General features: G+C 60.9%; 44 protein-coding genes and 1 tRNA gene (2 of these 45 running past the window's edge). 26 read left to right on the plus strand and 19 right to left on the minus strand.

Features of this window, described 5'->3' with window-relative positions; all coding sequences use genetic code 11:
* A protein-coding gene (locus R3F07_15705) for a sulfatase-like hydrolase/transferase (GenBank protein ID MEZ5277826.1) crosses the window boundary here: on the plus strand, nucleotides 1-1,480 show its 3' portion. Its footprint begins 20 nt before the window's first position; the window shows 1,480 of its 1,500 coding nt (coding positions 21-1,500); its start codon lies off the left edge, out of view; its stop codon occupies nucleotides 1,478-1,480.
* Between the two features lie 8 nt (nucleotides 1,481-1,488).
* Here R3F07_15705 and R3F07_15710 read toward each other — a convergent pair whose 3' ends face one another.
* The 3 genes from R3F07_15710 to R3F07_15720 all read right to left on the minus strand — a co-directional run bounded on the left by R3F07_15710 (nucleotide 1,489) and on the right by R3F07_15720 (nucleotide 6,429).
* Entirely contained in the window at nucleotides 1,489-3,627 is a 2,139-nt protein-coding gene (locus R3F07_15710; GenBank protein MEZ5277827.1) for a DUF5060 domain-containing protein, read from the minus strand.
* A 61-nt stretch (nucleotides 3,628-3,688) separates the two neighbouring features.
* Nucleotides 3,689-3,991: a hypothetical protein gene (locus R3F07_15715; protein ID MEZ5277828.1), complete on the minus strand. Its 303-nt coding sequence runs from the start codon at nucleotides 3,989-3,991 to the stop codon at nucleotides 3,689-3,691.
* Between the two features lie 128 nt (nucleotides 3,992-4,119).
* Nucleotides 4,120-6,429: a hypothetical protein gene (locus R3F07_15720; protein ID MEZ5277829.1), complete on the minus strand. Its 2,310-nt coding sequence runs from the start codon at nucleotides 6,427-6,429 to the stop codon at nucleotides 4,120-4,122.
* Between the two features lie 484 nt (nucleotides 6,430-6,913).
* Here R3F07_15720 and R3F07_15725 point away from each other — a divergent pair, with 484 nt between their 5' ends.
* The 6 genes from R3F07_15725 to R3F07_15750 all read left to right on the plus strand — a co-directional run bounded on the left by R3F07_15725 (nucleotide 6,914) and on the right by R3F07_15750 (nucleotide 14,700).
* Nucleotides 6,914-7,888, plus strand: coding sequence for a DUF4097 family beta strand repeat-containing protein (locus R3F07_15725; protein ID MEZ5277830.1), 975 nt, complete (start codon nucleotides 6,914-6,916; stop codon nucleotides 7,886-7,888).
* Nucleotides 7,889-7,892: 4 nt separating this feature from the next.
* Nucleotides 7,893-8,102 (plus strand): hypothetical protein, encoded by a 210-nt coding sequence (locus R3F07_15730; protein ID MEZ5277831.1) that lies wholly within the window; start codon nucleotides 7,893-7,895, stop codon nucleotides 8,100-8,102.
* Nucleotides 8,103-8,354: 252 nt separating this feature from the next.
* On the plus strand, nucleotides 8,355-9,980 hold the full coding sequence (locus R3F07_15735; GenBank protein MEZ5277832.1) for a peptide ABC transporter substrate-binding protein: 1,626 nt from the start codon (nucleotides 8,355-8,357) through the stop codon (nucleotides 9,978-9,980).
* A complete protein-coding gene (locus R3F07_15740) occupies nucleotides 9,977-11,536 on the plus strand; it encodes a glycosyltransferase family 39 protein (GenBank protein MEZ5277833.1) in 1,560 nt (519 codons plus the stop codon). Before R3F07_15735 ends, R3F07_15740 begins: the two co-directional genes overlap by 4 nt.
* Before the next feature lie 164 nt (nucleotides 11,537-11,700).
* Nucleotides 11,701-13,269 carry a sulfatase-like hydrolase/transferase gene (locus R3F07_15745; protein MEZ5277834.1) on the plus strand — a complete coding sequence of 523 codons (1,569 nt, stop codon included), beginning with the start codon at nucleotides 11,701-11,703 and terminating at the stop codon, nucleotides 13,267-13,269.
* A 15-nt stretch (nucleotides 13,270-13,284) separates the two neighbouring features.
* On the plus strand, nucleotides 13,285-14,700 hold the full coding sequence (locus tag R3F07_15750) for a sulfatase (protein MEZ5277835.1): 1,416 nt from the start codon (nucleotides 13,285-13,287) through the stop codon (nucleotides 14,698-14,700).
* A gap of 171 nt (nucleotides 14,701-14,871) precedes the next feature.
* Here the strand turns inward: R3F07_15750 and R3F07_15755 are convergent, their stop codons facing one another.
* The 3 genes from R3F07_15755 to R3F07_15765 all read right to left on the minus strand — a co-directional run bounded on the left by R3F07_15755 (nucleotide 14,872) and on the right by R3F07_15765 (nucleotide 17,066).
* Nucleotides 14,872-15,252 (minus strand): type II toxin-antitoxin system VapC family toxin, encoded by a 381-nt coding sequence (locus R3F07_15755; protein ID MEZ5277836.1) that lies wholly within the window; start codon nucleotides 15,250-15,252, stop codon nucleotides 14,872-14,874.
* Nucleotides 15,249-15,506 (minus strand): Arc family DNA-binding protein, encoded by a 258-nt coding sequence (locus R3F07_15760; protein ID MEZ5277837.1) that lies wholly within the window; start codon nucleotides 15,504-15,506, stop codon nucleotides 15,249-15,251. Before R3F07_15760 ends, R3F07_15755 begins: the two co-directional genes overlap by 4 nt.
* A gap of 177 nt (nucleotides 15,507-15,683) precedes the next feature.
* Nucleotides 15,684-17,066, minus strand: coding sequence for a glycoside hydrolase family 27 protein (locus tag R3F07_15765; GenBank protein MEZ5277838.1), 1,383 nt, complete (start codon nucleotides 17,064-17,066; stop codon nucleotides 15,684-15,686).
* Nucleotides 17,067-17,422: 356 nt separating this feature from the next.
* Here R3F07_15765 and R3F07_15770 point away from each other — a divergent pair, with 356 nt between their 5' ends.
* The 3 genes from R3F07_15770 (at nucleotide 17,423) to R3F07_15780 (ending at nucleotide 21,450) form a co-directional block, all read left to right on the plus strand.
* The gene (locus tag R3F07_15770) at nucleotides 17,423-18,199 is read left to right on the plus strand and encodes a phosphosulfolactate synthase (protein ID MEZ5277839.1); all 777 of its coding nucleotides are present in this window, start codon (nucleotides 17,423-17,425) and stop codon (nucleotides 18,197-18,199) included.
* Nucleotides 18,200-18,341: 142 nt separating this feature from the next.
* The gene (locus tag R3F07_15775; GenBank protein ID MEZ5277840.1) at nucleotides 18,342-20,030 is read left to right on the plus strand and encodes a CocE/NonD family hydrolase; all 1,689 of its coding nucleotides are present in this window, start codon (nucleotides 18,342-18,344) and stop codon (nucleotides 20,028-20,030) included.
* Between the two features lie 220 nt (nucleotides 20,031-20,250).
* Nucleotides 20,251-21,450 (plus strand): mandelate racemase/muconate lactonizing enzyme family protein, encoded by a 1,200-nt coding sequence (locus R3F07_15780; protein MEZ5277841.1) that lies wholly within the window; start codon nucleotides 20,251-20,253, stop codon nucleotides 21,448-21,450.
* Nucleotides 21,451-21,463: 13 nt separating this feature from the next.
* On the opposite strand, the gene R3F07_15785 is transcribed toward R3F07_15780, so the two are convergent.
* Together R3F07_15785 and R3F07_15790 are read right to left on the minus strand one after the other, a co-directional pair.
* Nucleotides 21,464-22,210, minus strand: coding sequence for a phytanoyl-CoA dioxygenase family protein (locus R3F07_15785; GenBank protein ID MEZ5277842.1), 747 nt, complete (start codon nucleotides 22,208-22,210; stop codon nucleotides 21,464-21,466).
* 61 nt (nucleotides 22,211-22,271) lie between these two features.
* Nucleotides 22,272-22,727 carry a hypothetical protein gene (locus R3F07_15790; protein ID MEZ5277843.1) on the minus strand — a complete coding sequence of 152 codons (456 nt, stop codon included), beginning with the start codon at nucleotides 22,725-22,727 and terminating at the stop codon, nucleotides 22,272-22,274.
* 209 nt (nucleotides 22,728-22,936) lie between these two features.
* Here R3F07_15790 and R3F07_15795 point away from each other — a divergent pair, with 209 nt between their 5' ends.
* On the plus strand, nucleotides 22,937-23,488 hold the full coding sequence (locus R3F07_15795) for a transposase (protein MEZ5277844.1): 552 nt from the start codon (nucleotides 22,937-22,939) through the stop codon (nucleotides 23,486-23,488).
* 149 nt (nucleotides 23,489-23,637) lie between these two features.
* On the opposite strand, the gene R3F07_15800 is transcribed toward R3F07_15795, so the two are convergent.
* Together R3F07_15800 and R3F07_15805 are read right to left on the minus strand one after the other, a co-directional pair.
* Complete coding sequence (locus R3F07_15800) at nucleotides 23,638-25,770, minus strand: right-handed parallel beta-helix repeat-containing protein (protein ID MEZ5277845.1); 2,133 nt, start codon at nucleotides 25,768-25,770, stop codon at nucleotides 23,638-23,640.
* A gap of 30 nt (nucleotides 25,771-25,800) precedes the next feature.
* Nucleotides 25,801-26,922 carry a Gfo/Idh/MocA family oxidoreductase gene (locus tag R3F07_15805; GenBank protein ID MEZ5277846.1) on the minus strand — a complete coding sequence of 374 codons (1,122 nt, stop codon included), beginning with the start codon at nucleotides 26,920-26,922 and terminating at the stop codon, nucleotides 25,801-25,803.
* Nucleotides 26,923-27,047: 125 nt separating this feature from the next.
* Here R3F07_15805 and R3F07_15810 point away from each other — a divergent pair, with 125 nt between their 5' ends.
* From R3F07_15810 to R3F07_15820, 3 genes are all read left to right on the plus strand, one after another.
* Nucleotides 27,048-27,860, plus strand: a complete 813-nt coding sequence (locus tag R3F07_15810) for a hypothetical protein (protein MEZ5277847.1) — start codon at nucleotides 27,048-27,050, stop codon at nucleotides 27,858-27,860.
* A gap of 525 nt (nucleotides 27,861-28,385) precedes the next feature.
* Nucleotides 28,386-31,397, plus strand: coding sequence for a M14 family metallopeptidase (locus R3F07_15815; GenBank protein MEZ5277848.1), 3,012 nt, complete (start codon nucleotides 28,386-28,388; stop codon nucleotides 31,395-31,397).
* 107 nt (nucleotides 31,398-31,504) lie between these two features.
* On the plus strand, nucleotides 31,505-32,965 hold the full coding sequence (locus R3F07_15820; GenBank protein ID MEZ5277849.1) for an NAD(P)H-binding protein: 1,461 nt from the start codon (nucleotides 31,505-31,507) through the stop codon (nucleotides 32,963-32,965).
* Between the two features lie 8 nt (nucleotides 32,966-32,973).
* On the opposite strand, the gene R3F07_15825 is transcribed toward R3F07_15820, so the two are convergent.
* The 3 genes from R3F07_15825 to R3F07_15835 all read right to left on the minus strand — a co-directional run bounded on the left by R3F07_15825 (nucleotide 32,974) and on the right by R3F07_15835 (nucleotide 36,657).
* A complete protein-coding gene (locus R3F07_15825) occupies nucleotides 32,974-34,035 on the minus strand; it encodes an SMP-30/gluconolactonase/LRE family protein (protein MEZ5277850.1) in 1,062 nt (353 codons plus the stop codon).
* Nucleotides 34,036-34,138: 103 nt separating this feature from the next.
* On the minus strand, nucleotides 34,139-34,993 hold the full coding sequence (locus R3F07_15830) for a hypothetical protein (GenBank protein ID MEZ5277851.1): 855 nt from the start codon (nucleotides 34,991-34,993) through the stop codon (nucleotides 34,139-34,141).
* 92 nt (nucleotides 34,994-35,085) lie between these two features.
* The gene (locus R3F07_15835; protein MEZ5277852.1) at nucleotides 35,086-36,657 is read right to left on the minus strand and encodes a hypothetical protein; all 1,572 of its coding nucleotides are present in this window, start codon (nucleotides 36,655-36,657) and stop codon (nucleotides 35,086-35,088) included.
* Between the two features lie 80 nt (nucleotides 36,658-36,737).
* Here R3F07_15835 and R3F07_15840 point away from each other — a divergent pair, with 80 nt between their 5' ends.
* Nucleotides 36,738-36,953 (plus strand): EamA family transporter, encoded by a 216-nt coding sequence (locus tag R3F07_15840; protein MEZ5277853.1) that lies wholly within the window; start codon nucleotides 36,738-36,740, stop codon nucleotides 36,951-36,953.
* Nucleotides 36,954-37,130: 177 nt separating this feature from the next.
* Nucleotides 37,131-39,590 carry an alpha-galactosidase gene (locus tag R3F07_15845; GenBank protein MEZ5277854.1) on the plus strand — a complete coding sequence of 820 codons (2,460 nt, stop codon included), beginning with the start codon at nucleotides 37,131-37,133 and terminating at the stop codon, nucleotides 39,588-39,590.
* 5 nt (nucleotides 39,591-39,595) lie between these two features.
* On the opposite strand, the gene R3F07_15850 is transcribed toward R3F07_15845, so the two are convergent.
* A complete protein-coding gene (locus R3F07_15850) occupies nucleotides 39,596-40,399 on the minus strand; it encodes a phytanoyl-CoA dioxygenase family protein (GenBank protein MEZ5277855.1) in 804 nt (267 codons plus the stop codon).
* Nucleotides 40,400-40,509: 110 nt separating this feature from the next.
* On the opposite strand from R3F07_15850, the gene R3F07_15855 reads away from it, so the two are divergent.
* Nucleotides 40,510-43,515: a prolyl oligopeptidase family serine peptidase gene (locus R3F07_15855; GenBank protein ID MEZ5277856.1), complete on the plus strand. Its 3,006-nt coding sequence runs from the start codon at nucleotides 40,510-40,512 to the stop codon at nucleotides 43,513-43,515.
* Nucleotides 43,516-43,814: 299 nt separating this feature from the next.
* On the opposite strand, the gene R3F07_15860 is transcribed toward R3F07_15855, so the two are convergent.
* Nucleotides 43,815-45,164, minus strand: a complete 1,350-nt coding sequence (locus tag R3F07_15860) for an MATE family efflux transporter (GenBank protein MEZ5277857.1) — start codon at nucleotides 45,162-45,164, stop codon at nucleotides 43,815-43,817.
* A 254-nt stretch (nucleotides 45,165-45,418) separates the two neighbouring features.
* Between R3F07_15860 and R3F07_15865 the strand changes: the two genes are divergently transcribed.
* From R3F07_15865 to R3F07_15875, 3 genes are all read left to right on the plus strand, one after another.
* Nucleotides 45,419-45,595 carry a hypothetical protein gene (locus tag R3F07_15865; GenBank protein ID MEZ5277858.1) on the plus strand — a complete coding sequence of 59 codons (177 nt, stop codon included), beginning with the start codon at nucleotides 45,419-45,421 and terminating at the stop codon, nucleotides 45,593-45,595.
* A gap of 112 nt (nucleotides 45,596-45,707) precedes the next feature.
* Nucleotides 45,708-46,850, plus strand: a complete 1,143-nt coding sequence (locus R3F07_15870) for a uroporphyrinogen decarboxylase family protein (protein ID MEZ5277859.1) — start codon at nucleotides 45,708-45,710, stop codon at nucleotides 46,848-46,850.
* 214 nt (nucleotides 46,851-47,064) lie between these two features.
* On the plus strand, nucleotides 47,065-49,248 hold the full coding sequence (locus tag R3F07_15875) for a cytochrome c3 family protein (protein ID MEZ5277860.1): 2,184 nt from the start codon (nucleotides 47,065-47,067) through the stop codon (nucleotides 49,246-49,248).
* A gap of 190 nt (nucleotides 49,249-49,438) precedes the next feature.
* Here R3F07_15875 and R3F07_15880 read toward each other — a convergent pair whose 3' ends face one another.
* Nucleotides 49,439-50,674, minus strand: a complete 1,236-nt coding sequence (locus R3F07_15880; protein ID MEZ5277861.1) for an MFS transporter — start codon at nucleotides 50,672-50,674, stop codon at nucleotides 49,439-49,441.
* Between the two features lie 119 nt (nucleotides 50,675-50,793).
* On the opposite strand from R3F07_15880, the gene R3F07_15885 reads away from it, so the two are divergent.
* On the plus strand, nucleotides 50,794-51,729 hold the full coding sequence (locus tag R3F07_15885; GenBank protein MEZ5277862.1) for a transposase: 936 nt from the start codon (nucleotides 50,794-50,796) through the stop codon (nucleotides 51,727-51,729).
* A 346-nt stretch (nucleotides 51,730-52,075) separates the two neighbouring features.
* Here the strand turns inward: R3F07_15885 and R3F07_15890 are convergent, their stop codons facing one another.
* The gene (locus tag R3F07_15890; protein MEZ5277863.1) at nucleotides 52,076-52,780 is read right to left on the minus strand and encodes an SGNH/GDSL hydrolase family protein; all 705 of its coding nucleotides are present in this window, start codon (nucleotides 52,778-52,780) and stop codon (nucleotides 52,076-52,078) included.
* A gap of 239 nt (nucleotides 52,781-53,019) precedes the next feature.
* On the opposite strand from R3F07_15890, the gene R3F07_15895 reads away from it, so the two are divergent.
* Both R3F07_15895 and R3F07_15900 read left to right on the plus strand, forming a co-directional pair.
* Entirely contained in the window at nucleotides 53,020-53,391 is a 372-nt protein-coding gene (locus tag R3F07_15895; GenBank protein ID MEZ5277864.1) for a DUF2089 domain-containing protein, read from the plus strand.
* A 2-nt stretch (nucleotides 53,392-53,393) separates the two neighbouring features.
* Nucleotides 53,394-53,840: a hypothetical protein gene (locus R3F07_15900; GenBank protein ID MEZ5277865.1), complete on the plus strand. Its 447-nt coding sequence runs from the start codon at nucleotides 53,394-53,396 to the stop codon at nucleotides 53,838-53,840.
* A gap of 308 nt (nucleotides 53,841-54,148) precedes the next feature.
* Here the strand turns inward: R3F07_15900 and R3F07_15905 are convergent.
* Nucleotides 54,149-54,223, minus strand: a tRNA-Arg gene (locus tag R3F07_15905).
* Between the two features lie 89 nt (nucleotides 54,224-54,312).
* On the opposite strand from R3F07_15905, the gene R3F07_15910 reads away from it, so the two are divergent.
* Nucleotides 54,313-55,395 (plus strand): tyrosine-type recombinase/integrase, encoded by a 1,083-nt coding sequence (locus R3F07_15910; GenBank protein ID MEZ5277866.1) that lies wholly within the window; start codon nucleotides 54,313-54,315, stop codon nucleotides 55,393-55,395.
* 233 nt (nucleotides 55,396-55,628) lie between these two features.
* Here R3F07_15910 and R3F07_15915 read toward each other — a convergent pair whose 3' ends face one another.
* Nucleotides 55,629-56,060, minus strand: coding sequence for a hypothetical protein (locus R3F07_15915; GenBank protein ID MEZ5277867.1), 432 nt, complete (start codon nucleotides 56,058-56,060; stop codon nucleotides 55,629-55,631).
* A 350-nt stretch (nucleotides 56,061-56,410) separates the two neighbouring features.
* Here R3F07_15915 and R3F07_15920 point away from each other — a divergent pair, with 350 nt between their 5' ends.
* Both R3F07_15920 and R3F07_15925 read left to right on the plus strand, forming a co-directional pair.
* The gene (locus R3F07_15920; protein ID MEZ5277868.1) at nucleotides 56,411-57,406 is read left to right on the plus strand and encodes a hypothetical protein; all 996 of its coding nucleotides are present in this window, start codon (nucleotides 56,411-56,413) and stop codon (nucleotides 57,404-57,406) included.
* On the plus strand, nucleotides 57,403-57,671 hold the 5' portion of the coding sequence (locus R3F07_15925; GenBank protein MEZ5277869.1) for an AAA family ATPase. It continues 811 nt past the right edge of the window; 269 of the gene's 1,080 nt are visible here — the first part of the coding sequence; the start codon lies at nucleotides 57,403-57,405; the stop codon falls past the right edge of the window. Before R3F07_15920 ends, R3F07_15925 begins: the two co-directional genes overlap by 4 nt.

The following is a 57,671-nucleotide window of genomic DNA, read 5'->3' on the forward strand; positions in this document are numbered from 1 at the left end:
CCTTCTCATCTTCACCGACCAGCAGCGCTTCGACACGATCGGAGCACTCGGCAACCCCTTTATCCGGACACCCAACCTGGACCGGCTTGTTCATGAAGGCACCGCATTTACTTCCGCCTACACCCCGTCCCCGGAATGCGTTCCCGCGCGGTGTTGCCTGACCTTCGGTCAATACCCTTCGAGCACCGGTTGCTTCTCCAACCGTGACCCATTCCCGTTCGCCGAGAAGCAGACCCTCTTCGATGCACTGACCGAGTCCGGCTACCGGACCCACGGCATCGGCAAGTGCCACTTCAGTCCCGGTGAAGTGACCTACGAGCCCCACGGGTTTCAGTCGCGGGAAACCCAGGAGGAACTGTCCGGTATGACGGAAAAGGACGATTACCTGCAGTACCTCTGGGCAAACGGATTCAGGCACGTGACCGATCCCAACGGCATCCGGGGTGACATGTATTACATGCCCCAGCCGGCCCAGATGCCGGCCATCCACCACCCCACCCAATGGGTGGGCGACCGGGCGGTGTCCTTCATTCAGGACCGGCGGGGCGATGACCAGCCCTGGTTCCTCTATTCCGGCATCATCCACCCGCACCCGCCCTTCTGCCCGCCGAATCCCTGGCACAAACTCTACCGGGACCTTGATGTTCCGCCACCTCACCTGCCCCCCGGCTACGAGTCCCTGCAGATCCACATCAACCGGATCCAGAACCGCTACAAGCGCTTCGACCGCGGCAGCGATCTCTGGCGCATCCGGATGATGCGCGCCTATTACTTCGCCTGTATCAGCTTCATCGATTATCAGGTTGGCCGGATGCTGGAGGCCCTCGAAACCACCGGCCAGCTGGAGAATACCCTCATCGCCTTCTCCTCCGATCACGGCGAGCTTCTCGGCGACTTCGGTTCCGTGGGCAAACGCAGCTACCACGACGCCGCCTCCCGGGTGCCGATGATCCTCCGCCATCCCGGCTGCCTCCCGGCCGGGGCAACCTGCGACACTCCCGTCAGTCTGATCGACCTGACCCGCACTTTCAGCGATCTTGCCCAAGCCCCGCTCAAGACCCATCAGCTTGAAGGCGAAAACCTGGTGGATCTGGCGGCCGCTCCCCCAGCCGACCGGACAATCTTCACCCACCTGAACAACAGGAATGACGGCATCTACGCCGCAATCAACCGGCGGTGGAAATTCGCCTACAGCGCCCCCGATCAGGCCGAGTTCCTGCTCGACCGCCGGCGGGATCCGTTGGAAACAAAGAACCTCACCGGCATCTCTCTTCCACCGGACTGGCCGTCCACCCGCGTCGCCGACTCCCTGCGCGACACCTTGCAGACGCACCTGCGCCAGGGGGGGCAATCCGATGCCGTCGATGCGAGAGGTTGGGTTCCCTATCCCCGGAAATCCCTTCCCGCAAATCCCGACAGCGGTCTCATCTACCAGGACCATCCCTGGGCCGATCAGAGCATACCGGGATACACCGACTAAGGCGGAGCCTACCGCGTCAGAACGACCGCGGCATGCCTCATGACGGGAGGCGTGGGCAGGCGTAGCGTCCCGCCGCCATGCTCAAGCTGGTCTGTCGTGACCGGGGTTCCCTGCTCGGTATCCCACCACTGCACCGTCCACAATCCTTCCGGGACGTCCTCCAGCAGGAGTGTGCCCACCGCGGTATCACCTGCTTCCAGGGCGAAAACCCGCTCCCGATGCCAGACCCACAGCGCGATGAAATCATCGCCTCGCTTTCCGACCGCCGCGATCCTCGCGACTTCAAGCCCGGTATCCATGCCGTTGAACGCAAACCAGTCCCGACCTGCCGCGTTGCGTATCCGGATCGTCTGAGGTCCGGCGGCCACCTCGAAGCGGAGATCGACCGATTGCGCCGCTTCGCTTCCGCTGCCCTTCGCAAACCAGGTGTGCCCGGCCACCACCCGATCGTTGAGCAAGACCTCGGCGGTCGTACCTTCCGGTCGATAATGGTGAAGCCGCTCGTCCAAATGCAGGTGAACCGCCACCGTAACGGCCTGCGGAAAATCAATCTGATAAGTCGCCTCGCCGGGAAAACCTATTCCGAGCGGCCGGGGCACACCCACCAGGATACCCGGGACCAGCGCCATTTCGACCGGCACGCTTCCGTCGATCGGGATCTCAATGGTCGGAGCGGGCCGATGCATCCAGACAAACCCGGGGGCGATGACGAAGGGCATGCGGTCCGGACTCTCCACGGAGGGTGAAAACGGCTCGAGCCCTTCACGTTCCGCAATCCGGGTCTCATCCAGAAACCGGGCCACCGATGCCAATTGCCCGAAATTCCCGGTTTCGATCAGCAACTCGACAAACCAGGGCTGAGGGGGCAGGTGAAGCCGTCCCATGATCCCCGCCCAGATCGGGGGAACCACGGTCAGCCCGGCGCGCTTCTGTTCATCCGACACCCGCATATGGTCATCGCCGAACTCGCCGTAGAAGACCGGCTTCGACAGATCCTGATAGACCGGATCCACGTAACGCATATTCTCGAGCATGTTCACCGCATAAATATGCGGCTGAAGGAAATCCATCCGGGCAAAAACCGGGCTCCAGAGGTCCTCCATGCTCGTCGTCACGAGATGACGGTAGACATCGACCGATCGAATAAAGTCCGCCATTTCGGCATGCCAGGCCGCCACGGCAACTTCATCGCTCTCGAAACGGAGCGCATCAACCCAATGAACTTCGTTGAAGAGTTCCCATGCCATCACCGCCGGTGAATAGCCCCAACGCGCCACGATGTAGCGGTACTTCTGCCGCGTCAGCCGACGGGCGTCCTCCGACCTGAAGAAGTCGGCCGGTTTTTCCAGAAAGCCTCCCGGCAGGCCGGCATTCCAGGGATTCTCCTCCCAGTTGGGATTGGTTTCCGTGCTGTACTGGCCGTGATGCTGCAAGACAATCTGAACGTAGACATGGGACGCTTCCGCCGACGCGATGATGGCGTCCCAACGTTTCGCCACATCGACGTCCAGTTGCCCCGGCGCCGGCTGCGACCCGTTGGGATCACGCAGCCAGTCCAGATTCGTGCCGCCAAAATGGACCATCCAGATCCGCGCCCAGTTCAGTCCCGAAACCCCGAACTGCTTCAGGCGCTCGTTATAATACTCCGTGACTTCACGACCGCCCGGAGCCCACGGGATATTGCCTCCAAGTGGAACATAAGCGCTGCCGTCCCCACGGGAAAAGGACCGGGGATCCCAAGGGGCGATCCGCACCTGTGAAAGCACCTCGGGCGACACCACTTCGATGACCCCGCCGGTCGGCTCAATCCCGGCCAGCGGATGGACAACAACGGAACCATCCGTGAGGTCTTCTTCGATGGAACAAAGACGATAGGATCCCGCTTCGTCGCCGCGAATACGCACACTGAAGCGATCGTCCTCCCGAAAGAAGGCGGGGGCCCGCATGTCCCGCCCCGATGGATGGCGCACTGTCGCCCAAACCTCGCGGGCGAAGGGATTACCGTCCGTCGAGGGAACGGAGAATGAAAACTCAACCGGAGCGGCCATGACAGATAGGTGCACGGACAGGCCAAGACAGGCAACCCGCCAACCCCATCCGGAACGGATTCCGCCCGACAGCCAGTCAAAGAAGTATCGAGAGTGCATGAGAGAGAAGGAAGACTCTACGCCGAACCGCCGATCCTTGGAATGAGATTCCGCCCACCTCTCATGAGAATCGTTGCCCCGAACGACCGACCGGCACACCCGGGAATTTGGGCACATCGTTGACATCAACCAGCGGGATCCCGAGTTTCCGGCAGTTTTCGACCAATGCCGGCGTCGTGTGCCGGCTGATGACCCCGCGCCACTGCTTGCTGAGCAACCAGTAGGGATCACGTTCCGCCCGACCCTCGTCGTCGAGAAAGGCTGCCCATTGCTGGTGGGTCCGCGTGTACTGAGCGATGCCGCGCAGCATGGGCGCGCACTCATCATGAAATGTCATGAAGATCAACAGGACCGGCGGGCGCATGGATGGGGGAGCAACGCCGCTGTGTCGGCGTTCTCGAGGCAAGGGAACACTTCGACACAGCGAAGTGGCTACACCAGACCAGCAATGACTTGCGAATGTGACCATGAATCCAAAGTGCATAACAGCCTCTAGTCCAGGCCCGCCCGCGCATACCAGGCGCGAAGGGTCTTCACCTCGAACGGTCTGGGGCCCGCCAGATAGTGATTGCGAAAAACCCGTCCGCCCGTCCGGTATTCGATTTCAATCCACTGCCGGTGGGCGCAGGCGGGGACCCTTCCCAGGACCTTGCGGCCATTGGACTCGATCGAGGCCGAACCGGAGAGCACAACGGCATCGCCGTCCCGGATCGTGAACTCCAGGGGCGCGGGTCGCAGCGTGTCGTTCACCGCCACCACCGCCTGGGCCCCCGCCGCCGGTTCATCGAACATCACGCAGATATCCGCCTGCACCCGCCGGATCACCTCATAAGCCCGTTTTCGTGCGCCGTAATAGTCGACGACCGCATCCGAGATCAGGGGCCAACCATCGCGCAGATTCCACCAGAGGATCCCGGAACGACGCCCCTTGGCGATCCGGAAACGCTCGACGAAGAACTTCAACGCCTCGGCCTGGGAGACCTGGGAGGCGAAGACGAAATCGTCCAGATTCTCCGGCACCTCGCCGAAAAGCACCTTGATCTGATTGGCCATCAGCTCGATGCGGTAGTTGTAGGCCGTTCCGCGGGGCTGGGGACGAGCCGCATGGGTGAGCCATTCCTCATTGCCCTGCCAGGGCCAGAGGTTCCCGGGGGTCATCATCCGCTCCAGCGATGAACGCGACGGACACCCATGGTAGCCGATCTCACTGGCGAAATGCGCATTGGATGACAGATAGTAGTTCCCCTTGAAATCGTCGCGAGGCCCCCAGAGGTGATCCTCCGGACGCCTTTCATGAGGCGTACCCATGCTCCAGAGTTTGGCACTGATATAGGGTGAACTCGGGAGGTAGTCACGACATGGATCCAGTCGGCGGCAGGCCGAGGCGAGGATCTCCCTCGAGATCTGATCATCCACATTCGGATCACAGTGTGGCTTGGCAAAGGTGTAGAAGACGTCGATCTCGTTGTTGCCCGCCCAGAGAACCAGTGAGGGGTGGTTGCGCAGCATCGGGATGATGGCTTCCGCCTCCTTCCGCACCCTCACATGAAACTCCGGCGTCTGGGGATAAAGGGCACAGGCAAACGCGAAATCCTGCCAGACCATGATTCCCGCCTCATCGCATCGCCGGAAGAAGGCCTCCGGTTCGTAGACATTGCCGCCCCAACACCGGATCATATTGCAGTTCAGGTCGACGATCATGTCCATCGTCTCCTCCAGCCGGTTGGCGTCGCGGCTGTGCAACGCATCCAGCGGCACCCAGTTCGTTCCCTTGATGAAGATTTTCTCACCATTGACCTCGAAAGCGAATTCCCCGGATCCAGCGGCGTCCGTCGTCTCCGTCATTTTCAACCTGACCGTCCGAAAACCATGACGGGCCATCCACGCCGTGCGGACATTGTCCTGCCCGTCGAGAAGCTCCAAACGGACGGCGTAGAGATTGGCCTCGCCCGAGCCTCGCGGCCACCATAGGTCGATATCTTCCAGGTCGCAGAGGATCCGGCCGTGCCCGCTCAGGACCGGAAAGCGCCGGTCGCACACGGTTTTCTTTCCGTCCAGAGTCGCGACCGTCAACCGCACCGACCCGTCGTCGCCCGGCCAATCCGCCGCGGCGAGGTCCCACCGGACCAGCAACTGCGCAGCGCGGCGGGACGCATCGACCGAAGTCGTCGCCAGATAGACGCTTCGAAAACGGGTTGCCGGGATCACCTGGATCGACACACCACGCCAGATGCCTGCCGAGACCACCCGCGGCATGATGTCCCATCCAAAGCTGTGGGCGGCTTTGCGAATTCCCAGCGATTCCCAATTGTTCTCCATCGCGAATTCGCCCGGATCAATCGGACGGTCCCGCGCCGCCAGCACGGTCGAATCAATCCCGATCACCAGGGTATTCCCGCCCGGCCGAAGAAGACCGCTCGCTTCGAGCCGGTGCGGGATCAGCATATTCTCAAGGTCGCCGATCTTCACCCCGTTGAGCCAGACGGTGGCGAGGGTGTCCACGCCTTCCAGAACCAGCTCGCTTCGCGCCGCGGCGATCGCTTCCGGCACGTCAAATGTCCGGGAATACCACCACTGATTCGCTTCGAGGTCCCGCAGCCGGTAGATCGTGTGGCCCTTCTCCAGTTCCTCCGGCAGCAAACCCGAACGGATCAGATCGAGTTCCACGTTCCCGGGAACGCAGGCCGGGATCGGCTCCCAGGATTCCGGCACTTCCGGTTCCGCCATCCGGGAAGCCGGCTTCTGCTGTGCGCCAAACCGAAGGGTCCATCCGCCACTCAGGTCAATTGCTTGCATCGTCATCGTCCATATCCGGGTTGTTCAGAGAATGCGGCCATCCTTGGAGACAAAACTCCGCACCAATGTCCATCGTAGCGCAATGAAGGGCAACGGTGGAATGAGATGGGTTCCCACAGAAATGAGAACCGTTCCACGGCAACCGGTGTTCACCATTCATGAGTTGCCCGTCCGAGGAAATCCGACTACTATTCCGAATCTGATTCCGACCATGCCCATGACCCGATCCAAGGGAGTCCGGCCGCTGCCGGCCGTCCCTACCGGTTGCCTCAAGCCAACCGTGCAGCGGCCGTCATCGAGGGGCTGGACGCCGACCTCATCGACCCGGAGGAGATTTCTCCGTGCGTGGCTGACTTGCACGGCCCCGCGGCCCGGAACGGCTTATCGAAAATCCCATTCAACCGTAAAAACCTGCAACTTTCGGGCCGCAGGGCGTGTATTCCAGAAAGAAAGACTCCTACGGAGAATCGCGAACTCAAATCGATCCGCCATGAAACACCAGACCCCCAACGTCCGACCCACCCACTGGCTCGCCGCCACCATTGCTTTCCTCATCTTCACCGTCATGCAAACCCAGGCCGCCACCAACGAATCCATCAACCGGACCTTGGACATCGCCCCCGGAGGCACGCTCGTCGTCAAGGTAGAGAATGGTCGAATCAATGTGACCGGCGAGGCCGGCTCCGGTGTCGTCATCAAGATCGACCGGGTGATCAAGGCATCCTCAAAGGAAAAGGAGGAGGCCTTTCTCGCCGGAAATCCCGTCGAAATCGAGACATCCGGCAATTCCGTGACCATCACCCGAAAAGGAGAAAAGGGAGACAGCTGGGGTTTCAGCTGGTTCCGGAAGAAGCCCCGCGAAGAAGCCACCTACGAAATCGTCGTGCCAGTCGATTTCAATCTCGAGCTCAAGACTTCCGGAGGAGATATCGCCGTGACCAATCTGAAGGGGAAGACCCGCGCCGACACGTCAGGTGGCTCCATCCGGTTGATCAACCTGACCGGAGACACGAATATCCACACCTCGGGCGGGTCCATCCGCATCAACGATTGCCACGGCACGACCGACGCGCACACCAGCGGCGGCTCCATCACCACGGAAAACGGATCGGGTGATCTCATGGTCAAGACCAGCGGAGGTTCCATTACCGTGCGGGACCACAACGGCAATATCAATGGCCATACCAGCGGGGGCTCGGTCAGCGCCACTTTCAAGACCAACCCGACCCAGCCCTGCTCCCTCTCAACCTCAGGCGGCAGCGTCAACGTGACCCTGCCGGCCAATGCCGCCGTCGATCTCGAAGCTTCGACCTCGGGCGGTAGCGTGCATTCCGAATTCCCCGACGCACAACCCGACCCCAAGAAACGGAACAAGCTGTCCGGACCGATCAACGGGGGCGGGCCAGACCTGAAACTCCAGACCAGCGGCGGCAACATCCACATCAAACGCAGCGGCGAGGCCTGAAACAATGAGCACCTTCCTTGCCTTCATCCTCTGGTGCGGCCTGTTCGTCCTCTGCTGGCCGGTCGCCCTCCTCGCCCTGGTCGCTTTGCCCTTCCTCTGGCTCCTTTCACTGCCCTTCCGGCTCGTCGGCATCTGCCTGCACGGACTCTTTGCCACCCTGACTGCGATCGTCACCCTGCCCGCCCGACTCCTCGGCTGGCGCCCCGCAACCTAGAGGGAAGCCCTCCAACGCTAGACCGTTTCGTCGACTCAGAACTGGAATTCCTTGTTCGTGGATTTGTCTGGTGTAGCCGCCCCAGTCTCTTGGGGCGTTTCGACGGGGAAACGCGGCAAGAGACTGCCGCGACTACATCTCGTGATTCCTCCTGAATACCCCCTATCATTGCCATTCCCGCCTGGCTTCTTTCCTCCCGCTTGACCCGTTCCGGTAAACAGACAACAGGTTAACCGACCCGTTCTGTTTTCCATGATCCGATCTTTACTCGTCCTTCTCGCCCTCTCCCTCGCGCTGTTCGTCGCCGGTTGCGCCAGGTCCACTTCGAAAATCGAAAAGGCAAATGCCGCGGGCATCCTCCATTTCGGGAACGGCACCGAAGTGCAGGACATCGACCACCAGGTCATCACCGGAGTGCCCGAGCACAAGGTCGTCATGTCCCTCATTGAGGGCCTGGTCATGGAAAACCCGGTCGACCTCAGCCCCGAGCCCGGCGTGGCCGAGAGTTGGGAGATCTCGGACGACCAGCTGACCTATACCTTCCATCTTCGCGACAACGCCGTCTGGACCAATGGCGACCCGGTCACCGCCGAAGACTTCCTGCTTTCCTACAAGCGGATCCTTACTCCGTCACTGGCCTCCGAATACGCCAACATGATCTACGACTACGTGGAGAATGCCGAGTCCTACTACCACGGCGAGATCACCGACTTTGCGGAAGTCGGGCTCAAGGCGATCGATCCGCATACCTTTCAGGTCCGCCTGCGCAGCCCGACCCCCTATTTCCTGAACATCCTTGCCAGCCACTATTCCTGGTGGCCCGTGCCGATCAAGGTCGTCGAACGCTTCGGCGGACTCGACCGCAAAGGAACCGACTGGACCCGTCCGGAAAACTACGTGGGCAACGGACCGTTCCGACTGAAGTCCTGGAGGCCGAACCAGAAGATCATCGTGGAGAAGAATCCCCTCTACTGGGATCGAGATCGCGTCCGTCTGAATGAAATCCACTTCTACCCGGTCGAAAGCGCCGACACCGAGGAAAGGATGTTCCGGACCGGACAACTGCACCGCACCTCCACCGTCCCACTCTCCAAGCTCGACGTCTACCGGCGGGACAACCCCGGCGTCCTCCACATCGACCCGCTTCTCAGCGTCTATTTCTACCGCTGCAACGTCACCCGCGCCCCCCTTGATGACGTCCGCATCCGCCGCGCTCTCGCCCTGGCCATCGATCGGGAAAGTCTGGTCAGGAACGTCCTTCGGGGTGGTCAGACACCCGCCTATAACTTCACCCCGCCCGGTTTCCCCAATTACCATCCCATGGCCCGCCTCCAGGGCTCCCTCGAGGATGCCCGCCGATTGCTGGCCGAAGCCGGCTATCCCGGCGGAAAAGGCCTCACCCCAATCGAGATCCTCTACAACACCTCCGAGGGGCACCGCACCATCGCCGAGACCCTGCAACAGATGTGGAAGACCAATCTCGGCATCGAGGTCCGCCTCCTCAACCAGGAATGGAAAGTCTATCTCGACTCCCAGGATAATCTTGACTTCAGCCTGAGCCGCAGCGGCTGGCAGGCCGACTATGTCGATCCCAACACCTTCCTGGAGATCTTCGTGACCGGTGGGGGCAACAATGATACCGGCTGGTCCAATCCCGAATACGACCGGCTTCGACGGACCGCTCTCGAGACAGCCGATCCTGAGGCCCGCTTCGCCATCTACGAGCGCATGGAGCAGATCCTGATCGATGAGCTGCCCATCATCCCGATCTACCACTACACCAGCAACTACCTTCTGGATCCAAGCGTCAGGGGTTGGTATCCGACCGTCCTGGACAACCACCCCTTCAAGTACATCCACCTCAAACTCTCCGAGTGAGTCTCAGGACGTTTACCCGATTCCTCCTGGCCCAACACCGCCGGGCAACCTTCGTCCTGTTCGGGCTGACTCTTGCCGCCTGGACCGTGGCGCTTTTTCTCAATGCCTCGCCCGTCGCCGGAGGGGCCGACAGCAGCGGGTATATGAACAATGCGCGGCTGCTGCTCCAAGGTCGCCTTCAGGGCGACCTTCGGCCCATCCCCGAGGTGCCCGAAAATGCCGTCCCCCTCAATGGCTTCGCGCCTCTCGGCTTCCGGGCCGACCCGGACAGCCTGAACCTCGTTCCCACCTACCCCATCGGGTTCCCTCTCCTACTGGCTCCATTCCAGGCTGTCTTCGCCAGCCGCGGTGGAACCCTGGCCGTCCTTGTTCTTCTGGGTCTGGCCGCTCCCCTCCTCACCTGGAAACTGGCGCGCCGGACCGGGTTGCCTGCAGAATGGGCCGCCTTCTGTGCGATCTGCCTGACCACCTCGGCGGTCTTTCAGATGCACGCCTACCTTCCGATGACCGATGTCGAAACCCTCGTTGTCGCCACGTCCGCACTCATCGTTCTTCTGCGATTCGACCGCAGTCCCTGGAACGGTGTTTTTCTCGGAGCCCTCCTCGCGTTCGGTGTCCTCAGCCGACCGGCCAATATCCTGCTCTTCCTCCCGGTCGTGGTCTATCTCCTGCAAAATCCCCGCCGACTGATTCAGAGCTGGACCATCGTCCTTGGGGGACTCCCGGGAGCCGTCTTCCAGATCTGGATCAATCTCAGACTCTACGACCGGGCACTGACCACCGGCTACGGAGATTTCCGTGCCTTCTTTGAACTGGAACGGATCCCGCCCGCACTCGGGTTCTTCTTCCACCAGGGGTTGACCCTGATTACTCCGATGGCGCTGTTCGGATTCCTCGCCTCTCCGTTCGTCATCCGGCGCAACCTCCCGATCCTGCTCGCACCCGCAGTCCTCGTCCTGAGCTACCTCCTCTTCTACTCATCCTACTATTTCGCCAGCGAATACTGGTGGTCTCTGCGCTTCATCCTCCCGGTCTTTCCGGCGGTCATCATTCTGGGTTCCCATGTCTGGTCTCAGCTCCAGGAACAGGGCCAAAGGCTGCTGTCCTCTCCTGCGGCCAAGGGTCCCGACACCTTACACCCGGGACCCTTGGCCCTCAAGTGGGTGCCGTTCGGCTTGAGCATCATCGCGATCCTCATCGGGCACCAGACGAGTCGAAACCTCTTTGTTCACCAGTTCCACCTCGAGGAAGCGCAATACGCCGATTCCGCCGCATGGCTGGCCGAACACACCGATCCCGGCGATGTCATCCTCTGCATGCAAACCAGCGGCAGCGTGTTCAATGAACTGCCCAATCCCATTCTGCGCTGGGACATGATGGATCCGGAGCGATGGCAGGCGGAAATCGCCCCCGCCCTGACCCGGGAACGCCGCGTCTTCGCCACCCTCTTCCCCTTCGAACGTGACGAGAACGCGGTCCTCGTGAAACGGGTTCCCGGAAATTGGATCCACCGCGCCGACTTCGGACGTGTCTCCATCTTCGAGCTCCAGCCGTAAGGGGTCTGGCCGCTTTTTCTATACGATTGGGCCGAATCATACAGGAAAAGCGGCCAGACCCCTTCACGACTCCACTTTACAGTCCAGCAAAGTCCTCATTGGTCATCCTGGATCAGGCCTCCAGGCTGCCCCTGACTACAGTAAAGCTCCTGCGCCTCCCCGCGATGAACCGAATCACCGTTGCCCTCTGTTCCCTCGCCCTGACCAACCTGCTCCCGGCCGCTGATCGAGCCGAGGTTCCCAACGTTCTCTTCATCGCGATCGATGACCTGAAACCGATCGGCTCGCTCTATTCCGAAGAGCCCGGCAATTTTCTCCAGCACGTCTATCCGGATCCGGTTCTCCGCAAGGCGGTCGCCGCCCGAATGACGCCGAATATCCAGCGTCTGGCCAACCGCGGCGTCACCTTCATGAAGGCCTACTGCGCCGCACCGGCCTGTAACCCATCGCGGGCCGCTCTCATGACGGGTGTCCGACCCCATGTCTCCGGTCTCGCCGACAACGCCAACGCCGTCTTCTTCAGGGACTGGGAATTCAATGGCGAGAGGCCACTGGCCGATGCAGTCACTCTGCCCGAGCTGCTCAAAGCCAATGGCTGGTACACCGCTTCAACCGGAAAGATCTACCACTCCGGCCAGGACTTCGAAGACTCCGACGGGCATCGTTCCTGGACCGACTGGACCCTTGTGAAAGGGGACGCCGGCCGCAATCAACGATCACCCTGGAGCCCCAGGAGCCTGGCCTGGGGACAGGAAGGCGATGACGGTGCCTCCCACCGGTCGACCAACGACTTCAGGAAAGCCGATTTCATCGCCCGGGTCCTCGAAGACGGACAGGCCACCAATGAAGGAACCGTTTTTCAACTGCCGGAAGACAGGCCCTTCTTCCTCGCCTGCGGGATCTTCCGCCCGCACCTCCCCTTTTACGCAACCAAAGATCTCCTCGACCTGTTTCCAGCCGAGGAAATGACCATCACCCGTGAACTCCTGACCGAATTCATGCAGGATTGTGACGATCTCCCGCCGACCAGCCTGAAATGGACCGGGGTCAAATTCGAGAACGGCGACCCGGTTCTCGATACCGAGCGCTTCGTCGATATCCTCAATCTGGGCAAAGAGTACGGTGGGCCGGACGGCGACCTGGCCGGATGGAAGGACATGCTGACCCATTATTTCGCGAGCTGCGCAGTGGCGGATCGCGCGGTCGGCCGACTCCTCGACGGCCTTGAGCATGGTCCCTACGGCGAAAACACCGTGGTCATTCTATGGAGTGACCACGGCTACCACCTCGGCGAAAAAGTCCGGGAAACCAAGTTCACCCTCTGGGATGACGGCGCCCTGAGCAACTTCATCATCGCTGATCCCGCAAGACCGGAAACGGCCGGCACCCGCTGCGACCAACCGGTTTCCCTGACGGACATCTACCCGACCGTCGCCGCCCTGGCCGGACTGGAAATCCCCGATCCCCGCAATATCGGCACCGACCTGAACGTGCTCCTCGATCAACCGGGAACAACCTTGGTCCGTCCAGCGCTGACCACTTACCGCGATGTCGATTGCAACATGGTCCGGACCCATCGGTTCAAGCTCATCCGCTACGGAAAAACCGAGCCCGAACTCGAGGTCTACGACATGGACAACGACCCGGAAGAAATCCGCAATCTTGCCGGCAAACCCGAATGGGCCGACGAAGAGGCGGAATTGCTGACCATCCTCGACCTCACCCTCCAGTAGTCCTTTCGCCCGACCATGCATCCAGTCGGCAAAAACCTCCTCATCCTTGTCGCCGGCCTGGCTTCCCTGTCTCACGCCTCCGTCTCCCAGCCGCCCAACGTCGTCCTGATCGTGGCCGACGACCTCAACAGCTACGCCTTCTACGGGACGCACCCGCAGGCGCGGATGCCGCATATGGACGACTTCAGGAATACCGCGGTCACTTTCGATCTCGCCTACTGCGCCGCACCGGCCTGCGCCCCGTCCCGGGCCTCCATGCTGACCGGACGCTACCCGCACTCGACCGGCCAATACTGGAACGGAGCCCAGGGCGATGCGCCGTTCTGGGAAAACCCGATCTTCACCCCACTGGAATCGCTCCCGGAAACGTTTCGAAGAAACGGATACACTACTTGGGGCGCCGGCAAACTCCAGCACGCCAGGTGGCCCGACAACCGGGAACGCGCGGCCTGGGACAACTACCCGCCCCATGGCGGCGGCTTCGGTCCGTTTGTGCCGGAGGAAGCAGCCATCGAAGGAGACAGATTCTGGGGCGCTCATGAGTGGACCGGACCCGACACCGACTTCCCCGATGTGGTCAATACCAACGCCGCCATCGAGTTTCTCGAAAAGGAACACGATAAGCCCTTCTTCATGATGGTCGGTCTCTGGCGGCCCCACACCCCTTTCACCGCTCCAAAACGCTTCTTCGATCTCTTTGACCCCGACGAGATCCAGGTGCCCCCTCCCGCCTACCTCGAGGGCGACTTGGAGGATGTCCCCCAGGAAGGCATGTCGATCTCCGGGATCTGGGGCAAACGCTGGCTGAACAGCGGCAAAGACCATCCGGAACGCTGGCGCCGACTCATGCATGGCTACCTCGCCGCCACCGCCTTCGCCGACTGGTCCGCCGGTCGGGTCATCGAAGCCCTCGACGTCTCGCCCTACGGCAAGAACACGATTGTGATCTTCTGGTCCGACAATGGTTTCCACATGGGCGAGAAGGATCACTTCGAGAAATGCACACTCTGGGAAGCCGCCGCCCAAACCCCTCTGGCCATCCGCATGCCTGGCCGGCGCAATGCCGGCACCACATCCACCCGTCCGGTCAACGCGATCGACTTCTTTCCCACCCTGGTCGATCTCTGCGGGCTCCAGCCGCCCCCTCAGGAACTCGAAGGCCAGAGCCTCCGCCCGCTCCTCGAGAACCCGACTGCGACCTGGGACCACCCCGCCCTCACCACCTACGGCGAAGGCTACTTCTCAGCCCGTGACGAACGCTTCCGCTATATCCGCTACCCGGACCATACGGAGGAACTCTACGACCACCAGGCCGACCCCGACGAATTCCGCAACCTGGCCAACGACCCCGACTACCAGGCGGTCAAGGAACGCCTCCGCCAATACGTCCCGAAAACCTGGGCCCGCAACCTCGGCGGTCGAAGGGGTTAAGGGGTCATTGCTTGACTCTTGACAAATGGGGAGGTCCCTTTGTCAAGAGTCAAGCAATGACCCCTACAGATGGAGCCCTGTATTCGATGAACAAGGTCCGGTAACACCCCTCAACCAGATACCCGCATTCCCGATGCAGACGGTTGAAGCGGATGGCTCGAACCACGTCGATCAGGGAGCGGATACGGCCAGTCCACGGCGTTGACCGCGCTTGATGAACATTCTGTCGAAGGTTTTCATGCCTTCGCCGTCCCCACAAACGAAGTGAAGTGCATCCGCAAAATCCAAGCCGGCAGAAAAATGATCGATGGCCGACACCATCTTCGTCCGGTCGGCAACCCGAACGGTCTCCAGCCGCAACAGGCTTCGGAATGCGTCGGCAATCTCATCCGCCCTACACCCGTAGGCCGCCCGCAGAACCCACTCCGTCTCCATGAACACCGTGTCCGGAATAAAGACCGCCCCCGCCTCGAACAAACGCTTGGCCCGCGCGGATTCATTCGGCGCATCCTCTACCAACAAGCGCACGACGACATTTGTATCCGCAGTCATGATCGCTGCCAGCGGCTCTTGAACTCCTCGTCGACGGCGGCACGCATCGCCTCCACTGAAATCCCTTTCCGCTTCGGATTCAGCATGCCCGCGACCGAGTCGACCGTGAGCGGCTCGCTCACTTTCTGCAGCCCGATGGCCTCTTCCAGAGTACGTATGATCTCGGCCTGCAAGCTACGGTGGTTCGCCCGCGCCCGCCTCTTGTAATCACGGTGCAATTGCTCCGGAAGCTTCTTGATGGTTATCGAAGACACGAACCAACCCTAGCAACCAATTTGGTTGCGTCAAGCGATCAGCGCAGAGGCGGCGAATGGGAGGACGTCTTCGTCCGCCTGACCACCCCATGTAATCTCTGGCGACACCCCGTTACTGGCTCCTCAGAAATCATGGATACCTGGACTGACCATATCGGATCCCCCCGCCGTTCGTTCTCAACCCCGGGTCACCCGCAACAGCAATGAGCCGTGCGGCGGCAGCTTCCGGCTCAGGGTGATCCCGGTCAGCGGCTCCAGATCCTGGCCCGCCCAGAGGTCCCGTGCTCTGGCGCCGGAGCTGATCCCGATCGAGGCCAGGGAGACCGCGTTTTCGGCTTCGACGTCCCGCAGATTGAAGAGAGCGATCACTTTGTCACCACGATTCGGATACTCGGAGACCCAGACCGGCAGGGTCGGATCGGTCCCGGGGAGAGGTTTGCCGCCGACACAGTCCTGGTTGACCTCAAGAACCTCCCGATTGGTGAGGAGGGCCAGGGTGGCCGCATCCGTCTCCGGCAGGTGACCACCCATCATGAGCGGGGAACGGAAGATGGCCCAGAGCGAGAGCATGGTGCGGGCTTCATCCGGGGTGAACCGGGAATCCCGTTCCGGCCGCTTCGGTCCGCGCTTGCAGATCCGCCCGAGCGGCAACATGTCGGCATCGGGCCAGGCGCCGGGTTGACGGTATCGCCACCACCGCGCGCAGAGGGAGAACATCCGCTTGAGCTTCGGCCAATCGTCCCAGAAATCCGCCGACATCCGCCACATGTTTGCGTTGTTGCGCAGGTGCTCGGTCGAGGCGACCGGTGCGTCACCCGGCGAAAGGCTGAGCACGATCGGACGCCCGCAGTTGTCAATGGCCGCGCGGATGGCATCGATTTCGCTCCCGTGGTAGGGACCCATTCCGCGGTCGGTCCCGTCCGCCAGGATATCGTCGACCTTGACGAAATCCACGCCCCATGAGGCATAGAGCCGGAAGCAGGAATCATAGTAGGCCTGTCCGGCGGGATGCCTGGTATTGACCGTCTCCATATGGTCGAGCCACACACATTCCACCAGACCGGTCCCTACGTCATGGGTGGTGTACTCACTGCCCTCGATCTGGAAGTAATCGCCGGTCACCTGCCTGGGTATGCCCCGCATGAGGTGAATGCCGAACTTGAGCCCGAGACCATGCACATGATCCGCCAGCGGCTTGAAGCCGGCTCCACCGACCGAGGATGGAAACCGATTGGGTGCCGGGATCAGGCGCCCGTGGAGATCGACATGCAGCAGCGGCTGCATGCCCTTGCCGATATGCGGGTTGGCACAGGCCCCCGGCGCCGGATGCGACCAGCAGAAATCGACCACCACGTATTCCCAGCCGGCCGGCTTGAGGTGCTCGGCCATGAAGGCGGCATTCTCGCGGATCTCCGCTTCAGTGACATCCGAGCCGAAACAATCGTAGCTGTTCCAGCCGAGGGGTGGTTTGGGGGCGAAATCAGTGTGCATGGTGATCTTGAGATTGATGGCTCTCGCGCAGAGACGCTGACGTGCGGAGTGGCTGGATTTGTGCGGCATGAAGCGTCCGATACTCCATGGATCAAGGGAGTCGGATCATCGCCGGCCCCGCAAGACCGGCGAATAGGACCGTCAAGCAAAGACCAGAGCCATTGGCTCCGGAACCCACTCACCGGATCAGGGATCCGCTTAATGGGCAGATCGAGTCCTCTCCGATCTCCCCTACCGCGATAGTGCCCCATTCGACCATTGTTCCCGGACACCCTGGGGATTTCCGGCCGAATCTCGAAGTGACCGAGATCCTGACCCCGACCGATGAGACCGCAGACCGCTTCGGGCGAGGATGGCGATGGCGTTGTCCGATGGAGACCCCACAGGCTTGATCCTGGCCGGGAGAACGGCTAGGGTCCCCTTCCATGTCGGCCAATCCGTTCGAATCCATCGTTGTTGCCTCCCGTCCGGGCAAACCCCGCACCCGGGGTCTGACCATGATCGCCGACTGGGGCCTGCCCCCGGGCCAACAGGGTGATCTGCTGACGATCAGCGCACCCTTTATCGACCTGGCCAAGGTGGCGGTCGGGATCGCCGCCCTGCTGCCAACCGAGATCCTGCGGGAGAAAATCCACGCCTACACCGGGCATGACATCCTCACTTTTCCCGGCGGCCAATTCCTCGAGTATTCAGTTATTCACGACAAAGCGGAAGCCTATTTCCAAGCCGCTGCCGCCGCCGGCTTCCGCTGTATCGAAGTATCCGACAATCTCCTTGAAATCGAACTTGAGGCGAAGTGCGCCCTGATCAAACGCGCGATCAACGACCATGGCCTGCGGGTGCTGGGCGAGGTGGGCAAGAAGGAAGGACTCGGAGCCACGGGCGACCTGGCCGAGGACGCGGCCCGCTGCCTGGAAGCGGGCGCGGAGCGGGTGTTTCTGGAAGCGGCTGATTTCTTTTCGGGCGAAGTCAAGGAAACCGCCCTCCAGGCAATCGTGGATCGCTGCGGAACCGATCCCCTGATTTTCGAACTCCCGGGGCCCTGGATCGACGGTGTGACTCAGGCCGATGTCCACAGGATCACCCGCTGGCTGATCAACCGTTTCGGCCCCGAGGTCAACATCGCCAACGTTTCTCCCGAAAACGTGCTCAAACTGGAAGCCCTCCGTCTGGGGATCGGGGTTAATGCGGGACGGGTTTGAGCAGAACGACAAAGGTCACTGAGGCGACGAAGGAATATTCCGGTATCTGGTGCTGATAATCCGTTCTTGGACCCTCGTCAAACAGGACGAATCGACATTCCCTCGGTGAGCCACCAAACCCATCTTCCTTGCGTAGCATCCCATGCCCTCCGACGGAGTGATCACTGAAATCGACGTAGCCATGCCGATGAGGGACGGAATGGTCCTGCGGTCTGACCTTATGCGCCCGGATGGTCCGGGGCCGTTCCCTGCGCTCCTCAACCGGACACCCTACAAGAAATCCGTCGATGATCTAGAGGCATTCGCTCGAGCGGGCTACGCGGTCCTCAGCCAGGACCTCCGCGGTCGCTATGCTTCCGACGGGGAATTCGTTGTCTTTTCCGAGGAATGCACCCTGGATGCCGAGGACGGCTACGACTCGGTCGAATGGATCGCCCGACAACCCTGGTGCACCGGACGGGTCGGCACATTCGGAGCCTCCTACAATGCCTGGGCCCAATACCAGCTGGCCAGATTGCAGCCACCCCATCTGGTTGCCATGTCGGCGGCCTCTATTCCCACCGAGCTGACCGATGTGGACTGGCCCGGAGCCTTCAAACCCGCCCGGCGCCTGAAGTGGTGGTTCACCAACATGGCTCCGGATCTCAGGCGGCGCGCCGGTCTGCCACCCCCGCATACCAAGGAGGAAGCCGTGGCGGAGTGGGAGGCGAAGATCGGTGAGGATTTCATCCATCGACTTCCTTACGTTGAGCTTTGTGATCTCCTGCCTCCACCCCTCAGGACTCAGGCGCGAAAATGGATGGAGAACCCGGGCATCCGGCCCTGGAGGCTGGAGGACGCACACCGAAAAATCACCGTCCCCAACCTCGACTTCACCGGCTGGTTTGACCACTGCTGCAGCATCGGAAACTTCCTGGGGTTGCGCGAAAACGCAGCGACGGAGATCGCACGCAACCAGACTCGCATGGTGATCGGTCCATGGAATCACGGCGGATTCGGGCGTCGGGTCCTCGGCGATTTCGATTTCGGATCGGAAGCCGCTGTTGACGTTCAGCAGATCCAGATCCGATGGTTCGACTACTGGCTGAAGAGAGAAGCGAATCGCTTGCAGGAAGAACCAGCGGTTCGCTACTTCGTCATGGGGTCCGGGCGCTGGAGATCAGCAACCACCTGGCCACCGCCCGAATCCCGATTGAGAACCTTGTTCCTCGACAGCCTGGAAATGGCACCGGGTCCCGGCACCAGCGGGAGGTTGTCCGAGGACGGCCCGGATACCGAGTCCTGCGTGACCTTCACGTCCGACCCCAATGCCCCTGTCCCCACCCTTTGGGATTCAAGCTGGTTTTCCCGTGTCGCCGACCGTCGCGAGCTCAATCACCGGACCGACATCCTCCGTTTCCGTTCGGAACCACTGAACTGCGAGCTCGAGATAGCCGGCAATCCAGGCGCAACGATCCTGCTCTCGTCCGATGCGCCCGACACGGATCTCTTCGCCCGCCTGGCGGATGAATATCCGGACGGCACTGCCATGGAAATCTGCTACGGGATGGTTCGGGCCCGTCATCGCGACGGCACGGACAAGGAGGCGCTTCTCAAGACCGGAGAGAGAGTAGGCATCACCATTCCGATGGGCATCACCGCCTGCCGCTTTGCGGTGGGACACAGGATCCGGCTGGAGATCACCTCAAGTGATTTCCCCAACCACGATCGCAATCACCAAACCGGACGCAATGACCTCTTCGACCCGGAGCTGCGGGTGGCCAGGAATACCGTGTGGCAGAGCGTGAACTGCCCTTCCCGTCTGGAGCTTCCCGTGATGACCGGTGATTGACCTTGGCAGAGTGGATCAAGCAGGACTCAGAAATGGGGTTGACCCCTCGGCGGACCAGGGACCGAGTCGGTTGACCGGTAATCCCCGGCAATGCCCTGCAGGCAAACGGATCATGGTCAAACGGGGCCGGATGATGTAGGATGAATCCATGGAAAGGCGTCAATTCATGAAAGGAATGCTCGCTTCAGCAACCCTGGGAGGAATGGCTCTCCCCAGGACCATGTCGGCATCGCCCGCCGAGGATGAACCTCACTACGGCTACCTCGGCCGGGTGAAGGGTTATCGCGAATGGCAGGTCATCGACCCCGGTCTGAAGATCACCAGACTGGAGACTTTCAATCGGGGTCCGCTCGCTCTGGTCCGGGTCACGGCCAGCGACGGCAGCACCGGCTGGGGACAGATCGCCCCCTATGACGCCAATCTGACCGCCCTCGTCCTTCACCAGAAAGTGGCACGGCATGTCCTCGGACGCGACGCCTCGGAAATCGACGCCATCAACGACCGGGTCATCGACGCCAACATGAAGTTCCCCTGGTCCTTTGTCTGCCGGGCCCTTGGAGGCATCGACACGGCCCTCTGGGATCTTTACGGCAAGAAGCACGGCAAACCGGTCTGCGAACTGCTCGGGGGCGACCTGAAACCCATCCCGGCTTACGGTTCCAGCATGAGTCGGAGCCTCAGCCCCGAAGATGAGGCTGAACGCCTCGTCCGCCTGCGGTTCGAAGAAGGTTTCGGGGCTTTCAAAATCCGGGTCGGGCAGAGTACAGGCCACGACCGGGATGCCTCACCGGGGCGGACCGAGGCCATTATTCCAGCGATTCGCAAGGCCCTCGGATCCGAGGTCGATCTCCTGGCCGATGCCAACAGCTGCTACACTCCACCCCGGGCCATCGAAGTCGGGCGAATCCTGGAGGCCCACGGCTACTACCACTTTGAGGAACCCTGCCCCTACTGGGAACTGGAGTGGACGGCCGCGGTGAATGCAGCCCTCAAGATGAAAGTCGCCGGTGGCGAACAGGACAACGACCTCGCCCAGTGGAGGCGGATGATCGCGATGAAGGCGGTCGACATCCTGCAACCCGACATCTGTTATATCGGCGGGATAACCCGGACCCTCCGGGTTGCCCAAATGGCCCGGGGCACCGGGCAACTCGTCGTCCCGCACGCGGCCAACCTCTCCCTCGTCACGGTCTTCACCATGCACGTGATGGCCGCCCTACCCAACGCCGGACCCTACCTCGAGTATTCGATCGAGTATGAGTCCGAACTGACTCGCCAGGTGCGGGAGATGTTCGACCCGGCCCTGCAGGTCCGCGACGGTGTAGCCCGGATCTCACCCGAGCCCGGATGGGGCGTGACCGTCCGGCAAAGCTGGCTGGATCATGCCGAGTACCAGGTTAGTGAATACGAAGGAGGCTGAATGCGCGCAACAGTCAGCGTGGACGTCCCCGGTACCTCGCGTTGGGCGCCTCGAGAAAGTCGCGCTGCCGATCGGTCAGATCGGCATAGCGGGCACCGTCAAAATAGACCGCGGACCAGCTGACCGGGTGCGGGCTGTACTTGTAGAAGAGGGTTCGCCTCTCCGACTTTCCAGTCCAGGGCAACGTGCCATGGGTCAACGCCTCGGTGAAGATGATCGCGGTTCCGGCCGGACCGGTCACCCGCCGGATGGCCGGGTGGATCTTCTCGGACATGTCCTGCCAGTCCTTCGGGAAGGGGTAGTTCGCCTTGTGGGAACCCGGCACACAGGCAAAGCCGCCGTCGTCCGGCCCCACATCGCGCAAATTGTAGGCGATCACAATCAGGCCGTTGTGGATGCGGCCGTCACGAAAATGGTAATACATCGACGGCTCGAAGGGAGCGCCGCCACCGTGGAGGGTCGCCCCGATCGGGCCGAGGCCGGAACGGATAACGTCGAGGTAGATGTGATCCAGCCGCGGCGACCTTCCAAGGAGCGGTTCGAGGTAGGGCAGCACACCGGGGTTGTCGATCATATCCCGGTAGGGCTTGCCCCATTCAAGCAGGTCACCGAAACGGTGGGTGTTGCCGGTGAAGGTTTTCTCGGCCTCGATGCGTCGGTCGAGGACCCCATTGAGCTGCTCAAGCTGGTCGCGGGTGAGCGCGTTCTCCACCACCAGATAACCCTGAAGATCGAAAAGGTAGGCTTCCTGTTCTGTCATGCCACCAGTCTCCATCGTTTGGGTCATTCTGGCGATGACATAAACGATCCGGGTTTCCGGTTTACTTCGGGATCTCCTGCCAGGATCCCTTCTCGGTCAGGATGCCGGTATTGCATTGCGGCAACTCGGTGACCACCGGGCTGCCGCCGCCGACCGGGGTGAAGGTCCGGATCATCCGGATGAACGGGGTGTAAAGGTTGCGGTAGAGCCCGCGCTGCGTGTCGGTCTCGACCTTCTGCAGGTAGCCCGTGACAACATCCCACTTCATCTTCCCGGTCTTGCGGCGTTTCCCGCCCATGATGTGCTCGTAGACATCAACCGGTCCCTTGCCCGCGCCCAGCCAGACCCCGGAGGAGAATTTGACGCCATTGCGACTGATCTTGCGGCGATGGAAATCCCAGTCCAGCGACACCAGCACCTTGTGGGTGGAGGTCTGGGTGCTGCCGGGATCGCCGGGGTTGTTCGTGCGGATGGTGTCACTGGCTTCCTGCCAATGGGTGCTGGGGCCGTTGGGCATTGGTCAAATGAGGTTGAGGGTCAGCGGAAGGCAGGAGGCGTCTCCTTTCCCGTTTTTATCGGGCCCTGAGAGAGGATCTGTAGGGCTGGACCTCGGTCCATTCCGCACTGGTTCCGACGGCACGGCGCGAGCGCCGGCCCTACAACCCATCGTCCATTCCGTAGGGCTGGACCTTGGTCCATGCCGCCGCTAGAAATACGAAACCCACCATGCCCGAATCTGCACGGAAGACCCAGACGCTTCGCGATGGACGTATATCCATACCTGGTGCCTGGTATTTCCTGACGGCATGCACGCATCAGCGTCAACCATTGTTCTCCAATTCGGCCATGCGGATTCTGACCAACCGACATATTCGCGAAGCCCATCTGGCCGGAGACTGCTTTGGCTTTGCCTCATGCATCATGCCGGATCACTGGCACCTTCTGATCCACTTGGGACAACGTTTGTCCCTTTCACGACTGATGGCAAAACTGAAGGCGAACGTGACTCGGAGTATCCGTTCCTCAGGGCCGGTATGGCAGGACAATTTCTTTGAACATCGAATTCGCGAAATCGAATCGCTCGAGGCATTCGCCTTCTACGCCTTCCTTAACCCTTACGTCTCCGAATTGATCTCGGTGCAAGAGCGGTGGGATGGGTGGGACTCAGCAAACCTTCCGCGATTTCGATTTCTTGATGCTATGAAGGCTGATGGCCTCCCCGAACCCGGATGGATCGCCCGAGCGCGGGAAATGACGCCGCCAGGAGAGTGTGATTGATGCTTCGACGGCACGGCGCGAGCGCCGGCCCTACAACCCATCGCCAATCCTGGAAAGCTGGACATTGGTCCATGCCGCCTGGGTTCCGGCGGATCGAGGCGTAAAGTCTCTCCTGCAGCCTCGCTCTCGGGCAGCTACTACTGTCCTGATCAGGAACGTTTCGCTTTGGGGCGCGGGCCGCACTTCGACCAATCCCACCCCTTGAAGCCCAGACTCCAGACCGGCGAGTTCTTCGCAATCTGCCAAGTCTTCCTGCCTTCGGTCATCAGCGGATCCGCCACGATGGACAAGGCATCATGGCCCGCTTTCCGCCAGGCCGCCCAGGAAATCCGCAACCGGGCGCCGGGCGTGCCGGAACGGGGATTCCCACTGATCGGAAGACCCCCCTCGGGATTCCAGAAACAATTGGCATTGGAGACCAGGGCACCGTCGGAAATGTCACCCTTGTAGCCACCGCAGAAGAGCCGGTTGCTCGGTCCCACCACGATATTGCCAAAGTAATTGGCGCTGCAGTGCTCGGGCTCAACCCGGGAAACCGAAGTCAAGGCATTCTTTCCCCGGGCAAAGACATTGTAACGCACCACGTTCTCGCGGCCGAAATGGATATTGAAGGGCGCATCCTTGGTATCGTGAACCAGGTTGTGCTCCACCAGGAGGTGCGAGGTGCCTTCATCCAGGTAGATGCCCCATCCTCCGTAATCCTGAGACCAGATATGATGAAGATGGTTGCCCCGGATCACCGTGCCGGGCTGGACCCCCAGGGTGTAGATCCCGCCCATGTCGCTGAGGATCCCCGCGCCGATGTCATGGATGAGATTGTGCTCGATCCGGTTGTTGCGCGACGGGGTCTCCCGGTAACCCCAGGTCCACCCGATCGAAATGCCGGTATAGCAGGAGTCGTGGATGTGGTTGTGCGCGACCGTGCAGTCGAAGGCATGGCCGAGCAACACCCCCACCCCCTGGTGAAAGATCCGGCCGATATGATGGATCCGGTTGTCCGTGATCGTCAGGTGACCTGTCCGCCCCTCCAACGATCCATCCAGATCCGTCCCACCCCCGCGGATACCGCCGGCGCCGAGATCATGGAGATGGTTGCCGACCGCCGCGCACCCACGACACCCCTCATCGAAGTCGAGTCCGTAGAGCCCGGCCCTTTCGATCGTGCAATCCCGCACCGCACAATCGCGCGCCGCCCGGAAGACCACTGAGCCCCTCACGAAATGAGCCGCCTGCGGACTGCCGCCGATCGGCAATTCCTCACCGTAGGTCCTGGCCTGATGAAATGACGGGAGTTCGGCGAGGGGCGAAAACCAATCCGCGTGCCGGAAGGTCAACCCGGTCAATGTGAAATCCCGGATGTGGGCGGTGGCATGCGCATCCCCGGCATCAACGGTGTCATTGAAGAACTGACCGCTTGCCCGGATGAAGGTATGGATCCTCGGTGCCGCGATCGTCGTATTCGCCGGGGTTTCTCCGGGACGCGGCAGATAGGTGAGCCGGCCCGTTTCGCGATTGAGATACCATTCTCCGGGTTCCGTCAGCGCCTCGTAGAGGTTGTCGACATAGTAGCGGGCCAAGGCCCGGTTGCCGTAGGCGGCGGCGTAGGCCTCGTAGAGATTGAAGGCGGAACGGCGGGCGAAGCGCATCCATCCCGTCCGCGGATTGAATTCCGGTCGCGGCAGACGTTCCTCAATCCAGTAGTGAAGGATCACAAACTCCGCATCGGGCAGGGAATCCCAATGCTCCAGATCCCCCGGTCTCGGCCTGAAGGTGTCGCTCCCGTCAAAGAGATCACCCGTTTCCGGATGTTTGATCTCACCGATCCGAAAAACGTTGGCGGCCGATTTCCGGTCGGGTGAAAACTTCGGCAGGCGGGCCCGGGGCGCCCGACGACCATTGACAAAAAGGGATCGGAAGAACCACTCCTCCGCAGCCACCTCCGGCAGATCCAGAGTCCACTCGACCCGGCCATTTCGCTCCCCGATCCTCCAACCCGTAAGGCTCTCACCTCCGTCAAAAACCGGATGAGCGCCCGGCGCGGCCGCGTAATGCGTGTCGGAGTCCCGCTGATCGAACCCGACCGACTCCGTCAGCGGATAGACCCCATCCTGCACCCGAACAGTGACTGCTCCGGAAACCACCCCCGATGACCGGAGCGCCCGCAGATTGTCACGTGCCCCGGCCAGAGTCGCCCAAGGTCCGTCCTTCCGATTTCGGGCAGGAGTCGCCCGCCGGCCGGACCATTTGTCGTTGCCGCGGGGTGAGAGAAAAAAGAAGGTCATGAAAGCGAGGGCCGTCGGCCAACCCGAATGCTATTTCGTCCTGCTCACCCTGTTCGGAATCCTGACCGGCCGGCCTTTGCGGTCCGACTCGAAGCTGGCATCGAGAAGCTTCTGGATCTCCGCCCCCCGGGCGAAGTCGGGCTGTTCCTGAACACCGGTCTGGATGGCTTTGATGAAGCGCTGATAATTGGAAAGGACCTTGGGCGCCTTGACGTCTTTCCAGACGATCCTGTCCAGATCCCGGCCAGCACAGATCCGGTAGGATTCCGTCGATCGTTCCGAATCAATTTCGACAGTGCCCCTGGTTCCGGAAATCTTCAGATAGAGGCGGTTGGGGTGTCCGCTTGCCCAGCGCGTGGTATGGATCGTGCCCAGTGCGCCATTGGCAAAAGTCACGTTGAGAACGGCCGAATCATTGGCATCGAGACGGAACTTCCCGATCCGGTTGCCGGGTGCCTTCGGGAAAGCCTTCAGGTTGCAGAAGAGCTCGGAAATCCGCCCCGCCGGATAGGTGGCGAAATCCAGGATGTGCACCCCGATGTCGCCAAGAGTGCCCTGGCTCCCGTGACGGGTCGAAAGCCGCCAGAGCCAATTCGGCGACGACGTCCAATCCCCCCAGGCCTTCGAGGTCAGCCAGGTCTGCAGGTAACTCGCCTCAACATGCCGGAGATCCCCCAGTTTTCCATCCCGGACGACCTTGGCGACCGCGTGAATGGCCGGCCAGTTCCGGTAGGAGAAATTGACCATGTTGATCTTCCCGGCCTTCGTGGCCGCCGCCACCATCTTCCTTGCCTCGGCATGATTGAGGGCGAGCGGCTTTTCGCAGAGCACATGCTTGCCCGCTTCAAGGCAACGGATGGAGAGCGGTGCATGGAAGGCGTCGGGCGTCACGATGACGACCGCGTCGAATTCCGCCCCGGCCAGCAATTCGTCGACACTGGAAAATCCCTGCGGAATCCCGTGCTTCTCACAATACGCCGCCACCCGCACCGGGTCGACGTCGGCCGCCGCCACCATTTCGCAGCCCTTGATCTGCTTGTACTGATCGGCATGGTGATTGGCCATGCCTCCCGTCCCGAGAATGGCGAGCCGAACTTTGCCGGACCGTTTGACTGAGGCGGGATACTTCAACATCGCAGCACGTTTCTTCATGGATGGGAGAAAATTCTCCGGGGCGAAGGCCAAAGGTCAAGGATGGCCCGGATCGATTCTCACAAGAGAACGGTAAAGCATCCCACCCATTTGCACCCCGGATCCGGAAAAGCGATCATAGGTGCATGTCCGCGAGTCGCCTTTTGCTTTCGCTGGTCATCGGGTGTTGCTGCAGCCCGCCGCCAGCCCTTCGGTCCCAGACGGAATTCAACGACGCCACCGCCCACCATCCGGCCGAGAGGGTTTTCAACGAGAAGATGAATCAGCCGGCCGAGCCCACCGACTACGAGATTCTGGTTCAGCAGGCCGTCGGGGCGATTCTCGCAAGTCACTGGGCCGAGGCCTTCAAAATGCTCAACCAGGCGATCGTCCTTGATCCCGGTCGACCGGAGGCCTACCTCAACTACGGCCGCGCCCACTTCATCCGCAATGAGTACGCTTACGCGGAAAGAGCCTTTCTCAAGGCCCAGGAGGTGGATCCCGATTTTGCGGCGGCCTGGTTCGAGTACGCGAAACTCATGGCCCTCAAGGGTGAAGCCGTCATCGCGTTTGAGTCCGCCAACAAGGCGGTTGTTCTCAGCGAATACCGGGAATGGAAATACCTCGTACTCCTGGCCGAACTCTCCGCCCGGCGCGGCGACCGGCTCGGGACCGAACTGGCCTTCGATCAGGCCATCGAGATTCTGCAGCAGCGCCACGACCGGATGGACCGGGCCATCACCGACGAAGAGATGAAGACCGACATCCGGGAGATATTCCACGATGTCGAGCTGGTGGGCAACATCGGCGGCGGCATGACCGAGATCCCGGTGACGCGGATCGAAACCGAGGGCCGCATCGCCCCCGATTCCTGGCTGGCCATGCGCAATCGGCTCAAGGACAAGATAGCGGAACTGGAAGCGCGCAAGGCGGATACACTCGCCGCGATCCCGCCCTGAAGGACCCGTCACCGGCGCGCCCAAACAAGACGTAGCAACCTACGGTTGGTTCTGAGGTGAAAAACAAACGGTAGGTTACTAGAATGGCGCTTGGTTGATGGGGTTGATTGTTGAGTCCACCATAGACTGTCGGAACGGCGCGCCCAGCGGTCGCACCCTACCTGATATGACCGATCTGGCGGTAGGGCGTGACCGCCGGGCGCGCCATCGATCCTACGGTTTGTTCTAACGGGAAGAACCCTACGGTGTATGCTACGTTTTGTTTGGCACCGGAATCTGTTTTGAAAGACAGACCGCCGCTCCGCCCGTCGAAGAACCCGCCAGGCTCCTGGCACCGCGAGTGCAATCATCCCGACGCCCGATTTTATCCGGATAAGTCCGCCTTCTACCAAAATCGCTTTCCACTTCTAGTTTCCTTCTTTCCCCGGTGCCACCGACCCGCTCTGGACACGAACATGCCGGTGTCGTAGACCACAATGAATCCGGACAGCCGGAACCCGTAGCGGATCGAACCAGACAATACATATGAGAGAGCCTGCCTTCAAAGTCATCCCGCCTTTTCTCGCGAAATCCGCCGTCTTGGCGCTGGTCCTCTGCAGCCTGACCAACGGCTGCCTCTCCTCACCCTCCCGGCAGGCCCTGCCGCCCTCTCCCCTGCCCGGATACGACTATGACCAGGAGTTCTTTCCGGGAGCCATCTATGATACCGCCGTCCCCACCCCGGATGCGGTTCTCGGCTTCAGGGTCGGCAGCCAGGCAGCCACGCCCGACCAGATCGAGGCTGTCATCACCGCCCTGGCGGCTCACAGCCGGAGAGTGAAGCTTGTCCGTTACGCCACCTCGCACGAGGGTCGGGGCCTCCACTACCTGGTCATCGCTTCCGAGGCCAATCTGGCGAAGCTCGACGATCTCCGGTCCGGCCTCGACCAACTGGCGGATCCCCGAGCCCTGTCCCCCAAAGAAGGTGATCGACTCACCAAATCGTTGCCGGCCGTTGCCTGGCTGGCCTATTCCATTCACGGCGACGAACTCTCCGGGGCGGACGCCGCCCTCGTCCTCGCCCACCATCTGGCCGCCGGGACCGGAGACGACGCCAAGTCCCTCCTCAAGGAACTCATCATCATCATCGATCCGCTGATGAATCCCGACGGACGCGCGCGTTGCCTCGCGGCGGTGGCCCAGAACCGCACCGCGCAACCGTCGATCGACGACCAATCCCTCCTTCACTCAGGTATCTGGCCCGGTGGTCGGACCAATCACTACCTCTTCGACCTGAACCGTGACTGGCTCTGGGCGACCCAACCGGAGACCCGTGGCCGACTGGCGGCGATCGGCGACTGGCATCCCCACTACCTCCTGGAAAGCCATGAAATGTGGTCGCAGGACACCTTTCTCTTTTCACCGAGCCGGCCGCCCAAGAACCCCAACTTCCCTCAGCAGGCCCTCTACTGGAGCGGGCGCTTCGCCGAGGATCATGCGAAAGCCTTCGACGCGCGGGGCTGGCGCTACTACGTCGGTGAATGGAATGAGGAATGGTATCCGGGATATTCGTCGACCTGGGCACCTCTGCGCGGCGCCATCGCCAGCCTCTTCGAGCAGGCCGGCATAGTGACCGACGCTGTCCGCCGCGCCGAGGGCACCCTCGAGACCTACCGGGAGGCGGTTCATAAACAACTGGTCAGTTCGGTCAGCGACCTGAACACTCTGGCCCGAAACCGGGAGGCCATCCTGCGGGATTTCCTGGCCGAAAAGCGCGACTGTGTTGCGGACGGCGGATCCCGGGAGAAGAGGACCTGGGCCATCCTGCCGACAGACAACCGCGCCCGTTGGAATCAGTTTCTCGACCTCCTCCAAATCCAGGGCTTTGAGGTCTACCGGGCCGAAGAAGCCTTCAAGGGTTCCGGAATCGATCGTCTGGGCATCGACGTCGGCGATCAGGAGTTTCCGGCCGGGACGCTGCTCCTTCCCGAGCGCCAGCCGGAAGCACGGCTTCTCGCGACCCTCATGGAGTTTGATCCACGAATGTCGACCGACTTCCTGATCGAAGAGCGACGCGAACTCATTCGGTTCGATCGATCGAAACTCTATGATGTCACCGGTTGGAGCGCGCCCATGCTCTTCGACCTCAACTGCATCACCCTCACCGGCGACATGCCGGCCGCCGCCAAGGCCGTCCGGGTCGACGCCGCCAGCTCAATCGTGGAATCCAGACCCGTGGAAAACGAATCCACCACGGTCGCCTTCATCATTGACGGTGCCGACGACGCCAGCGTGATTGCCGCCGGCCGCCTGATGGAACGCGGCGTCCGGGTGCGGGTTGCGGACAAGGCACTTGCCTTTGACGGTCGGAGCTACGGCCGAGGCTCCGTGCTCATCAGCCGCATCGACAACACCCTCTTCGATGGCGACCTGCCGGCGACCATCGCGGAGGTGGCCGCCATCACCGGGACCGAGATCCGGGGACTCCACACCGGGATGGGTGCCGGCGATCTGCCTGATCTCGGAGGCGAGCATTTCATCCTGTTGCGGACTCCGCGGATCGCGGTCATCGGCAAGGAACCGATCCGTTCCGGGTCCTACGGCGAATGCTGGTACACGATCGACCACGTCCTCGGGTTGCGGGCGTCCTATCTGGACTTTCATGATCTCGAGTATACCGACCTGCGCCGTTACAACGTGATCGTCGTCCCTTCGGCGCCCACCGAGGCACTGGACGGAGTCATGGACGCCCTCAAACCATGGGTCGAGGCGGGCGGAACCCTCATCGGAATCGGTGGATCAACCGGCGCCATCGCCCGGGAGACCGGAGGCATCGGATCGATCCGTCAATTGCCCGACATACTCGCCCAACCCGAACCCTATCTCCAGGCCATCATCCGTGAGTGGGAGGGACGCACCACCACCGTGGATGCGGATGCCGTCTGGTCGCATACCGCACCGACCGGAAAAGACGCTCCCGTCATTCCGTGGCTGGGCACGGGCGTTACGGACGGCGATGACCAGCCCGATAAGGACGAGCTTCTACGCCGGGACGCCTGGCGAGAAATTTTCATGCCGCACGGGGCGATTGTCGCCGGTCGGGTCGACGACCGCTCCTGGCTGACTGCGGGGGCCGCCGACTACCTGCCGATCAACTACCAGGCTGAGCACGTCTTGATGGTCCCACCGGGAGTCGAAGCCCCGGTCCGGATCGGCACCTTCCACCCGGTGCCCGTCCCGACCCAGACATCCGAGCCCCACGAGGATGGATCCGAAGGTGAAGCCGGAGATCAGGACGAACCGGTTTCCCCCGGATGGACGATCGCGCCCCCGGGCTTTGAGCTGCGCGTCCGCATGAGCGGACTGCTCTGGCCGGAGGCGGTCGAACGGATCGCCAATTCGGCGGGTCTGGCCCGCGAAAGCATCGGCGCCGGCCAGATCATCCTCTTCGCCTCGGATCCGCTTTTCCGGGCCTCCGCTCCGGGAACCGCCCGTCTCTTCACCAACGCGGTCGTTTGCGGGCCCGGCATGGGGGCCGACCAGCCGATTGATCTGTAGGGTCGCCGCCGCGATCCTGCAGCTATTCGGGCGCTCCTTCGAAGGACGGCCAACTTTTGCGATCACACCCGTTGCACTCGGCCGACTCCCGCCCATAGTGCTGGACCATGCCCCAGGACGACACGCGACCTCACATCGTGATCGCGGGTGCCACCGGCTTTGTCGGCACGGCCCTGCGCAGGGCCCTCATGTCCGACTTCCGGATCACCGGCCTGACCCGGTCGGCCAGCCGCACGGACGGACTTGATTCGAGGACCGGCACTTATTGGCGCCATTGTGACCTGTTCTCGCTGCTTGAACTGGAACAGGCCCTCCAGGGCGCCGACTACGCCATCTACCTGGTTCACTCGATGATGCCTTCCGCCCGGCTGCGCCAGGGATCCTTTGCCGATCTCGACCTGATCATGGCGGACAACTTCGCGCGGGCCGCCAAACACGGCGGCGTCAAACAGATCGTCTACCTCGGCGGCCTCGTCCCCAAGAGCGACCATCTCTCCCTCCATCTGGCCAGTCGGCTTGAGGTGGAGCATGCCCTCGGTTCGGGAACCTCGCCGCTGACCGCGCTGCGAGCCGGGCTCATCGTGGGGCCCGGAGGATCTTCCCTGCGCATTGTCATCAACCTGGTCCGCCGCCTTCCGCTCATGGTCCTGCCGAAGTGGACCCGTACCCTGACCCAGCCCATCGCCATCGACGACGTTGTCCGGGCTTTTCGCCTTGTCCTGGGAAACCCGGCGTATTGCGGCGGCCACTACGATATCGGCGGGCCGAACGTGATGAGCTACCAGCAGATGCTCAAGCATACGGCCGACGTGCTTGGACGGCGCCGGGTCATGGTCAATGTTTCGATCCTGTCCGTCGCCCTTTCCAAGATCTGGGTCTCCCTCCTCGGGGGCGCATCCCGGAAGCTGGTCGGACCGCTGGTCGACAGCCTGAAGTACCCGATGGTCGCGGAGAGAAACCCCGTCCAGAACGAGCTGATGCGGGGCGCCAAGTCGTTTCATACTGCCCTGCGGGAATCGATCGACGATCGCGGACGCCTCATCCCCAATCCCCGGGACGACATCCGCCGCATCGATGACCGGGCCATCCGTCACGCCCGTCGCGTCCGCTCTGTCCAGCGCATGCCGCTTCCGGATTCCTACACCGCACGCATGGTGGCCGAGGAATACTACCGCTGGCTCCCCACCCTTGTCCGCCCGCTCCTGCGCTGCGAGCTGGCGGAGGGTGGAAAGCTTCGCCTCTGCCTGGGATTCACCCGCTGGCTCCTGGTCGAGTTTTCCCACTCGGCGGAGCGAAGCACGGAAGACCGGCAGCTCTTCTACATCACCGGGGGCATCCTCGCCCGGACCCGCGACAATCCCAAGGGCCGCATCGAGTTCCGCGAGATGCTCGACCGCCGATGGGTGCTCGCGGCCATCCACGAGTATTCGCCCATGCTGCCCTGGTACTTCTACAGCGCCACCCAGGCTCTTGTCCACCTCATGGTGATGCGGAAATTCGCCCGACACCTCGGACGGATCCGGGATGCCGAGCTGGCCAAGGACCGGGAGAACCGACCCGGCTCGTGAGCTACAGGCTACCGCTCCAGCCGCATGATGGCGTTGCCCAGTCCGGTTGAATAGACGGTTCCGTCGTTCGGCGACAGGATCATGCCCGTCATGGCGCCCGGAGCCGGTTCCCAGAGCGGGGGACCAAAGAGTTCGAGCCAGGATTCACCCGCCTGGATGCGCCCATCGATCGTCGCAAGAATCGCCTCCGTCTCCGGGGTCAGGAGGCTGAAGACTTTCGAGAGATTCCCGGTCGCCGGATCGTAAACCGCGATCTCGCTGGTCAGCGGGAGGGCGATCCAGAGCCGTTTGTGTGCATCGAGTTCGAGATTGTCCGGCCTGACCGTGTCGAGAAGCATGATCCGGTCAGACACGGCCCCGGCCGCGGTATCCACGTGAAACCGCAGCACGCCCCGATGGGTTTCGGAAAGGTAAAGGTAACCCCCGTCCTCATCGAGGACCAGGCCGTTGGCGAAATAGAAGCCGTCAGCCAGCTCCACCGCGATACGCTCTTCGCCACCTCGAGCCGGAGGCAGATAGAAGAGCGCGCCATCGGGAGTGGGGAAATCAACGGACACGAAGAGATCCCGCTCCCCGAATTCGGGTCCGTTCCGGGTTGACTGGGTGAACCAGATGCCGCCGAGTCGGTCCTCCCGGGCCATGTTGATGCCGAAGGGGTGCTGGTAAACCTTCTCCACCGCCTCAGTGGCGACGTCCACCCGATAAAGACCCCCGCGGAAAACATCGGCGCCGAGTATATGGGTTCCCGAGGGATTGAGCGTGACTCCATTGATCGTGCTCACGATCTCTGGAGGACGGTGTTCGTAGCCGGCTTCGGCGAACCGGCCGAACGGCTCGCCGGAGCCATCCGCATGAACCAGGCGAAGCCCACTGATCTGGTCGGACACGATCAGGCGTCCATCGGCCAGAACCACCCCGTCTTCCGGTCGGTGGAGCGAACCATCAGTCGGAAAGATCATTTCCGGCTGGAAGGACCAATGGCGCAAGGCAGGGGCGGTCGACCCGGCAGACAAAAGCCCGGCAATGACAAACGACGCACCGGCCAGAATGATGGATTTCAGTAGGTTCATGGTTGTCTCGTGTCCCTTTCTGGCGGGGCGGGGTCTGAGGAGGTGAGAGCACTCAGACTGGTGACAAGCCGGTCCATTGCAAGCCGCCGGGAGAGATCCCGACCTACGGGAAAACCGAACTGAGATAAATCCGGATCGCCCGGAGATCACCGCCTCCGCGGTAAGCGACGCCAAATCGGTCAAAGCTCATCACCTTCAGCGAAATCCGCTCCTCAATACCCACGGCCAGACCAACCTCGAATTCCTGCTTGAGTTCGACCATCGGATCCTGGATCTGACCGAAACCGATTGTGTTGAAATACCAGTAGTGGGCGATGTGGGGCTTGAGATGGAGCTGACGTCCGTCCACCCGCCAGGATCCCAGAGCCAGATCCCCTTCGAACCCCGTGACCAACCGGGCGAAGCTGTCACTCCGCGCAATGTCCGGCACTTGGCCGAACCATTGCAGACCGTTGATCATATCGATCCTGAAGTCGCCCAGGGCGGGCAGCGTCACCCGGCTGTTGAGTCCGAAATAATAGATCTGGGCCGACTCAGCCCCGGACATCTGCCAGCCATATCCATAGTGGACATACGGTTTCAGCACCCAGGACCCCTTGATCGGAATCCTGAAATCCATTCCCGGAACGAACGAGACAGTCTGCAGGTTGTTCGAGAGATCGATGATATCGCCGATGTCACCGAGGTCGATCGTCTGCAACCCGAAGGTAAGCGGGAGGCGCAACCGGGTGGCCACCCCCCGATTCTGCAGGAAATGCAGAGGGATGACCGGCTCCACCTTGAGGACGAAGACCTCGTCCTCCCCCACCCGATAGGCTCCGGTCCCGAAAGCCGCGCTGTAAGCCCAATGATAAAGGCTGTCGATGTCCCGCTGGGTGACCGCCACCTGGGCACCGGCCGGCTGGATCAGGCCCAGGCTCATCGCCATCAACAGGAGGACTCGGGGAAAACGTGACATGGGACGAAACAACGCCGCATTCTCAGGGGATCCGGAGACATGACGATTCTTTTCCCGACGCCCGAACCCTCACCTTCAGAATCTCGTGTTGGTTACCGGAACTTCACTCCTTCGACGTTGCGCTGATAGAGGGGTTCGAAATCGTCGAGACTTCCCGCCTTCTTTCCTTCAATCACGAAGTTCTCAAAGACGAATCCACGCACACCGTCCTTTCCGCGCAGAACGTTCTGAACCCCTTCGTAGGTGGGTTTCTTCTCGAACCAGATATCCTTGAAGACAAAGTTTTCGTAACTCACCCGTTCGGTGCGGGATCCCAGATAAAAAAGCCGGTTGGCCTGGAAATCCACCCGGACGTCCTCAAAGGATTTGTTGCGGACGAAGTGAGCCTCCGCACTGCGGAAAGTCCCGGCGATGACCGCCCGGTTCGAGCCCGCATTCATCGCGTCGGCCGGGACGAGATTGGCCGGCACCCCGATTCCATCGGCCCCGGGGTTGGGCAGGATGTCCCATTCACCCCGCACGATATCGATCCGCCGCACCTGAACGGGCGTGTCATTGTCGCGACTGAGCCCCCAGCCCAGTTGCAGGCAGGCGCCATTGACCATGCCCCAGAAAGTGCAGTCCTCGACCGACCCGACGTTGATGTAGACCGCATCATCATTGACCCGCATGAATGAGCCGCGCTTGTGGACCCCGTGGATCCCGTCGCTGGAAAAACGCCAGCCGAAAGTCTTCAGGTTGTCGTTCTGAAAGGCCCAGCCCACGCAGAAGTGATAGGGGTGGGCCACAAGGACACCTTCGAAGTGACTCGACGTATCTTCAGTCCCCCGAGGCGACTTGAAGGAAAGGAGCGGCTTCACTTCGTCGCCGGCGGGACTGATCCAGGCGGGATAGCGTCGGCGCCAATCCGGGACCGACTTGGCAAAGGGCCAACGCGACCCGATGATCATCCCGCGGCCCGCCACGGAGAAGCCCGCCTTGCGGATGTCCACCCGGCCATTGATCAGGGTGTTCTGGGGGATATAGAGCGCGTCATACTCACTGGATTCATCGATGAACAGACGATTGAGCTCATCCAGGAAGGGAGAGGTCTCATCAATCACTCCCGGAGGAAGGACCAGGACATTCCCTTCGGGGATCATCGACGGCGGGTTCAGAAAAAACACCAACCCATCCTGGAGGGCGTCCGCGTCCTTCACCGGTGCGTTGATCTCGACCAGGATGTGCCTGGTAAAGGTGTGGGGATCCGCCTCAAACTCGACCCAGGCGGGGCCTGTTTCCTGCGTGGCAAGCATCTCCTTCAAACGGGTCGGCTTAAGGCGCAGCCTCTGGATTGAGGTGCCGTCAATGAGTTCAACCCGCACCCTTACCCGCAAATCGCTGTCGACCTGGGCGACATGGACCGCGGTCTGACTGTGCTTGGCCGGCAGCGTCTCCGGGTCGAGGTAATCCGGCCAGAGTTTATAGGTTGTGGTGCCATGGAGAGCGGCATCCCATGGAGTCGGATCGGTTGCAGGTTTGACCAGCACCCGATAACGCGGCGATAGGGCGACCCCCGCCGGATAGTTGGAAGAATCCGGCACGGGAGTGAATCGATCGATACCCGCAACGGCCAGGGACGCACCAAAGAGCATGAGAAAGGCGACTCGGAGCACAAAGACCATCCTGACTGCCGACAGGACCCGGGCAAGGCCGCAGCAAGTGGGACAGTAATCCCGGGGGCTGCCACCCGCTGCGGAGGTCGGTGGTTGACACGACCTCCCGCCCTCCGAGCATCACCGCCTTAAGCACAAGAGAGAATCCGGACACGACGAGCATCTACTACCTCCACCTGGTCTTCGCCCTCGTTCTTTCCCACCTCCTCCTGGGCGAGTCCTACACCGTTGCCCAACTCGGCGGCGCCACTCTCATCGTCGCCGGCAGCCTCCTCGGGATGAGGGCCGCCCGAAGCGCGGTTTGACCGAGTCGGTTGGGTCCTGAATGAAGGGGTCAGGCCGCTTTTTCTCTACGATTTCGAAATCCTATATGAAAAGCGGCCTGACCCCGTTGATCGATCCCCGTCACGATTTGACTTACCATGGGTTGCAGAATGGTCGAAACTGCCACGACCGATTCGATCCGGAACCCCGCCTTCTCCATGAAATTCGAAATCCAGTCCGGAAAGGTCTCCTTTTCATCCGGTCCGTTCTCGCTTGGTCCCGGGGCACCTCGACTCCGGGTCGATGGGCATCCCCGTCGCCTTCGATTCGCCAAGGGCGACTCCGGCCATAACGTCGCCTGGTGCAACGCACAGATCGCACTGACACTTGCCCTCGTTCAGGAGACCCGCCGCCGGGTCCGCTGCACCGCCCGCCTGCAACACCATGGGTCGCATGCGCTCACCCTGAACGAGGTGACCCTCTTCGCCAGCCCGCGAGTCAACCTCGGGTCGAAACCGGACGATGTGCGGATCCTCGAACAGGATGCCTACCTGGGACGCGTCCGCACGCCCCGTCAGATGCATTCGGGCAGCGACGGGCTCAAGGCCCTCGATGGCACCAGCGGTGCCTTCGTCAGCCAGAACGTCACTGTCTTCCATTGTCCGCTGAGCGGCCGCTCCCTGCTCATCGGATTTGAAACCGTCGATCGTTGGCTTCCCCGGATCAGCGCTCGTATGTCGGCCATGGCGGAGGATCAAGGGAAGCCTGTCGAAAACGTGGATGGAGTCGCGGAATTGACTACAGTCAAGGCAGGATCTTCCGGCTGTCCACCTGTTCCAGCCTTCCGCGAATTCATCATCGGTTTTGACGGCGGCGACTACCTGCTCGAGCCGGGTGAATTCCTCCCGCTGGGTGACTTTGTCCTGGAAGAAGGAACGGATCCACTTGCCCTGCTCGATTCCCACGGTCGCCGGATCAAGAGGCGCAACCGTTTCGCGGATCCGATCGGACCGTTGGCCAACTGGTGCAGCTGGTACCCCTACCGGCTCGGGGTAACCGATGACCTCGTCCTCGCGACCGCCCATGCCGCGCGCAGCCGTCACCTTGACAAACTCGGCCTGCGCTTCCTCCAGGTCGATCTCGGCTGGCAGAAGGACAATATCCCCAGCTTCTTTGAAGAGAACGAACGCTTCGCCCGCGGTCTGAAATGGCTCAGCGCCGGCCTGAAGCGAGAGGGCTTTGATCTCGGGGTCTGGGTCGGGGTCCTCTGCATCGCGGATACCCACCCCATCGCCCGCGAACATCCGGAGTGGCTGCTTCCCGGTGCCGACGGGAAACCCCGCTGCAACTACAATTGGTTCTGGGCACCGTTCTGCCCGATCCACGCCCTCGATGTCTCCCACCCGGGAGCCCGGGAGTGGCTCCGGGAAAACTTCACGCGCCTGGCCGAAAAAGGAGTCCGTTTCGTCAAGTGGGACTTTGCGGGAATTGTTACCGGAAAGGAACTACGGTCGCGCCACGATCCTCGGATGGTCAATTCGCGGGCCCGCGAGGCGGTGCGGACCGCCCTGCGTATCGGTCAGGAAGCGCTCGACTCAACCGGGGAAAAGGCACTGATGATCGACTGTTCCGCCACCGACTATGCGGGGGCCGGCATCGCCGCGATCAACTACGCCAACCTGGATACCGGGAACACCGGCCTGGGGTGGCGGCATCTGCGCGATGTCTACACTTCGTTCGCCTGCCACTTCCACAAACACCATTGGACCCTGCTTCAGCCCTCCTGCCTCGTCGTGGGGCTGCCCGGGACACTCGAAGAGGCGCGCATCCGCGCCACGGCAACCTTCATGGGCGCCGGTCATGTCGATCTTGGGGACGACCTGACCTCCCTACCGGAGGACCGGTGGGCGGTTCTCCTCGCCAGTCTCCCACCCAACGACACCCCGGCCAGACCCGTCGACCTTTTCCACCCGATCAGGACCGGCACCCTGTCCTACCTTCAGATGATCAAGGCGGGCGAAGACAAATCGGCCACCGACTCTTCCGGCTTTCCCGTCCCCACGGAGGGCGAGCCCGCCGGGACCTGCGTCTGGGCAGCGAAGATGGTCGGCGACTGGGATGAATGGCATCTTGTCGCCCTGTTTAACTGGACCGAACCGCCGACCGAAGAGGGCTCCGGGGTGAACCTTGCCCGCCGCTTCCAAGTCGATTTCGAACGACTCGGATTCGCGGGGAACACGAAGTTCTGGGCCTACGAGTTCTGGTCCGGCCAGTTCCTCGGGGAGATCCCGCGCCCGTCGCGGCCCGAGGGCGCCTACCGGCACCCCGGCGACTTCGCCCACCCGGTCCTCGAATCCGGCCCCGGCCTGCTCGATATCGGCTTCCATGGTCCGGCCGTGAAACTCCTGGTCCTGCGCAAACCGCGCCCCCATCCCTGGCCGCTGGGCACCAGTTTCCACCAGAGCGGGGGCCGCGAACTGAGCGATGTCCACTGGAATGCCCGCACCCGCACCCTCTCGGGAAAACTCCACCGCCCACCCGGCGAAAGCGGTTTCATCATGATCGCCTGCCCTGAGCCCGGTCGAAGGGCCAATCCCCGGCCCGACGGCGTCAACCACCACCGCCATCCGATCATCGCCACCGCCGACGTCACCGAATGGTCCGTGCCCATCCACTGACCGGCTTATCCGGAATCGGCCACCAACCGGCGGAACTTCCCCTTCAGACTCTCTCCGTATTCATTAATCCCATACGACGACCCGAGGCCGCTCAACCGGGGATGCGGGTGCGCCTGGCGTTTCGAGAAGAAATCGGCGTCGGTCTCTTCGACGTGGATGAAGTGATAGGCCAGCCCGGCCCGGGCCTTTGTAGAACGATTGTTGCCGGTGGCATGGGGCGCGCCATAGCAGAAGAAGACCACCCCGCCCGCCTTCAGCTCCATCAGCTCCGCTTTGGATTCGTCGACCTGGCAGAAGATGTGGTGATCGCTGAAAGGGTCGCGCTGGTGCGCGATGGCCTCTTTGAAGGCGTGGGGGACGAGGCGAAGCGTCCCGTTCTCCTCGTTCGCATCATGAATGGCGATCCACATGGCCACACCGCGGACGGGACGCTTGATCTTGAAATAGGCGTTGTCCTGGTGCCAGTTGGTGCCCCGGCCCGTGCCCGGGGGTTTGAGAAAGATCTGGTCGAGCTGCAGGGCGACCTCGTCACCGATCAGGGCGGTGACCGCATCGATCACCTTCTGCTCGAAGGGCAGTGCCCTCATGAGGGCGCTGAAGGGCGAACAGGGACAAAGCTGCAGGTTATGGGCGGTCGTCGAATGCGTGGCGCCGTCGCCGTCCGTGCTGACATTCCGCAGAAACCCGTGGTTCTGAAGTCGCTCGACGTCGGTCTGGAGCGCTACGGTTTCCCCGGCATCAAAAAAGCCCGGGACGGCGACATAGCCCCTGTCGAGGAATTGGGAGATCTGATCGGGCGTGAGTTTCATAAGGTGCGGGATACCACTGTAGGTCAGACCACAAACATTGTGGTTTGACCCCATTTTCAATAACGAATATCAATCGTGATTCATCGACCGACCGCCATCCGATGAAAGGCATGAACCCACCATCAGCCGGGCCACCAGGTCGTTACGTCGTTTGCCTGCTGGCCTTCTATCTGGTCGCGACACAGGCATTCGCCCAGAGCACCATGATCCCAAACCAGAACACCACTCCCTGGCGGATGCCATGGACCCGCGGTTCGGAACGGTTCCAGCGGCATTGGCAGATTTGCGCACCGCTCACGCCTGAACAAGCGGCCACGGTGCTCGACCCGTCGATCGATCATGACGCCCCAACCGCAGTCCCGCCGTGGACGCCGCTGACCTCATGGAGTGACGACATCAACCTTGAAGGCATGGTTCCGATCAACCCAGATCAGGTGGCGCTGGTCCGCACCACGGTGGCGCGGTCCGCAGCAGGTCGGGCGACCCTGCTAATCGGTGCCGACGGCACGCTCGAAGTATCGGTCAACGGCGTCCCTGTCCACCGTCGGTCAAACCCGGAACCCTTTGCCTTCGACCAGACCGTCGTGCCGGTCAGGTTGCGGGAAGGAGACAATGAATTCATCCTGAGACTGGTCAACGCCTCCGGCCCGATGAAGATCTCATTTCGGATCGTGGAAACCGGGGCCGTCGTCACACGGCCGGGAGAGATCGGCCCCACCCTGCTCGACGAAGCGGACGGCATATTGACCCTGCGGACCGACATCCGTAAAGACGTTGCGGGCGCACCGGTCGACGTCGAAGTGGTCCTGCCCGGGGGCGCCGTCATCGCTCACGCAGCGGTGGTTCGCGGCGAGACGGTCCGGTTCAACTACGGCGATTGGCCCTTGGGGCCGGTTGAGATCCGCTGCACCACACTCAACGGTGCGGGCGACCGACGTGCCGTCCATCTGGCGTGGTATCATGGAGACGCCCTGGCCGAGGCCCGGGAACTGATCGCCGCGGCGGCCGGGGAACCGCCCGGTCCCGAAGGCGACCACGTCCGCATGCTGGCCGAACTGGTCCAGGACTTCATCGACCACCAGCTCGCCCGGATTGATCCGGCGGCCCGAAGACTGCTGAATTCCGCTCTCTTTGAATATCGGGAATTGCTCGTCGAACGGGCCGGGGGAGTCGGAACCATCCGTCCCTGGGGTTTCGTCCGAATGGCCTGGACCGATGAGACCGACGGCTCGACTCAGTTCTGTCGGGCCTATCTTCCTCCCGATTACGACCCGGCCCAAGCCTGGCCCGTCGTCATCTTCCTTCATGGCTATCACCCGGCCAATCCCCCCTATATCGGCTGGTGGTCGATCGATATGCGTCACACGCCCGAGGCGGACAATCATGGTGTGATCTACCTCGAACCGCACGGCCGGGGGAACTCCAACTTTAGCGGTATCGGTGACAAGGACGTCCTGCGTGCCCTGGCCGAAGCCAGACACCGTTTCACGATTGACGATGACCGCGTCTACCTGACCGGCGAATCCATGGGCGGAGACGGTGTCTGGAGCATGGCCTCCCGCCATCCCGAGGTCTTCGCCGCGGCCGCGCCCGTACACGGCGGATGGGACCCACGACTTGTCCCCGTCGACGAGGGCGGACTGATCGGACGCTTGCCGGTCAGCGACCTTGAGCGTTTTCAGCTCGAGGTGTGCGGCAGTTTCGGCAGCGCCGAAAACCTGCTCCACGTCCCCCTCGCGGTTCACCACGGCGACGCCGACCAGAGCGTCGATGTCGGAAACTCCCGCTTTATCGTCCAGATGCTGCAGCGCTGGGGCTATGACATTCGTTATTTCGAGCATGTCGGTCTCGGCCACGAAAATCTTGGGGCCCGGGAAGCCATCGTTGATTGGTTGCTGACCCACCGCCGCGTCAGTGATCCGCCGACCATTCGTTTGCGCTCGCCCGATCTGGACGCGGCACGGGCTTATTGGCTGTCCGTCGAAGCGGCGGGGCAGCCTTGTGAGATGATCGAAGTGGATGCCGCCTTCACCCGGCCCGGTGTCCTTCGTCTCGACACCGTCAACGCCGCCGCAGTGCACTTGAATCCGCCCGCCACTCTTTGCCCGGGCGGCGCTCTCACCGTGGTCTGGAATGGCGAGACCCACCGCGTCAGGCTGGCCGATGGAGGGGTCCGGATCGGCGCACCCCGCCCGCCGGCAGGCTCTCTGGCCAAGATACGCGGGATGGAAGGCGGCATCGAGCGTTTCATCACGACACCGTTCATCGTGGTGGTCGGAACCATCTCGCCGGATGAAGCCATGCGCCGGATCTGCCGCGACAAGGCCGAAGTGGTCGTGAACAAATGGATCAACTGGCAGAAGCATCCCCCTCGGGTTCGGACCGATCAGGAACTCACCGCTGAGGAAGAACGCTCGTATTCCCTGCTCCTGATCGGTGGACCCGAGGCCAACAGCATCGCGCGGAAATTCGCCGGCGACATCCCCCTGCAGGTCGAGCCGGACCGGATCACCATCGATGGCCGGAGCTGGACCGTATCCGACGCCGTGGTCCAGCTGCTTTACCCGAACCCGGCCGCCACCGAACGCTACATCCTGGAAGTCGCGGGCACCTCAGCGAAGGGTCTGTATTTCTGGGCGCCGCTTCTGTGGGACTACCGTCCCATCGTCCACGACTGGTCGATCACCGATGGGAGGCTGGTCGCCCTGCCCCCTGCCCACCCTGCTGAGGAAGCCCGCGTCGCCACCGGTGTCTTCAACCAGGCCTGGCGGCGCGATGATCGCTGGGTGGTCGAGGGCGATGCTGAACGACGCGCCGCCAGCCCCCTGCGGATGGGTCCATTGCCGGACACGGGACAAGCGCACCCCGCGATGACCGACTGCGCGGGCACCTACCAGTTGGAGTGGGATCAACTTGTCGTGACGGAGACCGATGGAGACCTCTGGGTGCAAAGCGAGGGCGGCCGACCGACCCGCCTGATCCGCGAGGGCGTCAATGAATTCGGCGACCCGTTGACCGGAGCTTTCCTGCGCTTCGCCACGGAGGCTGACGGAAGCGTCACCCTGCATCGGAATCTGGACGGCCGGCAACAGTCCAGCCCGCGCACAAACCGCTGAACCGTTCAAACCAACCGTAGCCTGCTGGAATGGCGCTTGGTTAAGGGTGCTTATCGTTGTCTTGTCTCGGACAACCGTTGCGGCTGACCGGGGACGTCCAGCCCTACCACGGATGCTCTGATTTCAGTTGGTCGGGCGAGGGCCTCCGGACCCGCCGTCGAAGAGCAGTCGACACCTCGTTGGCTGATCCGACTCTTTCGCCAACCAAGCGCCATTCCAGGATCCTACGGTTGGTTTTCGACCGCAAAACCCTACAGTCTATGCTACGTATGGTTTTGTTGTATCCGGTCTCGCCTTATTCAGGCCTTCTCCTCTTCGATCATCCGGATGACCTTCCATTTCCCACTCCGGAAACGGATGATGAAAACGGTCGCGACGGTCGCGAGGTTCCCCACCATGACGACAAAGGCGTAGTAAACCGAGAGGTGCAGCACCTCAATGACGACAAAGGTCGGCAGGACGAGACAGAAGGCCGAGGTGATGGCATTGGTGATCATGACAAAGCGGGTGTCTCCCGCCCCTTTCAGCGTGCCCCCCAGGACAATCGTCACCGAATCGATCATGGCGACCAATGCCATGAACTGAAGTATCGTGACCGCCATGATGATGATGGCCGCCGTGGTCCCGTCGGCCTCTCCGGCGGTAAAGGGGGAAAGGAGCAGTTCAGGGATGGAGAGGTAGAGGACACCCATGACAAAACTGTAGGACAGGCTCAGGGTCAGGGCGGATCGCGTCGCGCGGGCAGCGAGGTCGCTCTTCCGGGCTCCCTGGAAGCGGCCGACCAGGATGCTGGTGGCGATTCCGATGCCCACCAGAGGCAGAACTCCCAACATATTGATCTGCTGGGCCATGTTGCTCGCCACCAGCTCGAGCTTGCCGATTCGGCCGATCAGGAGAACGAAAATGGCGAACCCGGAAATGCTCAGCCAGAACTGCAGGCCCGAGGGCGCGCCAAAGCGGATCATCCTCAGGAGGAGGTCACGGTCGAACGCCCGATTCCTCCGGGTGAAAAAGACGCGATCATTGAACGGGCGAAGCACCAGAAAGGCGTAGATCAGGAAAGAGACGGCAGAAGAAAACACGGTGGTGTAGCCGGCGCCCTGAATCCCCATGCGGGGCATGCCCCAATTCCCCAGAACCAGGCCATAGTCCAGCACGCCGTTCAGGGTGCACATCGAAACACTCATCCACATGACCGGCCAGGTCTTGCCTCTACCGGAATAAAAGCAGGAGAAGGCGGAGCCCATCAGACCGAAAAGCGGCCCCCAGTTGAGGATCCGGAAGTAGGCGACTTCCAGGACCTGGACCTCGGGATCATGCCCGACCAGGGAAAACAGGGCGGGAGCCGCGAAATTGAGCAGGGGCAGCGAAAGGCCGCCGATCAGGGCCAGACGGAGCCCATTCCAGATGACCGCGCCGATCCGATCCTGTCGTCCCGCCCCGAAGTACTGGGCCACGAAAGTCGAGGAGTACATGACCAGGCCCATGAAGAAGCACTGAAACGAAAAGTTCAGCATTGAGGCGGGCACAGAGGCCGCGATCGCCTCCTCCGAGTACCAGCTCAGGAACATCCGGTCGACGAACATCATGACCGAGTAGGAGCCCGTACTCAGGATGAGGGGGAAGGCCACATTGAGCAGCTGCCGCATCCCTCCGTCCCCCCGCCATCGCCGTGCGATCCATCCCTCATCAGGTCTGGCGAGGGCTGAGGGAGGGTCGTCCGAATTCACAGGAAGCCGAGTATCTCTCATGTTCAAGCCCGGTCAATGGGCATTCCACGCGAATTCGAACGTCCCTGAGAATCCACACCCCGGACCGTCGGACTCCGGTAGGGACAACTTCGAACGATCACTGTCCCTCAGTCCTTGGGATCAGTCACGGAAGCCGCTAGAGGTCGGGTGCAATGTCCACTTTGCCCGACCCGATCCGCTGGAAGGACCCATTGACCGTCATCGGCCGTAATCCCCTTGCTTTCCGACCGGACTTTCCTGAGGTCGCCGAACGACGGAAAACCTGGTGGCGTTTGGATGCGGTCATCCGCGCCCTTGATCCCCGAGGTCCGGCCCTCTGCATCGATTGAATCCGCGAGCGGATTGCGGCAGCATGAAAACACAGCTCTTCAGCCCGATAATCGATTCCCCCTGGCGCGCAGAACAGGCATCATTGATCCCAAGCAGGAGATTCAAGGAACCATGAAGACCACCGATCGTCCCTCTCCCATCACTCCGATCCGCCCGAAATGGCGCGGCACCCTGACCGAAAGGGAACGATTTCGCCGCCAGATGCATCACCAGCCGGTCGACCGTTGCTTCAACCGGGAATTCGGCTACTGGGACGACAATTTCGATCTCTGGCCCATCTTCAGCGACCACGGGATCCGCACAAATGACGAAGCCGATGTCTTCCTCAATTTCGACCGTTCCTTCTCCGTCGGCAGTCCGTTCATGCACCCGGTCTTTCCCGAGACGGAAATCAGCCGGACCGAGACTACCCGGGTCCTGCGCAACGGAGACGGGCTTCTCGCCGAAGTGCCCATCGACGGGCATGACACCATTCCCCATTACCTGGGTTCATCAATCCAGTCACCGAACGACTGGGAGGAGGTGAAACGCGAACGCTTCCGGCGCGATGATCCCGTCCGCAAGGTCGACATCGACGCGATCCTCCGGAAACACCCCGCCGACCGCGATTACCCGCTGGGAGTCAATACCAGTTCCATGATCGGGAGGGTCCGTAATCTGCTGACCGTCGAGGGCCTGGCCTACGCGACCTATGACTACCCGGAGATGGTCGAGGACATGGTCGAAACCTGCTGTGTGCTCAACGAGGACTTTCTCGATCAGGTCCTTCCCCACATCGCCTTCGACTTCGCCGAAGGCTGGGAAGACATCTGCTACAGCGCCGGTCCGCTGGTTTCGGTCTCCTTCTTCCGGGACATCGTGATGCCGCGCTACAAGCGGATCGGGAAGAAGCTGCGGGACCATGGGATCGACATCTGGTGGATCGATTGTGACGGCGATGTCCGCCCCCTCATCCCCTATTTCCTGGAAGGCGGCGTCAACACCATGTTCCCGTGGGAAGTCAACGGATCCGGTCATCCGGGTCAGGCCCTCGACAAGTGGGGGCCGGAGTTGCGGATCATGGGAGGCGTCGACAAGATGGCCCTTGGCGCCGGCCGGGATGCCATCCGCAAGTGGGTGGCGTCGCTCGTGCCCTACGTTGAGAAAGGCGGCTTCATTCCCTTCTGCGACCATCGCTGCCCACCCAACGTCGATCCCGATGACTACCTCTATTACCTGGACCTGAAGGAGGACCTCTTCGGGCTGAAGGGGTAATGCGCCGAGCCCGGGTTCGACCGGGTTCCGGTCTCGTGAGATGGCCCGGTGATCGGTCCGTTTCCACCGTCTGGCAGCCACCCGCAGTTGGGGGGGGCGATTGAGTGATGAGCAAAAGAAGCGTTCGAGCATTCTAACACATGACTATTAGCTTTTGTTATTTACTGCCGACTTTATATCAGCCAAGCTTTTGCAGACTCAACGACTTACGACCATGCCCCCCCCAACTGAATCTCTGGATGCAGGTGCCTGTTTTCGTCCTCTCCCGCGAACAGCCGGAACCGGCCTGATCCGTCCAGCGTGGGTCATTTTCCTGATCATGGCCCTGAACGGGCTCCCGGCCGCGGCTCAGGAATCGTTCACCAACGACGAATGCCTCGAGTGTCACCTCGCCGAAGAGGTGCCCGTTCCCGGGAAGCCCGGTGAATTCCGCCTCGAAGGGATCCGCCCGGAGAAATTCGACGAGTCCGTCCACTACCTCCTCGACTGCATCGATTGCCACACCGGGATCAAGGACCTCGATCACGAGACCCCGCTTCCCGCCGCCCAATGCACCTCCTGCCACGAGACGGAGGCCGCCGAATACTCCCGCAGCATCCATGGCGTCAGCCATGTCATGGGAGAGTCCGACGCGGCCACCTGCGCCAGTTGTCACGGAGCTCACGAAATCATCCCGGTAGACCGTCTCGAGTCACCCGTCTTCAAGCTCAACCTTCCCCGGACCTGCGCCACCTGCCACGACAATGAGGGCATTTCCGACGAGTACCGGATGTCCAATCCCGAGGCCGCCTCGCACTATGTCGAAAGTATCCACGGCCGCGCCCTGTTGAAAATGGGGCTGATCGTGGCCCCGTCCTGCAATGACTGCCACGGGGTTCACGACATCAAGCGCAGCGTGGATCACAGCTCGCGGGTCAACCATGCCAATATCGCCACCACCTGCGGTCAATGTCATGTCGGCGTCGAGGAAATCTACAATCAGAGCATCCATGGTGAGCTCCTGGCCAAGGGCGACCCCGACGGCCCCGTCTGCACCGACTGCCACACTGCGCACGATATTGAGACGCCGGTCAACAACCACTTCAAGGCGATCAGCGACGAGCGGTGCGGGAAGTGCCACGAAGACCGGCTGATCCACTACAATGAGACCTACCATGGCAAGGCCATGGCCCTGGGCCGCCCCAACGTCGCCGCCGACGTCGCCGCCTGTTTCGACTGTCACGGACATCATGACGTCTTTCCGACTTCCGATCCCCGCTCAAAGCTGTCGGCCGGGAATATCGTCGGGACCTGTTCGCAATGTCATCCCGGCATCAACGAATCCTTCACCGAGTACCGCCCCCACGCCAACCCACTCGACTCCGTGAATTACCCGGGACTGCACCGGGTCTTCCTCTTCATGACCGTGCTGCTGGTCGGGGTGTTCACTTTCTTTGGGATCCACACGGTCTTCTGGGTCGTCCGCTCGATCTACCTCTACGTCCACGATTCCAAATCATTCCGTGAAGCCAAGGTTTCCGCCGCAAAGGACGACGAACTCTTCACCCGCTTCAATCCCTTCGAGCGATTCCTCCACTTCCTCGTGGTGATCAGCTTCCTCCTGCTCGTCATCACCGGCATGCCTCTGAAATTCTACTACACCGACTGGGCGAAGGCGCTCTTCGGACTGATGGGGGGGCCCGATGTCGCCCGTTCGCTCCACCACTTCGGTGCCGTGATGACCTTTGCCTATTTCGGCCTCCACCTTTTTGACCTCGCCCAGTCGCTCTGGGGCAATCGAAAGGCCATTCGCAATCCGGAAACCGGCCGGATCGAATTCAAGCGCCTCGGCGAGGCCGTCTTCGGTCCCGACTCGATGGTCCCGTCCTTCCAGGACTGGCGGGACTTCATCGCCCACCAGAAATGGTTCTTCGGCAAGGGTCCGCGACCCCAGTTCGACCGCTGGACCTATTGGGAACGTTTCGACTATTTCGCAGTGTTCTGGGGCATCTTCGCGATCGGCGTATCCGGGATGATCATGTGGTTCCCGAAGTTCTTCACCCTCTTCCTCCCGGGCTGGATCATCAACATCGCCCTTGTGGTGCACTCCGACGAGGCGCTCCTCGCCGCCGGATTCATCTTCACCTTCCACTTCTTCAACACCCACTTCCGTCTCGAGAAATTCCCCATGGACACGGTGATCTTCTCCGGCCGTATCTCCAAGACCGAGATGCTGCACGAGCGTCGCCGCTGGTACGACCGTCTCGTGGCCAAGGGCAAGCTCGACGAACACCGGGTGAAGGACGACTGGGAAGGCCGCAAGAACATCATGCGCTCCTTCGGCTTCACCTTCTTCGGCATCGGTCTCGTCCTGCTCGGACTGATTGTCTACGCGATGATCTCGCGCCTCTGGCACTGACCATGGCGGGCGACCGCGCCCCGATTTCCCCACAGATCGGAGATCGACCCGAACCCGGGCGGCCAAACCCAGGCGAAACAGGCGGTCGGCATTCGTCCAGAGGATCCTTTCCTCATGCTCGGGTTAAAGACCCGGTCCGCGGACAAACTTGAGGTAGGTTGGTCCGCGTCCGGCAGATCGGATCAAGGCCTCATCTCGGACTCCCTTTCAGGGAAGGCGCTCCACGCCGCATACCCCCCAGGAAGACCAGTCCGAACAGTCCGACCAGGGGCATGATGAGAAAGGCCGTGCCATAGCCGAGGCTGCCGGCGATCCGCCCCCCCACCCCGGCCGACCAGGCCTCGCAACCATTCGTCGCCGCCATGTAGGTGCTGAACTGGGTGGCCCCGAGGCGCGGGTCGGTCAGATCCATGAAGAGACCGTAGGATGCAGCGGTGAAAAGGCCGATCGCGAAATAGACCAGAGTCATCAGCCCCATCAGAACCGCCCCGGACAGTCCAAGCAGGTTCGCGAGACCCACCGTCCCGACCAGGCCGCAGAGCAGACCAAGAAAGAGACCCACGCGGCGGCGGCGATCCCCCCGGTCGGAGAGCCGTCCCCCCAGCAAACCTCCGACCAGCATCGCCCCGACGACCGGCAATCCGAAGAAGACTCCCGTGGCATGCGGCCCCACGCCGGCATCGATGAGAAAGGGACCGGCCATCGCCCCCATCGCCTCAAAACCCGCACCCGCCACCAGGGCGAAGCCGAGACCCATCCAGGTGGCCCGCGATCGGGAAGCGTGACGCAGCGACCGGACGAACTGATCCCAAGCCGAGTGGACCGAGGGCGATGGTTCCGCGCCGCGCACCATCGTCCAGAGGAAGATCACCGTACCCCAGATCGCCGCCAACAGCGCCACCAGGACCGTTTGCCACCCGAAACGGTGGGCGATCAGGATGGCCCCCCCGCCAAAGAGACTCCGCCCGAGAAGCATTCCGGCCTGCATCGCCCCGTTGAGCCAGCCACGCTGTTCCGGAGCAGTCGTGGTCACCGCCAGCGCGTCGATCGCCACGTCCTGGGTCGCCGCAAAAAAGGCATGGGCCATCAGCAGGATGATCCAGATCGTCAAGTGCTCGAGAGGATCCAGCCAGAGCAAGGGCACAAGACACGCGCCCATCGACAATTGTGCCGCCATCGCCCAATGCCGGAAACCCCATTTGGGTCCGCGAATGGCATCGACCAGCGGCGCCCAGAGAAACTTTCCGGTCCAGGGCAGGACAAGCAGTGCTGTCAGGGTGGTGATCCGTTCCACCGCCACCCCCTCGGTTCTGAGCAGGGTCGGCATGGCCCACCAGAGAAACCCGATCGGCGCCCCTTCACTGAAGTAAAGGAAGGCAAAGACCCAGACCGGTCGGCCGGATGGATTCGCAGAGTCGGACGCCACGGATGCACCCTGCCATGACGCAGGTTCATTGGGAAGCTTTCGCTGACGAGACGGGGTCAGGCCGCTTTTTCTCTACAAATTGATTGCGACCGATCTCCCTCCAATGGCACTTTCGGTTCATGGCCAGAAAGCTGCGGATCGAATATCCCGGGGCGATTTACCATGTCCTCAACCGCGGTAATTACCGGCGTGATCTGTTCGAAACAGTCGGCGCCGCTGAATCCTTCCTCAAGACGCTCTTCGAGACATGTGGCCAGTACGGCTGGAGGATCCATGCTTATGTCCTCATGCCCAATCATTTCCACCTCGCGATGCAGACTCCCGAGCCGACCCTGGTCGAGGGGATGCATTGGCTCCAGAGCACTCTGGCCACTCGATTCAACCGATTGCGGGGAGAAAATGGTCACCTTTTTCAGGGCCGCTACAAGTCGCTGGTCGTGGAAGATGCTTCGGCCCTGAGTCGGGTCGTCGACTATATCCATCTGAATCCGGTGAGGTCCGGAATCATCGCGCCTGAACAGCTCAAGGCCTACCGCTGGAGCAGCCTGCGGGCCTTCATGAAGGGCCCACGGGAGGCCGCGATGGACCCGGATCCCTGGCTCAAAACCAGAGCCGAGTGGCGCGACGACACCGAAGGCTGGGCCGCCTATGAGCGGCATCTCGTTGAAACCGCAAAGGACAAGGCACGGTGGGATTCCGAAGGGCTGACCGGCCTGTCACGAGGATGGGCCATCGGGACGGATGCCTGGCGGAAGGCGCTTGCTGCGGAATACACCGAGGTTGCCCTTTCGTCGGGTCTTGAGCGCAAGGAAGCCAGGGATCTCCGCGAGGCCGCCTGGCGGGTCAGTTTCGATTCCGCAATGAAGAAGGCCGGCAGGTCCTCAGCTGATCTGGAGACAAAACCTCTGAAGACGGCATGGAAGATCGACATCGCCGAGAACGTGCGACGCGAATCCGGTGCGTCTCTGATCTGGTTGGCCAAGCAACTGAAGATCGGCCAGCCAAGCACCTTGCGGTGTTACCTGTCCAACTCCCGGGCCGCGATCCAGAGATAAATAAGCGAGCAGAGGGGCAGGGCTGGAATGGCACCAAGATAAGCAGTTTCATTGGCTCAGAACTGGCATTTCTTGTTGGTGTATTTGTCTGGTGTAGTCGCCCCACCTGTGGTGAGCCTGCCGAACCCAGTCTCTTCGGGCGTGTCAACGTGGATACGCGGCAAGAGACTGCCGCGGCTACATTTCGTGATCCCTCCTGAATACCCCTTAACTTGGTGTCATTCGGGTCAGGCCGCTTTTCATCGATGAATTGCTCCACCGCCGCAAGATCCGCCGGCTATCGATCGTGCATTGAGCGGACCGCCCTTCAGGAAAATCATATGGAAAGAGCGGCCTGACCCCTTGATCAACCCTCACCCAAGTACCTTTTGATGCAGGTGGCGACTTCTTCCGCCAGAGCGGCCGAACCGATTTCGGTGAAGTGAACATTGACCGGGATCTGGAGGTCCTTCTCCCGGGGCAGGACGAAGGCGTAAAGATCATCGATGGCGATGCCCTCCTCTTCCATGATTTCACGGGCAATCGCATTGTAGAGGGGCACATCCGCGGTCTGGCGCCGTGGGTTCAGATCGCCGGCCGGAACCGGAGTGGTGCTGCACCAGATCAGGGTGGCTCCGGTCTCCTTCATCCGCTTGACCAGTAAGCGCAGATTGGCTGCGTAATCATCCTCAGACACCTGACGCTTTCCGTCCTCCATGTACTTGATGTCGTGCAGCCCCCAATTGAAGTGGATGACATCCCAATGACCGTCCCCGAGCCAGGCCTCGATGTTCGCGACTCCCCTTGAGGTGGGTCCGCCGTTTTCCGGAATGCGGTGGACATTGGCCTTCCCCATCAGGAGTTCCCGCACCCCGATGGTGTAGCCGACCGAAATGGAATCCCCGATCAGGAGGACACGGGGCAACCCGGCGGATTCCTCCACCGGCGCAAAGGCCGGACTGGAGTCGCCGAAATCCGCAGACGAGCCCGGGGCCGGCCGACCCTCCGTGCCGGAGGAAAGAGAAGAGAAAGAGACCGCCATGAGGATCGTGAAAAGGAGGGTGGGACGCATGGGGAAAAGCCACCTACTCTTCAAACGATCGGAAGACTCCGGGCAACTGGAAACCTTCACGGTCCCGCACAAACCCCGGGCAGACAGTCGGACTGTCGCCACCCAACGCGGCGCTCGACGACGTCATCGGGAACGGATTGTGGCTTCGAAAATCTCGCCGAATAGTATTATAATCAGATTTGTCCCGTTTCTGATTGATTTTATTGAGTTTTGGATGCATTATTATTACTATATTAAATATGAACGCAAAAAGTTGGAACGAACTCAAGACGGTCGCCCGAGACATGCCCTTCGTGGTGGACCGGATTCGGCTTTCCGAATCGGGCATTGTGATCGAAGGCCCCTTTGAGTTGCCACCCCTGGCGAGATTGTCCGAAGACGACCAGGCCTTCGTCACGGCATTCGTGCGCTGCCACGGATCGATCAAACAAATGGAGAAGTATTTCGGGGTCAGCTACCCCACGATAAAGAACCGGTTGAATGCCATCGGCGGCCGCCTCGAGTTTGTCGACATCGCGCCCAGGTCCACCCGGTTGGAGATTCTCGATCAGCTTGAAAAAGGTGAAATCACCGCCGACCAGGCGGTCGAACTGTTGAAGAAAGGAAACTGAAGATGAATGACGAAAAGAAGCGAATCCTGGAAATGCTCGCCCAGGGCAAGGTGACGGTGGACGAGGCCGAACGACTCCTGAAGGCCTTGGACGAATCCACTCCGGTGGAACCGGCCTCCGAGGCCTCTGTTGAAGCTGGAAGCATTCGGCGGAAGCCCAGGTATCTTTGCGTGAAAGTGGATTCCGGCGGGTCCAACGGAGGGACAGGATCCGGAGACAAGATCGATGTGCGGATTCCGTTGGGGCTGGTCAAGGCAGGCATCAAGCTGAGCTCGATCATGCCCGAAAAGGCCAAAGCCAGGATGAACGAGAAGCTCAGCGAGCAGGGTATCGATATTGATCTGGACAATATCAAGGGACGGGACCTGGACGAGGTTCTCGCGTGCCTGTGCGATGCCAATATCGACATCAAGGGAGACAAGGACACCGTCCGGATCTACTGCGAGTAACCCGGAACCGGCATCGATTTGCCTCTAGCCAGCCGGGTTCTTCCAGCCTGACACCTGGATTGGCAATCCGGGTTTTCAGATCGGTGGGCTCTCTCTCACAAAAACGCCAAGCGTTTTGCTGGCGAGGCGTATCAATCCGCTTGGCGGATTGATGGTGCCCCCACCGAGATTTGTTCACGATCCCGCACTGCGGGAGAGAAGGCCTTACACTCGGATTGCCAATCCCAGTTTGGAGCTTGGTGGGCACTCTCTCGCAAGAACGTTTCACGTTTTGCTGGCGAGGCGTATCAATCCGCTTGGCGGATTGATGGTGCCCCCACCGAGATTCGAACTCGGATTAACGGTTTAGGAAACCGCGGTTCTATCCATTGAACTATGGGGACAAATAAGTCATGTTCAGCCATTTAAGAGTTCTCAGATCTCCAAGATTGACTCCGAGAGTCACCTGTGAGAGTAACCTAGCCAACTTCCCATGGCTAAATCACTCAACGAACAGGATGAAAACTCGTCGCCATTCGTGAAGGTTGGAGAGTGCCTCTACCGTCGACGAACAACAAAAGGTTATTACGCATTGCTTAAGCATGCAGGCAAGCAGGTTCGTCGGTCTCTTAAGACGACAGATCCAGCCCTCGCAAAGCGACGCTTGGCCGATCTCAAGCTGAAGATCGGAGCTCTCTCGAAGCGACCCGATGCGGCAAGCGTGAGTTTCGATGAACTCGCCAACCGATGGCTTGAAACCCTCAAGCCACGATTGAAGCCGAAATCCTTCCAACGTCGCCAGAACAGCATCAACCAGCTTCGCCCCTACATCGGAACCCTGACGATCAAACAGCTATCTCCGGAGATCTTCGACCGCTGGGAATCTGAGAGAAGCCCTGGCATTGCTGCATCCACATTCAACAACGAGCGGGAATCGATCATCTCTGTTCTGGATTATGCCAAACGCGATGGCTTGGTCCTGGAGAACCCCGCCTTGGTCCTGAAACGCCGAAAGCTTCCCAAGTCGGCAGTCTGGATTCCCACAAAGGAGCAATTCAGCCTTCTCGTGAAGACGCTCCGCATTTCGGGACCACGTTTCGTCGATGCGGCCGACCTCGTAGAGCTCCTGGCCTATTCGGGTATGCGATTGACAGAAGCAACCTCGATGCGATGGCGAGACATTGACTTTGAGAACGGGCGATTCGTCGTGACTGGGGGCGTGACAGGCACCAAGAACCACGAAGAACGGGTAGTCCCGCTATTTCCGACTCTTCGAACGTTCCTCGAGAAGGTCCGTGAAGAAGACGCTCCAAAGTCCGATCAATCCATTGTGCAGATCGGAACAGCCATCAAGGCACTCGCAAGTGCCTGCAAGAAAGCCGGGATTCCCCGCTTCACGCACCACACGTTGAGGCATTTCTTCGTAAGCAATGCGATTGAACTGGGGATCGACTTCAAGACGATTGCCTCATGGGTCGGCCACAAAGATGGCGGGCTTCTCGTAGCAAAGACCTACGGGCACCTCCGTGATCACCATTCGAACGAAATGGCTCAGCGAATGACGTTCAGCGCATAATGATGTCCTCGAAAAGCGAATACCAAACTCCCCTGACAACTCAGGACCTCCTTGAAATTCGCTTGATCGAACTCGCGACATACCTCGACGGCGAAATCGGTGACGATCAATACCCGCTTTGGGTGCGCTCAAACGGAGCTTTTCTCGCAAAAAAGATCGCCCCAAAGATCTGGTTGAAGCGAGCAAGTGCAGATCCCAATGCCTTCATGAAGGGATTGATCACTGGTTTTTGCCTATGGCTCAGTGACCAACCGATTGATTCGCTTTTGAGAGACGCCAATCACACCAAAACTGGCAGGGTCATACGAACCTCCGGGATTCCAGACCTCGCTCGAATCAGGCTCTGCGACGCTCTCCGAGTAGCCCCAAAGATTCCGGATCACGTAAAGAAAAAGACAAAACAGACTGTTATAGCCGCCTTTCAAGCAGGAGAACACAGATCCCCATTCTTTCATGGATTCGCCATCGGGCTCGATTTCACGGAATCCTTCGATGAGATCGAGCATACCAGGCACAGAGTCGGACCTTCCGGAAAACTCCCCTTGCGGATTTACCTTTGGCTTAGGTGGCCAGAATTTGAAGCCATGAGCAATATCTCTAGGGCATACGAGAGGTGCAAAGCCGCCTTTGATTCGATTGGCGAAAGCGAGATCGTTGGGGATCAAGATTCATTTCGGCGGTTTTGTAATCGCTTGGGGCTTTCCTACAAGGAGACATAGCATGCCAAAGAGGGAGGACATTTTCGGCAGCCGAAAATGTCCCTGAGTGCGCTGAAGCGATCTCTGTCAAACTGGAGGAGTATGAGAAATACTCCAGATAACCACTATCATCCAGAGCGACGCCGTCTCGCTCTTTCCCGTCATGAAGCCGCAGGTATTCTCGGCATCAGCCCGATCAGCATTGATCGGCTCGTCAAGCGAGGGCTCCTGAAGCCTTCTCGCGCCACCCGTCGTCCTCTCTTCCCCGTATGGGAACTCGAGCGCTTTCTTCGCGATACGTCTAAGGAGATCAAGCTATGAACAACCATCGATGGATCCCAAAGAAGACACTCGAGAAACTGGATAATCCGGCCTCATCGGGTGCCAGGCACCAACAAATAATCGAGATTTCGTCCTCACTTGTCTCCTGCGGTTTCGGTGACGACCAGATATTCACCATGCTTCGACCAAATTACGACTCGGGTGTCAGTGATTCCGAAATCCTCTCAATCATCAAATGGGCCAGAGCGAAGATCGGTACCAATCCAGCAAACGGCTTTCGTCCTTTAGGTCGAATCGCGATATTGCCGCCAAACCAGAGGCGTCCCTCACCTTCGAGAGACGCGAAACCCCGAATCAATCCCGTTTGTGCCATTCATCGCTATTTGGAAGGCAAATACATCGAGGAAGCTGACCTCTGGGAGATTTCTCCAATCCGGCCACTGGATTCATACAAAGGCGATGCTTTCCTCTTGATTTCGAACCTATTCAAGCAAGGGGAAATGGTAAATATCGTTTCCCAGTGCCGATTTGAAAATGGAAAAGCGACCCCTTTGGGATACGGGGAAACGTTAACAAGAGGGGAATGGCTCTCGCGAATACGGAACGGAAAGCTCCCGAACGGCAAAGCGGGGGTTTGGATTAGGCCAAACCCTATGGACGGGAGAGGCGTCTCCGACGAAAACGTGACTTCCTTTCGATATCTGCTTGTTGAATTCGACGAAATACCGCTTTCCGATCAACTCCCATTCGTCGCTCGTTTAAGGCTTCCAATTTCCGCGATAATCTCCAGTGGAGGAAAGTCCTTTCATGCTTGGGTTCGAATAGCTGCAAAGGACCGAAACGATTTCCGAAAACAGGCAAACCTGATTTTCAAAGTATTGGCCCCATACGGGCTAGATACTTCAAACAAAAACCCCAGCCGTTTGAGCCGACTACCGGGAGTCCATCGAGAGATCGGAGGAAAAGGCGACAATCGCCAGCGCCTCATTTATCTGAACCCAAACCCGACAATCAGGAGGATCTTCGAATGAAGATATCGGAAATAATCGGTTTCGCCCGGGAAATGGCCACCTCCGAACCTGAAATCGAAACCAAGGTTTCATTGCCGCCTATCGAGTTCCGCAAACCAAGCGAGATCCTTGCCTACGTGCCACCTGAAGGTTCACTCATGGTTGGCGATCATCACATCGTCAAAGGTGCAATCTCAGTCCTCGCGGGAGCCCCAGGGGTGGGTAAGAGCCGAGCAGCCATAGCTCTGGCCATAGCAGGAGCTACAGGCAAATCATGGTTCGACCT

It is taken from the genome of Opitutaceae bacterium (assembly GCA_041395105.1).
GTDB lineage: Bacteria > Verrucomicrobiota > Verrucomicrobiia > Opitutales > Opitutaceae > B12-G4.

What these genes read in the sequence shown, in the direction of transcription:
- R3F07_15885 (MEZ5277862.1), top strand. Translation starts at nt 50,794, where the DNA reads ATGGCCAGAAAGCTGCGGATCGAATATCCCGGGGCGATTTACCATGTC.
- R3F07_15820 (MEZ5277849.1), top strand. Translation starts at nt 31,505, where the DNA reads ATGCCCCAGGACGACACGCGACCTCACATCGTGATCGCGGGTGCCACC.
- R3F07_15795 (MEZ5277844.1), top strand. Translation starts at nt 22,937, where the DNA reads ATGCCCGAATCTGCACGGAAGACCCAGACGCTTCGCGATGGACGTATA.
- R3F07_15805 (MEZ5277846.1), bottom strand. Translation starts at nt 26,922, where the DNA reads ATGAAGAAACGTGCTGCGATGTTGAAGTATCCCGCCTCAGTCAAACGG.
- R3F07_15790 (MEZ5277843.1), bottom strand. Translation starts at nt 22,727, where the DNA reads ATGCCCAACGGCCCCAGCACCCATTGGCAGGAAGCCAGTGACACCATC.
- R3F07_15765 (MEZ5277838.1), bottom strand. Translation starts at nt 17,066, where the DNA reads ATGCCGCACAAATCCAGCCACTCCGCACGTCAGCGTCTCTGCGCGAGA.
- R3F07_15810 (MEZ5277847.1), top strand. Translation starts at nt 27,048, where the DNA reads ATGTCCGCGAGTCGCCTTTTGCTTTCGCTGGTCATCGGGTGTTGCTGC.
- R3F07_15865 (MEZ5277858.1), top strand. Translation starts at nt 45,419, where the DNA reads ATGTCCACTTTGCCCGACCCGATCCGCTGGAAGGACCCATTGACCGTC.
- R3F07_15745 (MEZ5277834.1), top strand. Translation starts at nt 11,701, where the DNA reads ATGAACCGAATCACCGTTGCCCTCTGTTCCCTCGCCCTGACCAACCTG.
- R3F07_15830 (MEZ5277851.1), bottom strand. Translation starts at nt 34,993, where the DNA reads ATGTCACGTTTTCCCCGAGTCCTCCTGTTGATGGCGATGAGCCTGGGC.
- R3F07_15910 (MEZ5277866.1), top strand. Translation starts at nt 54,313, where the DNA reads ATGGCTAAATCACTCAACGAACAGGATGAAAACTCGTCGCCATTCGTG.
- R3F07_15800 (MEZ5277845.1), bottom strand. Translation starts at nt 25,770, where the DNA reads ATGACCTTCTTTTTTCTCTCACCCCGCGGCAACGACAAATGGTCCGGC.
- R3F07_15735 (MEZ5277832.1), top strand. Translation starts at nt 8,355, where the DNA reads ATGATCCGATCTTTACTCGTCCTTCTCGCCCTCTCCCTCGCGCTGTTC.
- R3F07_15855 (MEZ5277856.1), top strand. Translation starts at nt 40,510, where the DNA reads ATGAACCCACCATCAGCCGGGCCACCAGGTCGTTACGTCGTTTGCCTG.
- R3F07_15780 (MEZ5277841.1), top strand. Translation starts at nt 20,251, where the DNA reads ATGTCGGCATCGCCCGCCGAGGATGAACCTCACTACGGCTACCTCGGC.
- R3F07_15920 (MEZ5277868.1), top strand. Translation starts at nt 56,411, where the DNA reads ATGAACAACCATCGATGGATCCCAAAGAAGACACTCGAGAAACTGGAT.
- R3F07_15890 (MEZ5277863.1), bottom strand. Translation starts at nt 52,780, where the DNA reads ATGCGTCCCACCCTCCTTTTCACGATCCTCATGGCGGTCTCTTTCTCT.
- R3F07_15845 (MEZ5277854.1), top strand. Translation starts at nt 37,131, where the DNA reads ATGAAATTCGAAATCCAGTCCGGAAAGGTCTCCTTTTCATCCGGTCCG.
- R3F07_15720 (MEZ5277829.1), bottom strand. Translation starts at nt 6,429, where the DNA reads ATGACGATGCAAGCAATTGACCTGAGTGGCGGATGGACCCTTCGGTTT.
- R3F07_15725 (MEZ5277830.1), top strand. Translation starts at nt 6,914, where the DNA reads ATGAAACACCAGACCCCCAACGTCCGACCCACCCACTGGCTCGCCGCC.
- R3F07_15815 (MEZ5277848.1), top strand. Translation starts at nt 28,386, where the DNA reads ATGAGAGAGCCTGCCTTCAAAGTCATCCCGCCTTTTCTCGCGAAATCC.
- R3F07_15860 (MEZ5277857.1), bottom strand. Translation starts at nt 45,164, where the DNA reads ATGCGGCAGCTGCTCAATGTGGCCTTCCCCCTCATCCTGAGTACGGGC.
- R3F07_15875 (MEZ5277860.1), top strand. Translation starts at nt 47,065, where the DNA reads ATGCCCCCCCCAACTGAATCTCTGGATGCAGGTGCCTGTTTTCGTCCT.
- R3F07_15895 (MEZ5277864.1), top strand. Translation starts at nt 53,020, where the DNA reads ATGAACGCAAAAAGTTGGAACGAACTCAAGACGGTCGCCCGAGACATG.
- R3F07_15785 (MEZ5277842.1), bottom strand. Translation starts at nt 22,210, where the DNA reads ATGACAGAACAGGAAGCCTACCTTTTCGATCTTCAGGGTTATCTGGTG.
- R3F07_15750 (MEZ5277835.1), top strand. Translation starts at nt 13,285, where the DNA reads ATGCATCCAGTCGGCAAAAACCTCCTCATCCTTGTCGCCGGCCTGGCT.
- R3F07_15775 (MEZ5277840.1), top strand. Translation starts at nt 18,342, where the DNA reads ATGCCCTCCGACGGAGTGATCACTGAAATCGACGTAGCCATGCCGATG.
- R3F07_15730 (MEZ5277831.1), top strand. Translation starts at nt 7,893, where the DNA reads ATGAGCACCTTCCTTGCCTTCATCCTCTGGTGCGGCCTGTTCGTCCTC.
- R3F07_15900 (MEZ5277865.1), top strand. Translation starts at nt 53,394, where the DNA reads ATGAATGACGAAAAGAAGCGAATCCTGGAAATGCTCGCCCAGGGCAAG.
- R3F07_15870 (MEZ5277859.1), top strand. Translation starts at nt 45,708, where the DNA reads ATGAAGACCACCGATCGTCCCTCTCCCATCACTCCGATCCGCCCGAAA.
- R3F07_15850 (MEZ5277855.1), bottom strand. Translation starts at nt 40,399, where the DNA reads ATGAAACTCACGCCCGATCAGATCTCCCAATTCCTCGACAGGGGCTAT.
- R3F07_15710 (MEZ5277827.1), bottom strand. Translation starts at nt 3,627, where the DNA reads ATGCACTCTCGATACTTCTTTGACTGGCTGTCGGGCGGAATCCGTTCC.
- R3F07_15835 (MEZ5277852.1), bottom strand. Translation starts at nt 36,657, where the DNA reads ATGGTCTTTGTGCTCCGAGTCGCCTTTCTCATGCTCTTTGGTGCGTCC.
- R3F07_15825 (MEZ5277850.1), bottom strand. Translation starts at nt 34,035, where the DNA reads ATGAACCTACTGAAATCCATCATTCTGGCCGGTGCGTCGTTTGTCATT.
- R3F07_15715 (MEZ5277828.1), bottom strand. Translation starts at nt 3,991, where the DNA reads ATGCGCCCGCCGGTCCTGTTGATCTTCATGACATTTCATGATGAGTGC.
- R3F07_15755 (MEZ5277836.1), bottom strand. Translation starts at nt 15,252, where the DNA reads ATGACTGCGGATACAAATGTCGTCGTGCGCTTGTTGGTAGAGGATGCG.
- R3F07_15770 (MEZ5277839.1), top strand. Translation starts at nt 17,423, where the DNA reads ATGTCGGCCAATCCGTTCGAATCCATCGTTGTTGCCTCCCGTCCGGGC.